Origin of the sequence: Teichococcus aerophilus (genome assembly GCF_014490485.1) — a bacterium.
Classification (GTDB): Bacteria; Pseudomonadota; Alphaproteobacteria; order Acetobacterales; family Acetobacteraceae; genus Pseudoroseomonas; species Pseudoroseomonas aerophila.
This window is the reverse complement of sequence record NZ_JACTVA010000030.1, coordinates 1-57671: the sequence shown is the minus strand read 5'-3', so window position 1 is coordinate 57671 and position 57671 is coordinate 1. Positions and strand designations below refer to the sequence as shown.

At 70.2% G+C, this 57671-nt stretch carries 40 protein-coding genes (1 of these 40 running past the window's edge); 25 read left to right on the top strand and 15 right to left on the bottom strand.

What is annotated here, in order from left to right:
• From IBL26_RS15960 to IBL26_RS15940, 5 genes are all read right to left on the bottom strand, one after another.
• Positions 1-781, bottom strand: partial view of a carboxyl transferase domain-containing protein gene (locus tag IBL26_RS15960; RefSeq protein WP_187785498.1) — the start only. 842 nt of this gene lie to the left of the window's left edge; only the first 781 of its 1623 coding nucleotides appear in the window; the start codon lies at positions 779-781; its stop codon lies off the left edge, out of view.
• Positions 781-2094, bottom strand: a complete 1314-nt coding sequence (locus IBL26_RS15955; protein ID WP_187785497.1) for a CaiB/BaiF CoA transferase family protein — start codon at positions 2092-2094, stop codon at positions 781-783. The genes IBL26_RS15960 and IBL26_RS15955 overlap by 1 nt, the downstream gene beginning before the upstream one ends.
• Positions 2095-2116: 22 nt before the next feature.
• Positions 2117-3097, bottom strand: a complete 981-nt coding sequence (locus IBL26_RS15950; protein ID WP_187785496.1) for a Bug family tripartite tricarboxylate transporter substrate binding protein — start codon at positions 3095-3097, stop codon at positions 2117-2119.
• 85 nt (positions 3098-3182) lie between these two features.
• The gene (locus IBL26_RS15945) at positions 3183-4337 is read right to left on the bottom strand and encodes an FAS1-like dehydratase domain-containing protein (protein WP_187785495.1); all 1155 of its coding nucleotides are present in this window, start codon (positions 4335-4337) and stop codon (positions 3183-3185) included.
• Positions 4338-4372: 35 nt separating this feature from the next.
• Positions 4373-5932, bottom strand: a complete 1560-nt coding sequence (locus IBL26_RS15940; RefSeq protein WP_187785494.1) for an acyl-CoA synthetase — start codon at positions 5930-5932, stop codon at positions 4373-4375.
• A gap of 94 nt (positions 5933-6026) precedes the next feature.
• On the opposite strand from IBL26_RS15940, the gene IBL26_RS15935 reads away from it, so the two are divergent.
• The gene (locus tag IBL26_RS15935; RefSeq protein ID WP_187785493.1) at positions 6027-6818 is read left to right on the top strand and encodes an IclR family transcriptional regulator; all 792 of its coding nucleotides are present in this window, start codon (positions 6027-6029) and stop codon (positions 6816-6818) included.
• 131 nt (positions 6819-6949) lie between these two features.
• Here IBL26_RS15935 and IBL26_RS15930 read toward each other — a convergent pair whose 3' ends face one another.
• Entirely contained in the window at positions 6950-7699 is a 750-nt protein-coding gene (locus IBL26_RS15930) for an SDR family oxidoreductase (RefSeq protein WP_187785492.1), read from the bottom strand.
• A gap of 226 nt (positions 7700-7925) precedes the next feature.
• Here IBL26_RS15930 and IBL26_RS15925 point away from each other — a divergent pair, with 226 nt between their 5' ends.
• The 5 genes from IBL26_RS15925 to IBL26_RS15905 all read left to right on the top strand — a co-directional run bounded on the left by IBL26_RS15925 (position 7926) and on the right by IBL26_RS15905 (position 13689).
• Positions 7926-8903: a branched-chain amino acid ABC transporter permease gene (locus IBL26_RS15925; protein ID WP_367615445.1), complete on the top strand. Its 978-nt coding sequence runs from the start codon at positions 7926-7928 to the stop codon at positions 8901-8903.
• The gene (locus IBL26_RS15920) at positions 8900-9841 is read left to right on the top strand and encodes a branched-chain amino acid ABC transporter permease (protein ID WP_187785491.1); all 942 of its coding nucleotides are present in this window, start codon (positions 8900-8902) and stop codon (positions 9839-9841) included. The genes IBL26_RS15925 and IBL26_RS15920 overlap by 4 nt, the downstream gene beginning before the upstream one ends.
• Positions 9838-10608, top strand: a complete 771-nt coding sequence (locus tag IBL26_RS15915; RefSeq protein WP_187785490.1) for an ABC transporter ATP-binding protein — start codon at positions 9838-9840, stop codon at positions 10606-10608. Before IBL26_RS15920 ends, IBL26_RS15915 begins: the two co-directional genes overlap by 4 nt.
• Complete coding sequence (locus IBL26_RS15910) at positions 10595-11254, top strand: ABC transporter ATP-binding protein (RefSeq protein WP_187785489.1); 660 nt, start codon at positions 10595-10597, stop codon at positions 11252-11254. The genes IBL26_RS15915 and IBL26_RS15910 overlap by 14 nt, the downstream gene beginning before the upstream one ends.
• 221 nt (positions 11255-11475) lie before the next feature.
• Positions 11476-13689 (top strand): TonB-dependent siderophore receptor, encoded by a 2214-nt coding sequence (locus IBL26_RS15905; protein ID WP_187785488.1) that lies wholly within the window; start codon positions 11476-11478, stop codon positions 13687-13689.
• A 346-nt stretch (positions 13690-14035) separates the two neighbouring features.
• Here IBL26_RS15905 and IBL26_RS15900 read toward each other — a convergent pair whose 3' ends face one another.
• On the bottom strand, positions 14036-15190 hold the full coding sequence (locus IBL26_RS15900; protein WP_187785487.1) for a YncE family protein: 1155 nt from the start codon (positions 15188-15190) through the stop codon (positions 14036-14038).
• A 214-nt stretch (positions 15191-15404) separates the two neighbouring features.
• On the opposite strand from IBL26_RS15900, the gene IBL26_RS15895 reads away from it, so the two are divergent.
• Positions 15405-16061 carry a GntR family transcriptional regulator gene (locus IBL26_RS15895; protein ID WP_187785486.1) on the top strand — a complete coding sequence of 219 codons (657 nt, stop codon included), beginning with the start codon at positions 15405-15407 and terminating at the stop codon, positions 16059-16061.
• A gap of 414 nt (positions 16062-16475) precedes the next feature.
• Here IBL26_RS15895 and nikE read toward each other — a convergent pair whose 3' ends face one another.
• From nikE to IBL26_RS15860, 7 genes are all read right to left on the bottom strand, one after another.
• Entirely contained in the window at positions 16476-18125 is a 1650-nt protein-coding gene (gene nikE / locus IBL26_RS25945) for a nickel ABC transporter ATP-binding protein NikE (RefSeq protein ID WP_187785485.1), read from the bottom strand.
• The gene (locus tag IBL26_RS15885) at positions 18122-18985 is read right to left on the bottom strand and encodes an ABC transporter permease (RefSeq protein ID WP_187785484.1); all 864 of its coding nucleotides are present in this window, start codon (positions 18983-18985) and stop codon (positions 18122-18124) included. The genes nikE and IBL26_RS15885 overlap by 4 nt, the downstream gene beginning before the upstream one ends.
• Positions 18982-20007: an ABC transporter permease gene (locus IBL26_RS15880; RefSeq protein WP_187785483.1), complete on the bottom strand. Its 1026-nt coding sequence runs from the start codon at positions 20005-20007 to the stop codon at positions 18982-18984. Before IBL26_RS15880 ends, IBL26_RS15885 begins: the two co-directional genes overlap by 4 nt.
• A gap of 10 nt (positions 20008-20017) precedes the next feature.
• Complete coding sequence (locus IBL26_RS15875) at positions 20018-21622, bottom strand: ABC transporter substrate-binding protein (RefSeq protein ID WP_187785482.1); 1605 nt, start codon at positions 21620-21622, stop codon at positions 20018-20020.
• 79 nt (positions 21623-21701) lie between these two features.
• Positions 21702-23123, bottom strand: a complete 1422-nt coding sequence (locus IBL26_RS15870; protein ID WP_187785481.1) for a flavin-containing monooxygenase — start codon at positions 23121-23123, stop codon at positions 21702-21704.
• Positions 23124-23136: 13 nt separating this feature from the next.
• Positions 23137-23898, bottom strand: coding sequence for an SDR family oxidoreductase (locus tag IBL26_RS15865; protein WP_187785480.1), 762 nt, complete (start codon positions 23896-23898; stop codon positions 23137-23139).
• Complete coding sequence (locus IBL26_RS15860) at positions 23895-24899, bottom strand: NAD-dependent epimerase/dehydratase family protein (protein ID WP_206684241.1); 1005 nt, start codon at positions 24897-24899, stop codon at positions 23895-23897. The genes IBL26_RS15865 and IBL26_RS15860 overlap by 4 nt, the downstream gene beginning before the upstream one ends.
• A gap of 321 nt (positions 24900-25220) precedes the next feature.
• Here IBL26_RS15860 and IBL26_RS15855 point away from each other — a divergent pair, with 321 nt between their 5' ends.
• On the top strand, positions 25221-26810 hold the full coding sequence (locus tag IBL26_RS15855) for an ABC transporter substrate-binding protein (protein WP_187785479.1): 1590 nt from the start codon (positions 25221-25223) through the stop codon (positions 26808-26810).
• 82 nt (positions 26811-26892) lie between these two features.
• On the opposite strand, the gene IBL26_RS15850 is transcribed toward IBL26_RS15855, so the two are convergent.
• Positions 26893-30018 (bottom strand): hybrid sensor histidine kinase/response regulator, encoded by a 3126-nt coding sequence (locus IBL26_RS15850; protein ID WP_206684240.1) that lies wholly within the window; start codon positions 30016-30018, stop codon positions 26893-26895.
• A gap of 413 nt (positions 30019-30431) precedes the next feature.
• Between IBL26_RS15850 and IBL26_RS15845 the strand changes: the two genes are divergently transcribed.
• The 17 genes from IBL26_RS15845 to IBL26_RS15765 all read left to right on the top strand — a co-directional run bounded on the left by IBL26_RS15845 (position 30432) and on the right by IBL26_RS15765 (position 57111).
• A complete protein-coding gene (locus tag IBL26_RS15845; protein ID WP_187785478.1) occupies positions 30432-32021 on the top strand; it encodes an ABC transporter substrate-binding protein in 1590 nt (529 codons plus the stop codon).
• Between the two features lie 11 nt (positions 32022-32032).
• Positions 32033-32809 (top strand): enoyl-CoA hydratase/isomerase family protein, encoded by a 777-nt coding sequence (locus IBL26_RS15840; protein ID WP_187785477.1) that lies wholly within the window; start codon positions 32033-32035, stop codon positions 32807-32809.
• Position 32810: 1 nt separating this feature from the next.
• Positions 32811-34343: an AMP-binding protein gene (locus tag IBL26_RS15835; protein WP_241749445.1), complete on the top strand. Its 1533-nt coding sequence runs from the start codon at positions 32811-32813 to the stop codon at positions 34341-34343.
• Positions 34344-34394: 51 nt separating this feature from the next.
• A complete protein-coding gene (locus tag IBL26_RS15830; RefSeq protein WP_187785476.1) occupies positions 34395-35189 on the top strand; it encodes an IclR family transcriptional regulator in 795 nt (264 codons plus the stop codon).
• A 52-nt stretch (positions 35190-35241) separates the two neighbouring features.
• The gene (gene hglS / locus IBL26_RS15825; protein ID WP_187785475.1) at positions 35242-36615 is read left to right on the top strand and encodes a 2-oxoadipate dioxygenase/decarboxylase HglS; all 1374 of its coding nucleotides are present in this window, start codon (positions 35242-35244) and stop codon (positions 36613-36615) included.
• Between the two features lie 124 nt (positions 36616-36739).
• The gene (locus tag IBL26_RS15820) at positions 36740-37519 is read left to right on the top strand and encodes an enoyl-CoA hydratase/isomerase family protein (protein WP_187785474.1); all 780 of its coding nucleotides are present in this window, start codon (positions 36740-36742) and stop codon (positions 37517-37519) included.
• A gap of 14 nt (positions 37520-37533) precedes the next feature.
• On the top strand, positions 37534-39060 hold the full coding sequence (gene amaB / locus IBL26_RS15815) for an L-piperidine-6-carboxylate dehydrogenase (protein WP_187785473.1): 1527 nt from the start codon (positions 37534-37536) through the stop codon (positions 39058-39060).
• Positions 39050-40642 (top strand): AMP-binding protein, encoded by a 1593-nt coding sequence (locus IBL26_RS15810; RefSeq protein WP_187785472.1) that lies wholly within the window; start codon positions 39050-39052, stop codon positions 40640-40642. Before amaB ends, IBL26_RS15810 begins: the two co-directional genes overlap by 11 nt.
• A 123-nt stretch (positions 40643-40765) precedes the next feature.
• A complete protein-coding gene (locus tag IBL26_RS15805) occupies positions 40766-41758 on the top strand; it encodes a tripartite tricarboxylate transporter substrate binding protein (RefSeq protein WP_187785471.1) in 993 nt (330 codons plus the stop codon).
• A gap of 148 nt (positions 41759-41906) precedes the next feature.
• Positions 41907-43616: a malate dehydrogenase (quinone) gene (gene mqo, locus IBL26_RS15800; RefSeq protein ID WP_187785470.1), complete on the top strand. Its 1710-nt coding sequence runs from the start codon at positions 41907-41909 to the stop codon at positions 43614-43616.
• A gap of 382 nt (positions 43617-43998) precedes the next feature.
• Complete coding sequence (locus tag IBL26_RS15795) at positions 43999-46011, top strand: hypothetical protein (protein WP_187785469.1); 2013 nt, start codon at positions 43999-44001, stop codon at positions 46009-46011.
• A gap of 30 nt (positions 46012-46041) precedes the next feature.
• Positions 46042-46548, top strand: a complete 507-nt coding sequence (locus IBL26_RS15790) for a hypothetical protein (RefSeq protein WP_187785468.1) — start codon at positions 46042-46044, stop codon at positions 46546-46548.
• Between the two features lie 27 nt (positions 46549-46575).
• Positions 46576-47031, top strand: coding sequence for a hypothetical protein (locus IBL26_RS15785; RefSeq protein WP_187785467.1), 456 nt, complete (start codon positions 46576-46578; stop codon positions 47029-47031).
• A 52-nt stretch (positions 47032-47083) separates the two neighbouring features.
• On the top strand, positions 47084-49180 hold the full coding sequence (locus tag IBL26_RS15780; RefSeq protein ID WP_187785466.1) for a cysteine peptidase family C39 domain-containing protein: 2097 nt from the start codon (positions 47084-47086) through the stop codon (positions 49178-49180).
• The gene (locus IBL26_RS15775) at positions 49177-51738 is read left to right on the top strand and encodes an ATP-binding cassette domain-containing protein (protein WP_187785465.1); all 2562 of its coding nucleotides are present in this window, start codon (positions 49177-49179) and stop codon (positions 51736-51738) included. Before IBL26_RS15780 ends, IBL26_RS15775 begins: the two co-directional genes overlap by 4 nt.
• Positions 51735-53039: an NHLP bacteriocin system secretion protein gene (locus IBL26_RS15770; protein ID WP_187785464.1), complete on the top strand. Its 1305-nt coding sequence runs from the start codon at positions 51735-51737 to the stop codon at positions 53037-53039. Before IBL26_RS15775 ends, IBL26_RS15770 begins: the two co-directional genes overlap by 4 nt.
• Positions 53040-53124: 85 nt before the next feature.
• Positions 53125-57111 carry a Pls/PosA family non-ribosomal peptide synthetase gene (locus tag IBL26_RS15765; RefSeq protein ID WP_187785463.1) on the top strand — a complete coding sequence of 1329 codons (3987 nt, stop codon included), beginning with the start codon at positions 53125-53127 and terminating at the stop codon, positions 57109-57111.
• Positions 57112-57671: the final 560 nt, after the last annotated feature.

Here is a 57671-nt window from a genome sequence, read left to right as displayed (position 1 = left end):
GGCGGGCGATTCCCAGCGCATGCGCGTCGCTTTCCGCCAGATGGTCGGTGACGCCGGAGATGCGGGAATGCACCTCCGCGCCGCCCAGATCCTCGGCGCTGACCACCTCGCCCGTCGCCGCCTTCACCAGCGGCGGGCCGGCCAGGAAGATGGTGCCCTGGTTGCGCACGATAATGCTCTGGTCGGACATCGCCGGCACGTAGGCGCCGCCGGCGGTGCAACTTCCCATCACCACCGCGATCTGCGGAATGCCCTTGGCCGACATCTGCGCCTGGTTGAAGAAGATCCGGCCGAAATGGTCGCGGTCCGGAAACACCTCGTCCTGATTCGGCAGGTTGGCGCCGCCGGAATCCACCAGGTACAGGCAGGGCAGGCGGTTCTGCTCGGCGATTTCCTGTGCGCGGAGGTGCTTCTTCACCGTCAGCGGGAAGTAGGTGCCGCCCTTCACCGTGGCGTCGTTGGCCACGATCATGCACTCGCGCCCCGCCACCCGGCCGATGCCGGCGATCAGCCCGGCCGAGGGCACCTCGTCCTGGTACAGTCCCTGCGCGGCCAGTTGACCGATCTCCAGGAAGGGGGAGGCGGGGTCGATCAGGGCGCGCACCCGGTCACGCGGCAGCAGCTTGCCGCGGGCCAGATGCTTCTCCCGCGCCGCCGCGCCGCCACCTTCGCGCACCCGCTCCGCCCGCTGGCGCAGGTCATCGACTAGCGCGCGCATGCGGGCCGCGTTCTCGGCGTAGTCGGGCGCGCGGACGTCCACTGCGGTTTGCAGCACCGGCATCAGCTGTTTCCTGTCACGGACCCGGGTCCGTTCTCTGTCTGTGGAGCAGGGGCATGCGGCCGTGTGCCCCGGTCGATCACGCCGCGCTCGCGCAGGGCCTGGATCTGCGCGGCGGAATAGTTCAGCTCGCGCCGGAGGATTTCCTCGGTGTGCTGGCCCAGTACAGGCGGCGCCTCCAGCGGCGCCTGCGTCTCGCCGGGAAACTTCAAGGGCCGGCCCAGTACCGGCATGGTGCCGAGCGTCTGGTGCTGCACCTCCACTACCATCTCCCGCGCCCGGGCATGCGGGTGGGCCAGCGCTTCCTGCACGCCCAGCACGGGTGCATGCGGTACGTCGTGCGCTTCCAGGATGCCCTGCCATTCGGCGACGCTGCGGGTGCGGGTGATGGCGGCGATGCGCGGCTCGATCTCGCCCCTGCGTTCGCGCCGCTGCGCCATGGTGGCCAGGCCGGGGTCGCTGCCCAGCTCGGGGCAGCCCAGCGCCGTGCACAGGCGCGGCCAGAACTGGTCGGCCAGGCAGGCGATGACGATGGCGCCATCCATCGCCGGGAAGGCATCATACGGCACCACGCTGGGATGCGCCGAGCCCACCGGCTGCGGGTTCTGCCCGGTGATAAAGGCCAACTGCGACAGGTAGCCCAGCAGCGACATCGTGCCGTCATACAGGCTGGCATCGATCAGCCGCCCGCGCCCGGTGACGGAACGCTCATGCAGGGCGGAGAGGATGCCGATGGCGCCGAAGATGCCGCCGGACATGTCACCGATCGGCAGGCCCAGCTTCACCGGCGCACCGCCGGCGGCGCCATTGACGCTCATCACCCCCGTCATGGCCTGGGTGACGATGTCGAAGGACGGTGCGCCGGCCAATGGCCCGGTCAGGCCGAAGCCGCTGATGGCGCAGTAGATCAGCCGCGGGTTCGCCGCCATCAGCGCCGCGGCGCCGAGGCCGAGGCGGTCCATCACCCCTGGCCGGAAATTCTCGATCAGCACATCGGCTTTCGCCACCAGGCCGCGCAGGATCTCCGCCCCTTCCGGCTCGCGCAGATCCACCACCAGGCTGCGCTTGCCACGATTCAGCGCCAGGAAATAGTGGCTCTCGCCCTCGACGAAAGGCGCGAAGCCGCGCGTCTCGTCACCCCGCTCCGGCGCTTCCAGCTTCAGCACCTCGGCGCCCAAATCGGCCAGGAACTGGGCGGCGAGCGGGCCGGCCAGCACGCGGGTGAGGTCCAGCACCCGCAGTCCCGCCAGCGGGCCCTTCCAGGCGGCGGCGGGTGGGGCTGCGGGCGCCTGTTGCTGCGGCATCGGCTGGTCCATGGCTGTTCCTCCTTCGCCCCGCCTATTGCGCGGTCAGCCCCAGGCTGCGGACGATGGGTTCCCAGATCGCGCGGTCCCGGCGCATCAGCGCGGCGAGATCGGCCGGCGTGCCGCCCAGCGGGTCCGCGCCATCCTGCACCATGTTCGCCTTGATCGCCGGGTCGGCCAGGGCCTCGTTCACCACCCGGTTCATCAGCTGCACCACGGCCGGCGGGGTGCTACGCGGCGCATAGAGCGCGTTCCACGCCACCAGCGTGACATCGACGCCGGATTCCTTCAGCGTCGGCACCTCGGCCAGGGATTCCGTACGGCTGTCGGTGGAGATGGCGATGGGCGCCACCTGTCCCTGGCGGATCGGCCCCAGCGCGGCGGTGACGGTATCGATCGAGGCCTGCACGTCGTTCCGCAACAGCCCCGTCAGCGCCTGGCCACTGCCGTTATAGGGCACCGGCAGCAGGTCGGCGCCGGTCTTGTCCCGGATCATCTGCAGCACGACGCGCGCCGTGGTGCTGGGGCAGCCGACGGAAACCTGCCCCGGCTTCTCCTTCGCCGCCGCGATCAGCTCGGCCACGCTGTGGAAGCGGCTGTTCTTCGCGGTGGAGAGCACCATGCCGAAGCGCAGCACGCCGGCGATCGGGTCGAAATCCTTCACCGGGTCGAAGCCCAGTGACGCATACATGAACTCGTTGCCCGCATGGGTGCCGTTGGTGCCCCATAGCAACGTGTAGCCATCCGGCTCGGTCCGCGCGGCGGCGGCGGTGCCGATATTGCCGCCGGCACCGGCGCGGTTCTCCACCACGAAGACCTGGCCGAGCCGCTTGTGGAAGTATTCGGAGAAACGGCGTGCGAACAGGTCGGACCCCTGGCCGGCGGCATAGGGCACCATGATGCGGACGGGCCGGGTGGGATAGTTCGCAGCCTGAGCCTGGGCCCGCGCGCCCGGGAGCGCGGCGGTGCCCGCCAACAGTGCCAGCGGCCCTGCCAGCATGGTCCTCCTGTGCATGACGTGTCTTCCCTGTTTTGTTTTGTTGCTTGGACGTCCGTCTCGGCGGGGGCGGCGTGCCGCCCCCGCCGGTCATAGCATGAGGTCAGGCACGGCTGGGCAGGGCCACGGTCGCGGTGCCCAGCACCGACAGCTCGCCATCCTGGTTGACCGCCTGCTGCTCGATATCGACCAGGTTGCGGCCACCCTCGACGCGCTTGCCCGTCACCTTGCCGTCGATGAACAGCAGGTCGCCCTCGGGGTTGTGGCGGCGCAGCTTGCTGGTGGCACGGGTGAGGAAGCCAGCGTCGCCCATCCAGTTGGTGACGTGGTGGGTCAGCCAGGAACAGCGCTCCGGCCCGTAGTCATAGGCACCCGGCGCGCCGACCATCAGCGCCATCTCCGGCTCCCAGTGCACGCGCTCCGGGCAATCGGGGATGCCGAAGCGGTTCTTGATGCCGAGGCCGGGATGGTTGCGGATCTGCCGCCAGGCCAGCTTGTTGGCGCGGATATACAGGCCGCCCCAGCCCTGCGCGAAGGCGACGAAGCCCGTCACCGTCATCGGCCCCTTGGCCATGGTCGGCAGCGCGTCGCCGACCTGCACGTCCTCGTAGTAGCGCGGGGTGGCGCCGCGCACTTCCTCGGCCTCGTACAGCTTGTAGACGCGGTCCAGCTCCTCGTCGGTATAGACGCGGGGGGGCTTGGACTTCACGTCGGTATACTTGGTGCCCTGCTCGCGCGCCGCGTCGCGGTCGGTGCGGAAGCACCAGCTCTCGGCCTCGGCCACCTTGTCGCCGCCGTCGCCGTAGAAGTCGACGTGATAGACCTGGCGAATGGCGCGGCCGGCGAAGCCGGTATTGTGCTCGACGAGGTCGGACAGATGCGCCTCGGTGCGGATCACCTCATTGCGGCGGACCCAGCGGTGCCAGCGCCAATCGGCGCCGGACCACATGGCATGCACGCCCGGCAGGCCGCCGACATAGCCGGAGATGATGCGGCTGGTGGTGAACAGGAAGCTCGGCAGCGCCAGGATGCCGCCATGTGCGCTGCGCTCGGCATAGGCCGGGTCGCACCACAGCGGGTTGTCGTCACCGATGCCGTGGGCGTAGTGGCGGATGTTGTCGCGCGTCGCTTCGTAGTTCCAGGGCTCCGCGGTATTCTCGATCGGCTTGCCGATGCGCTGGCGCAGGTCGTCCAGCGCCGCCTCGGTGATCTTGGGGAAGAGCCGGGTGCCCGGCTGCTCCAGCGTGGTGGCTGACATGATGCTTCCTCTGTCCGTTCTGGCGTCTGGTTGGCTCAGGCGGTCACGCGGCGCGCGGCTTCGGCGTCGCGGATGGCCTTGCGATGGATCTTGCCCGCCGGCGTCTTCGGCAACTCGGCCACGAAGGCGATCTGGCGGGGGTATTCGTGCTGGCTCAGCCGCGCACGGGTGAAGTCCTGCAACTCACGCGTGAAGGCTTCGTCGCCCGTGCGGTGGCTGACGATGAAGGCCTTCACCACCTGGCCGCGCACCGGGTCCGGCACGCCGATCGCGGCGGCTTCGCGCACGTCGGCGTGCTGCATCAGCACGTCCTCGATCTCCACCGCGCTCATGGTCCAGCCGGCGGAGATGATGACGTCGTCGGCCCGGCCGGCGTGGTGGAAGTAACCATCCTCGTCGATGCGGCCGAGGTCCTTGGTCGGCACCCACTCGCCGCGGCGGTGCAGGCGGATCTCGCCGATCTCGCCGGGTGTGCAGGGCGTGCCGTCCGGCCGCTGCACCTGCACCTCCAACCCCGGCACGGCCTTGCCCAGGGAGCCGGGCTTGACGCGGAAATCGGTCGCGCCCGGGTAGTTCACCAGCGCCACGCCGACCTCGGTGGTGCCGTACATGCTGCAGGCGGGCACGCCGAAGGTCTCGTCGATGAAGCGCAGCGTCTCCACGTCGATCGGCTCGCCGGTATAGGAGAGCTTGCGGATGGCGAAGGTGAAGCCGCCGGCACCGCCATTGGTGCGCATCATCCGGTAGTGGGTGGAAGCGGCGGAGAGGTTGGTGATGCCGAAATCCTGCAGCGCCCGCATCAGCCGGGCGGCATCGAAGCGGCCGGCATAGGTGCCGGTGGTGACGCCCATCGCCAGCGGCGCCAGCGTGCCATGCGCCAGCCCATGCCCCCAGGCAGGGGAGGAGGGGCAGAAGAACTGGTCGCCCGGCCGGATGCCGGTGCCGTACAGCGCCGCCATCATCAGCACGACGACGGAGCGGTGCGTGTGCTTCACCGCCGCCGGCAGTTCCCGCGTGGTGCCCGAGGTATACTGGAACAGTGCCAGGTCGTCCGCCTTGGTATCCGGCACGTACTCCGTCGGCAGGGCGGCCAGCGCGGCCATGAAAGCGTCGTCGACGATGACGGTCTCGGTACCCGCGATGCCCTGGGCGGCCGGCGCCTTCTCGGCATTGGTCAGCAGCACGCGCGGCGCGCAGTCGGAGACACGCAGGCGGATGCCGTCCGGCCCGAACAGGGTGAACAGCGGCACCGCGATGGCGCCGCGCTTCATGGCGCCGAACATCGCCGCATAGAAGGGCAGGGACGGGTCCAGCATGACGGCGACCCGGTCGCCGGGCCCGACGCCGCGCGCGGCCAGCCAATGGGCGATGCGGGAGGATGCGTCCGCGATGGCGCGGAAGGTGATCAGTTCGTCCCGCCCATCGGCATGCGCCACCCGCACCGCCAGCCGCGCCGGGTCCGCCGCGTGGCGGTCGATGCATTCATGCGCGATGTTGAAATGCGACCTGTCGCCGTCGAAGAACTCCCACAGCCGGGCGGGCGTGAAGTGAGCCTGCGCAAAGGCGTAGTCACAGCTATCGGTGAGCTGTGTCATCGGACGTTGTCTCCCTCGGCTATGCGCCTTTCGGGCATTCAAGTCAGGGGCGGAGGATGTTGTCAATGAGAGTTATCTGTTGTACAGATACAACATGAAGCCAGACCCCGACGAAGCCGCCGGTAATTCCGGCGCCGTTGCCCGCGCCGTGCCCGCCGTCACCCGGGCGGTGGCCATCCTGCGGCTGCTGTCGCGCAGCGAGGCACCGCTCGGCGTGCATGCCATCGCGCGGCCGCTGGGCATGGTGCCCAGCACCTGCCTGCACATCCTGCGCGCCCTGGTGGCCGAGGAATTGTTGTCGGTGGACTCGGCCACCAAGCGCTATGCGCTGGCCAGCGGCGTCGTCGCGCTGGCGCGGGGCATGTTGCGCAACGACCCCTTCGCCAATTTGGCGCAACCGGTGCTGGACCGGCTGGCGGCCGAGTACGGCACCACCGCCATCGGCGTCGAGGCCACCGGGCTGGACCATATCGTGGCGCTGGCCATTGCCCGCCCGGGTCATGCGCTACGGCTGCAGGTGGATGTCGGCAGCCGCTACCCGGCGCTGATCAGCGCCACGGGCCGCTGCATCGCCGCCTTCGGCGACCATTCCTGGAAGGAGATGGAACGGCGCTTCCACACCTTGCGGTGGGAGAACCCGCCCAGCCTGCAGCAATGGCGGGACGACGTGCAGGCGACGCGGGAGAGCGGCTACGCCGTCGATGAAGGCCGCTATATCACCGGCGTCACCGTCATCGCGGCGCCGGTGATGCCGCGCGGCCGCGTCTCCCACGCCATCGTCGTCGTCGGCGTGGCCGAGCAACTGCGCAGGTTGGGGCTGGAAGATATCGGCACCGCGATGCGGGCGCAGGCCGCCGCGCTCTCCCTGAAGCTGGAAGGCGCGTAGGCCAGGTTCCTTCTCACGACAGTGGGTGACGCGGCCGCCCTGGCCTCATCGCGGAACCAGAGCCACGCCGACAATAACTCGGGCCTGGGGAATGCCCTCCCCAGCCTTCACCAAACCTGCCGGACCACCGGCTAGATCGTCCGGCCGCCATCCACTTCCAACACCACGCCAGTGATGAAATTGGCTTCGTCGGAGGCGAGGTACAGGCAGGCGCTGGCGATGTCCTCGGCCTTGGACAGACGGCCGAGCGGGATGGTGGCCAGGAACTTCGCGCGGTTCTCCGGCGTGTCCGGCATGCCCATGAAGGCCTCCAGCAGTGCCGTCGCGCCCATCACCGGCGCCACGCAATTGACGCGGATCTTGTCCGGCGCCAACTCCACCGCCATGGAGCGGGAGAGCAGATTCACCGCCCCCTTGGTGCCGTTGTACCAGGTCAGCCCCGGGCGCGGGCGGATGCCGGCGGTGGAGCCGATATTGATCATCACGCCGCCGCCCTGGGCCCGCAGCACCGGCACGGCGGCGTGCGTCATGTGGAACAGCGCCTTCACATTGATGGCGTAGACGCGGTCGAACTCCTCCTCCGTCACCTCCAGGATCGGCTTGTTGCGATGCGTCCAGCCGGCATTGTTGACGATGATGTCGAGCTTGCCGCCATGCGCGATGGCGCGCTGCACCGCCGCCTCCGTATCGCTGCGGGAGGTGACGTCGCCACGGATGGCGGCCACGGCGGGGCCGATCGTGCCTGCCACTTCCTCGGCGCCCGGGCCGTTCAGGTCCATGATGGTGACCTTCGCACCCTGCTCGGCGAACAGGCGGGCGATGCCGACCCCGAAGCCCGAGGCGCCGCCGGTGACGAGCGCGGATTTCCCTGCGAGACGCATGCTTTGTTTCCCCCGATGGTTTCTTCTTGGGCAGCCTGGACGCGGCCATGGCGTGGTCCGCGCCGGGTGATGCGGAGTGTTCTCCCGCCCAGACCGTCTGACAATATGCTAAATGATTGACCCGTCCTCCGGCTGCGTGAAAGACTGCCGGCAAATCTGATCATAGATGTCAGAGGGAGGGATCGATGCGGCCCCAATGGCGGCTTAACGCGCGCAGGCGGCGCCTGTGGGCAGAGACGGATACACGCTGGCACGCGGGGGCGGCGCCATGATGGCCTGGCTCTCCGATAACGGGCTGCTGCTGGGTCTGGCGGTGCTGGATGGCCTCGCCTCGGCGGCGTCCATCTTCATGGTGGCGGTCGGGCTGAACCTGGTGTTCGGCGTGCTGCGCATCCTGAACGTCGCCCATGGCAGCCTTTACGCCATCGGCGCCTACACCGCGGCGTCGATCACGCTGTTCCTGACATCGCATGGCCTGCCTGTATGGTTGTCCTTCCCGGCGCTGGTGGTGGCGGCGGCGCTGGTCGGCGTCATCCTCGGCCCGTTGATCGAGCGTGTGCTGCTGAAGCGGGTGGAGAAGCAGGAGCCGGTGTTGCAACTGCTGGTCACCTTCGCGCTGTTCATGATCCTGGAGGACGTGCAGAAGCTCATCTGGGGCGTGCAGCCGGTCTCCAACGACACGCCGATGCGCCTGCTCGGCACGATCGACGTGCCCTTCGGCGCGGATGTCATTCCCTTCACCGCCTACCAACTCTTCGTGCTGCCGGGCATTGCGCTGTTCACCCTCGTCGGCCTCGCCTGGTTCATGCGGCGGACGCTGACGGGGCGCGTCATCGTCGCGGTGACGACGGATCGGGAGGCCGCGACCTCCCAGGGCATCGATTCCGCGAAGATCACCATGCTGACCTTCACCTTCGGCGCCATGCTGGCCGCCCTCGGCGGCGCGCTGGCCTCGCCGATGAGCTCGATGGTCCCGGGCGTCGGCGCCTCCACCATCGTGCTCTCCTTCGCCGTGGTGGCGACGGCGGGGCTGGGGCAGGTGGAGGGCGCGGCCATCGCCGCGGTCATGATCGGCCTTGGCCGCTCCATCGCGGTGTATCTGGAGCCGGAGCTGGAAGTGGTGGTGCCGTACCTCATCATGGTGCTGGTGCTGCTGGTGCGTCCGCAGGGCCTGTTCGGCGTGACGGAGACGCGGCGCATATGAACGCGCGCCTGGAAATCCTCGCCGGAATCCTTGGCGCCGCCGTGCTGGTGCTGCTGGCCTATGCGGCGCCCTGGCTGCGCTTCGTGCTGACCATCGCGCTGGCGAAGGGCATCATGGTGCTGGGCATCCTGCTGCTGCTGCGGGCCGGGCAGGTCAGCTTCGGCCACGCCATGTATGTCGCCATCGCTGCCTACTCGGTCGCGTTCATCGCGCCACACATGCGGGAAGCCTTGCTGTTGTTGCCGCTGGCGGCGGTCATCTCGGCGGCGGCCGGGTTGCTGATCGGCCTGTTCGTCATGCGCTACCGCGAGATCTTCTTCGGCATGCTGAACCTGGCGCTCAGCATGGTGTTCTACTCGCTGCTGGAGAAGCTCTACACGGTCACGCACGGCACCGATGGCATCCGCCTGCCGGTGCCGACCTTCCTGGGGCGGGAGCTGGCCGGCGCCTCCTACGAATGGGCGGTGTTCGCCCTGGCGCTGGTGCTGGCGGCCTGCTTCGCGGTGGTGGTGCGCATCTATCTCGCCGCGCCGCTCGGGCAGGCGCTGGCGGGCATCAAGACGCGGGAAGCGCGGCTGGAATTCATGGGCGTGCCGGGCCGCTTCGTGCTGCTGGCCGCGTATGTGCTCTCGGCGCTGATGGCGGGCTGCGGCGGCACCATCATCGCCCTGACCAGCCGGCACGTCACGCCGGCACTGGCCTACTGGACCGCTTCGGGCGAGCTGGTGTTCATCGCCATCCTCGGCGGTGCCGGCAGCGTGCTCGGCGCCTTCCTCGGCGCCGTTGTGTATGAGCTGACGCGCGTCTACGCCGCCGCCAACTTGGCCGATGCGTGGCAGCTGATCCTCGGCTCGGTACTGCTGCTGGTCATCCTGTTCGCCCCCGGCGGATTGTTCGGCATCGCGCAGGGCCTGCTGCGCCGGAGGAAAGCCGCATGAGCGTGTTGCTGTCCGCGCAGGATCTGCGGCTGGCCTTCGGCGGCGTGAAGGCGGCCGACGGCATCAACCTCGATGTCATGGAGCGTGAGTTCCTCGCCATCATCGGCCCCAACGGCGCCGGCAAGACCACTTTCATCAACATGACCACCGGGCACCTGACGCCGCAGGGCGGTTCCATCCGCTATGAGGGCAAGGAACTGCTGGGGATGAAGCCGCGCGCCATCGTGCGCCTCGGCATCGCGCGTTCCTTCCAGCTGCCGCAATTGTTCACCGAGCATACGGTGCTGGAGAACGCGGCGATGGCCGTGGCGGCGCGGGAGGGTGCTTTCTCCCCCTTCCGCCCGCTGCTGCGCCCGGCCTTCCGGGAGGAGGCGGAGGACCTGCTGAACCGCTTCGGCCTGCTGCCGGCGGCGGACCGCCGCGCCGACGCGCTGAACGAAGGCACCCGCAAGCTGACTGACATCGCCATGGCGGTCGCGATGAAACCCAAGCTGCTGCTGATGGATGAGCCGACCAGCGGCGTCGCCGCCGCCGACAAGATGGCGGTGGTGGAAACCCTTGCGCGCGTGCTGCGCGATGCCGGCGTCACCGCGGTGTTCGTGGAGCACGACATGGACGTGGTGGGGCGGATCGCGGACCGGGTGGCCGTCTGGGGCCAGGGCAGGATCGCGGCGCTGGGCCCGCCCGGGCAGATTCTCAACGACCCTGTCGTGCAGCGCGAGGTCATCGGCATCCGGGCTGGCGAGGTGCCACATGCTGCGGCTTGAGAAGGTCTCGGTCGATATCGCCGGTGCGCCGGTGCTGCGCGGAGTGGATCTGGTGGTGCCGCCCGGTGCGCGCGTGGCGCTGATCGGCCGCAACGGCGCCGGCAAGACGACGACGCTGCGCACGCTGATGGGCCTGCTGCCCGCCCGCGGCGGCATCAGCATCGATGGCCAGCCCTGCACCGACGCCCCCGCGCATCGCCGCGCCGCCCTCGGCATCGGCTACGCGCCGGAGGAACGGCGGCTGTTCGGCAGCTTCACCGTGCTGGAGAATCTCCGCCTGCCGGCCGAGGTGCTGAAGCTACCCGAGGCCGAGCTGAAGCGGCGGCTTGAGATGGTGTTCGGCCTGCTGCCGGAGTTGCGGGAGTTCGGCCCGCGCAAGGCGGCCGGGCTCTCCGGCGGGCAGGGCAAGATGGTGGCGCTGGGCCGGGCGCTGATGGTCGGCACCCGGGCGGTGCTGCTGGATGAGCCGTTCCAGGGCCTCGCCCCCGCCCTGGCGCTGCGCTACGCCGAGGCGCTGGGGCGGCTGCGCGCCTTGCTGCCGGATGTCGCCCTGCTGATCACGGAAAGCAGCCCGGACCTGCTGCGCGGCCTGGTTGAGCAGACCTTCGTCATCGAGCGCGGCGAGATCCAGCCGGCGGCGGCCTGATCCCGCCCCGGGGGCCGCCGCGCCCCCGGGGGCGCCTTCGCATCTCCTCCCACAACTCGCGGAAGCCGGCCGGAAGCCTCCTGCAGGCCTCCGGCGCGGCATGTCGCCGTGGCGGCAGCGGCCGCCGGGCGGAAGGTCGCGCTCAAGCTGTATTGCGAATGAGAGCTATTATCATCTACACCGTCCGCAGGGTTTCAAGCCCAAGGATGGAGGACCAAGCGATGACCCCACAGGCCCCGGCGCGCCGCTACCCACGGCCGGCCGCAACCGGCCTGGCCAGTGCGATGATCCTGGCGCTCTCGCCAGCATCCATGGCCCAAACCGCGTCAACCCCGGCCGCACCAGCCCAGGCCGCACCGGTGCAGCCAGCCGAGCAGCCGGTGGTGCTGCCCACCGTCAACGTGGAATCGCAGGCGGAGCGGGCGAGGGGCCCCGTGCAGGGCTACGTCGCCACCCGCAGCGCCTCCGGCACCAAGACCGACACGCCGCTGGTGGAGACGCCGCAATCCGTCTCCGTCATCACCAGCGACCAGATCGAGGCGCTGAACGTCGGCTCGGTGGTCGAGGCGCTGCGCTACAGCCCCGGCGCCTTCACCCCGGGCACGGATTACCGGGGCGAGTATTTCACGGTGCGCGGCTTCGCCGCTGACATCTTCCTCGATGGCCTGCGTGTGCCGACGCCGGTGCCGGCGCAGTCCTTCCGCATTGAGCCCTGGGGGATGGAGCGGATGGAGCTGCTGCGCGGCACCAATTCCGCCCTCTACGGCCAGGCCAATCTGGGCGGGCTGGTCAACTCGGTCAGCAAGATGCCGCATGAGGACCAGCTCAACCAACTGGCGTTGCAGGCCGGCAGCTTCGACCGCATCCAGGGCATGTGGGACCTGGGCGGCCGCCTCAGCGAGGATGACAGCCTGCTATGGCGCTTCGTCGGCCTGGCGCGCGATGCCGACACGGAATTCGACGCGACGACGGATAACCGCATCTACCTCGCCCCCTCGCTCCGCTGGCGGCCGAATGCGGATACGACGCTGACCCTGCTGGGCAGCTACCTGCGGGACGATAACGGCATCACCGGCCAGTGGCTGCCGGTGCAGGGCACCGCGCTCTACAACCCCAACGGCACCGTGCCACGCGGCCGCATCACCGGCGAGCCGGGTTGGGACACCTACCGCAAGAGCCAGTACAGCCTGGGCTATCTGCTGGAGCATGAGGCCAGCACGGCGCTGACCCTGCGGCAGAACCTGCGCTACACCTACCAGCAGATCGACTATAACTCGATCTACGCCAGCGGGCTGGTGCCGGGCCAGTGGCGCAACGTCAACCGCGTCGCCTCCATCAACCGGCCCAGCGCCGCCTCCCTCGCGGTGGACAACCAGGCAGAGTTGCGGTTCGAGACGGGGCTGCTGCAGCACACCGCCCTGTTCGGCTTCGACTACCGCCTGCAGCGCGTCAGCGCCCGCGTCTGGAACGCGGCCACGACGGTGCTGGATGTCTACAGCCCCGCCTACGGCACCGTGCCACGCCTGCCCGCCGGCGCCAGCAGCGTCACCGCGACCGACCAGATGCAGCACCAGTACGGCGTCTACGCGCAGGACCAGATCAGGCTGGATAACTGGATCCTCACCCTCTCCGCCCGGCAGGACTGGGCGACGCTGGATACGCGCAACAACCTGACCGGCAACGGCACCGGGCAGCAGGACGACGCCTTCACCGGCCGTGTCGCCCTGCTCTACGCCTCCTCCATCGGCCTTTCCCCCTATGTCAGCTACGCCACATCCTTCCTGCCGCTGACAGGAACCGTGGCGCCCCAACGCGGCGGCGGCGCGTTCGAGCCCACCACCGGCCGGCAATACGAAGCCGGCGTGAAGTACCAGCCGCCCGGCAGCAATAGCCTGCTCTCCGCCGCGGTGTTCGAGCTGACGCAGGATAACGTGACGACAGCCGACCCGACCTTCCCCACCTACTCGGTACAGACCGGCCAGGCCCAGGTCCGCGGTATCGAGTTGGAAGGCCGCGTCAACCTGGCCGAAGGCCTGAACGTCATCGCCGCCTACACGGCGCAGGAGACGGAGGTGACGCGCAGCAATACCAACAATCTTGGCCGCCGCCTGGGCACGGTACCGAACCACATGGCCTCCGCCTGGGCGGACTTCAGCCACAAGGTGACGGAAGACCTGACGCTCGGGTTCGGTGGCGGCATCCGCTACTACGGCAACACGGTGGGCAACAACGCCCCGTCAGCCTCAGTGCCGATCTTCCACGCACCGTCCTATACTTTGTTCGACGCGATGATCCGCGCCGACTACCGGAATTGGCGCCTGACCGTGACCGGCACGAACCTGACGGACAAGGAGTACTTCGCCGCGTGCTACGCTTCCTCCTGCTCCTACGGCGTGGGCCGGGCGGTGTATGCGACGCTGGCCTATCGTTGGTGAGGGCGCGTTACCTCCGCTCGCGCGTGCGGGCGGGGGAAGAAGGCCGGAGAAAGAATTCTCCGGACCTCTTCTTTTCTTTTTTCGAGTTTTGCTGGTGTGGCTGTTGAGAGCGCGGTCTTGAGAGACTGCTGGATGCGCCGGAGGTCTATGACCTTCGGCGACTGAGGGTTCAGCCCACGTGGTCCATTTTTAAAATCATCAAAGAGCGTCCGCTCCCAGTCCTAAGGCGTGACGCCAAACTCGCAGAAAAAAGATGGGGTCCGGGGAATTCCTTCCCCGGCCTTCCCTACGCCACCAGCACGGAAACGAGGCCAGGGCAAACGCTCCGGCCTCGTCCGATAGCGCCTCAGAGGGCGATGCGCGCCACGGCTTCCGGGTCCAGCGCACCGGCCTTGGGTTCCGCCTTCACCGTGACGAACAGGGCGGAGCTGGCGGCGTCGATCGCCAGGCTGTTGGGGTGCGCGGGCAGCGACAATTCGCCGCGCTTCGCCAGGCTGTCCAGCGCCAGCACGGTCAGCGCCCCGCCGCCACGGCTGGCGACGTAGAGCTGGCCCTTGGCGGCGTCCGGCAACAGTGTCACCGGCCCGGCGGCCACGGGGGCTTCGGCCAGCAGGCGGCCCGTCTCCGGCTCCAGCGCCACGACGCGGTTGCCGGGGTTGCTGGAGGTGAAGCCGGGGATGTTCTTTTCTTGCAGGCGGCGGATGCCTTCCAGCCCCTGGTCGATCGCCAGCAGGCGGTTGCCGGCCGGGTCCCAGGCCAGCTTCAGCGGCTGCTCGGCGCCGCCGGCGGCGAACTGGCGGCTGACGGCCAACTGGTCCGCATCCACCGTCACCAGATGGCCGGCCAGGGTGGAGACGAAGATGCGCTGGCCGGAGGCGTCGAGCGCGATGCCGCTGGCACCGGGGCCGATGCCGGGCACCGTCTTCTCCAGCTTCATCGCCTTGGTGTCGACGGTGTAGAGCACGCCGTCCTTCAGGCTGAGCCCTGGCAAGTAGAGGCGGCCGCGGGCCGGGTCCACCGCCAGGCGGCGCAGGCCGTAGGGCGCTTCCTGCTTGCCATCCGGCTTCTGCACCATCTCCGCCAGCCGCAGCGTGGTGACGACGCGGTTGCTGGCGATGTCGATGGCGGTAACGGAGGCATCCAACGCGTGGCCGACATAGAGCCGCCCCGCCGCATCATCCAGCGCCAGGCCGAAGCCCTTCAGCGGCAGCCCGATCTCGGCCTGCACGGCGAGGGTGGCGGGGTCCAGGCGGAACACCTTGCTCTGCGGCGCTTCCGGCGTGAAGCCACCGGCGGAGACGACGAACACCGCCTTCTGCGCCGTGCTGTAGACGACCTCGTACAGATGCGGGGCGAGGTCCTGGCGGGCCTGGACGGCCAAACCCCGCGCTGATTGAGCACGGGCGGTGCGCGGCCCGTGCAGCGCCAGCAGCGCGGCGCTGGCCAGGGCCAGCGATTGCCGGCGGGTCAGGGGCAGGGCGGTGGGGCGGGGATGCGGCATGACGGGATTGCTCCTCTTGCTATCCGGATGGCCCCGTATGTAGTGAAATTGATAATTACTTGCAAATGCACGACGCCCGCTTGGCGAAACGTGCCTGCCGCCGCCGCCCGGCACTCTCCGGCGTGTCCACACCGCAGGGCGCGCCACTGGACGCCACGCCGCAGGCCGACAATCCTGCAAGCGCGCAGCCATCGCGCAGACAGCAAGGACGCCTATGGAGACCCAGCCCGCGCCACCTTCCCTGCAGGAGCAGGCCTATCGCGACATCCGCTCCCGCATCGTCAGCTGCCGCTTCCGCCCCGGCTCCAGGCTGAACGAGGCGGAGGTGGCCACCCTGCTGGGCCTCGGTCGCACGCCGGTACGCCAGGCGTTCGACCGCCTGCGGATGGAAGGGCTGGTCATCGTCCACCCCCGCCGCGGCGTGGAAGTGCGTGGCTTCGAAGCCGGTGAGTTGCTGGAAATCGTCGAGGCCCGTCTGGTCAACGAATGCCACGCCGCCGGCCTGGCCGCGCTGCGCGCCACGCCCCGCGATATCGCCGCGCTGGAAGACATCCTGCTCCGCAGCACCGCCGCCACTCCGGTGGAGGAAACCGAGACGCTGATGCGCCTGGAACGGGAGTTCCATGGCCTGCTGGCGCAGATCGCCGGCAACACCGTGCTGGCCGGCATTCTGCGTAACCTGCAGGACCGCGCCATCCGCTTCTGGTTCGTCGCCTCCGGCCAACAGCCGCAGCGGCAATCGGTTGTCGCCCAACATGCCGACATCCTCGGCGCCATCGCCGCTGGAGACCGAGCCGGGGCGGAAGCCGCGATGCGCCGTCACATCGAGGATTTCCGTGCCAGCGTGTTGCGGCAGCCGGGGCTGCGCTGAGCATTGTGGAAGGGAAGGCCGGGGGGAAAGCATTCCCCCGGACCCCATCCTTTCTCTGCGAGGTGGGCGTGGTGCTCGGGCTTAGAGCATGATGCGTTCACATCCGTTCAGACACCATGCTCTGGGCCTTTGTCAGGTCGTGTGATTCAGGTTTTGCACGATTCCGCCTCAAACCGTCACGCTCTAAGGGCATACGCTTCTGACGATTTAAGATGGACCCGCAGCCGCTGGAGCTCCTGGAGCGAATGCATCGACAGAGCCCGGTCCAGGCCCCTGCCGGGACTATGCGATTCACGCTTCCGGCTAACGCAAATTGCGGCCATCACATCTGGAGCTTTACGGCCCAGCAGCGCCGTATCCCAAACTCAAAAAAAAGAAAAGAAGGGGTCCGGGGAATTCCTTCCCCGGCCTTCTTCACGCCTCCACCACCTCCGGCCGAAAATGCGGAATGGCGGCGATCAACTGAGCCGTATACTCAGCGGCGGGGGAGCGGAACACGCGCGCGCTGTCGCCTTCCTCCACAATGCGGCCCTGGCGCAGCACGATCAGCCGGTCGCACAGCATGCGCACCACGTTCAGGTCGTGACTGACGAACAGGTAGGCCAGGCCTTTCTCCCGCCGCAGCTTCTCCAGCAACTGCAGCACCACGGCCTGGACGGAGACGTCCAGCGCCGCCGTCGGCTCGTCCAGCACCAGCAGGCGGGGCTGGACGGAAATGGCGCGGGCGATGCCGACGCGGGCGCGCTGCCCGCCGGAGAGCTGGTGCGGGTAGCGGTCCAGCAAGGCGCGGGGCAGGCCGACGCCATCGGCCGCGTCCTCGACGGCACGGCGCAGCGAGGCAGAGTCACGCAACCCCGCCAGGCGGCGCAGCGGGTCGGCAATGCTGTCGAAGGCGGAGAAGCGCGGGTTGAGGCTTTCCCCGGCATCCTGGAAGACGATCTGCACCTGACTGCGCTGCGGTGCGCGGTGGAAGTCCCGTGCCGGGATGGCGCCGATGGATTCGCCCTCAAAGATGATCTCGCCCTCGCTGGCATCGATCAGCCGGGTCACCATGCGAGAGATGGTGCTCTTGCCGGAGCCGCTTTCGCCCACCAGCCCCAGGCTCTCGCCCGGGCGCATGGTGAAGGAGACGTCGTCCACCGCCAGGGTGCCGTCCGGGAAGCGCTTCTTCAGCCCCTGCACCTCCAGCAGCAGCGGCGTACCGGGCGGCAGCGTGGCCGGCACGGGCGCGGCGGGCAGGGGCGGCGCATCCGGCGTCAGCCCGGCGATGGTCGAGCTCGGGGTAGGGCAGGCGGCGACGAGGCGGCGCGTATAGGCCTCGCGCGGTGCGCCGAACAACCGCCCGGGCGGCGCGGATTCCACCACGCGGCCCTGCTCCATCACCGTCACCTCGTCGCAATACTGCGCGGCGAGGCCGAGGTCGTGGGTGATCAGCACCATCGCCATGCCCCGCTCCCGCGTCAGCCCAGCGAGCAGATCCATCACCGCCTTCTGCGTCGTGACGTCGAGGCCGGTGGTGGGTTCGTCGGCGATGATCAGGCGGGGCTCGCACGCCATGGCCATGGCGATCATCACGCGCTGGCACATGCCGCCGGAGAGCTCGTGCGGGAAGGCATCGGCACGGCGCGCGGCATCGCGGATGCGCACGGCCTCCAGCAACGCCACGGCCTTGTCGCGCGCCTGGGCACGGGTCAGCGGCCGGTGCGCGCGCAGCACGTCGGCGATCTGCCGGCCGATGCCGCGGATCGGGTTCAACGCGGCGCGTGGGTTCTGGAAGATCATGGACAACGCGGCACCGCGCAGCCGCCGCAGCTCCGCCCCGCCGGCATGGGTGATGTCCTGCCCATCGAAGCGGATGCGGCCGCCAGTGACGCTGCCGGCCCGGTCCAGCAACCCCATCACCGCCAGCGAGGCAACCGACTTCCCCGAGCCGCTCTCACCCACGATGCCCAGCACGCCGCCCGCCGGCACGGCGAAGGAGATGCCGCGCAACGCCTCCACCGTGCCGCGGCGGGTGTCGAAGGCGACGCGGAGGTCCTCGACCTCCAGCAACTTCGCGGTCATGTGCGCATCCTCGGGTCCAGGATGTCGCGCAGCCCATCCCCCAGCAGGTTGAAGCAGAGCACCGCCAGCATCAGCGCCAGGCCGGGGAAGGCCACCAGCCACCAATGTCCGGCGGAGATGAAGCGGGCGCCCTCGGCCACCATGATGCCCCATTCAGGCGTGGGCGCGGTGACGCCGAGGCCGAGGAAGGACAGCCCCGCCGCGTTCAGGATGGCCCATCCGAGATTGAGCGAGATCTGCACGGCGACGTTGGGCAGGATGTTCGGCAGCAGGAAGCCCAGCACGATGCGCGCGCCGCCATTGCCGGAAGCGCGCGCGGCCTCCACCCACCCGGCCTGCCGCCGGACCGCGACCTCTGTACGGGCGAAGCGGATGTAGAAGGGCAGGTTGATCACCGCCGTGGCGTAGACGATGTTCTGCACCTGGTTGCCCAGTGCCGCCACCATGGCCATGGCCAGCACGAACAGCGGGAAGGCCATCAGCACGTCCACGAAGCGGCCCACCGCGCGGTCCAGCCGCCCGCCATGGTAGCCGCAGAAGGCGCCGATCATCGCGCCCAGCACGAAGGAGAGGCTGACGGCGGCGGCGGCGATGGCCAGGTCCAGCCGCGCGCCGTAGAGCAGGCGGGAGAGGATGTCCCGCCCCAGCTGGTCGGTTCCGAACCAATGTGCGGCGGAAGGCGGCCGCATGGCGTTGGCCACGTTGGTGGCGATGGGGTCGTAGGCCGCCAGCCACGGCGCCAGCAGCGCCACCAACACCAGCAACGCGGTACCGCCGAGGGCGAAGGCGGTGACGAGGTTGCCGCGCAGCACCCAGCCCGCATGCCGCAGCAAGGATGGGCGGCCCAGGGCGGCGCTCATTCCGCCACCGCGCGCGGATCGGCGAGGCCGTAGAGCAGGTCGATCACCAGGTTCACCACGACGAAGATGCTGGCCATCAGCAGCACGAAGCCCTGCACCGGCGCGTAGTCCGAGGCCTGCAGCGCATCCAGCGCGTAGGAGGCGACGCCGGGCCAGGAGAACACCTTCTCCACCAGCACATTGGCGCCGAGCATGGTGGAGAAGACGATGCCGGCGATGGTCAGCACCGGCAGCAAGGCATTGCGCAGCGCGTAGACCACGATGATGCGCCAGCCCGGCAGGCCCATGGCGCGGGCGGTACGGATGAAATCCCCGCCCAGCACCGCCAGCATGGAGGCGCGCGTCATCCGCGCCAGCGGCGCCAGCACGAACAGCGCCATGGTGGCGGCGGGCAGGATTAATTGCGTGAAGGCGGCGCGCCAGCCATCCCAGTCGCCGGTCAGGGCGAAATCCAGCAGCAGGAAGCCGGTGATCTCCGGCGGCGTGCTGGCGAAGATGTCGATGCGGCCTGTGGGATCAGGCGACCAGCCGAGCAGGTAGTAGAACACATAGATCAGCAGCAGGCCGGTGACGAAGGTTGGCATGCAGACGCCCATGGTGCACAGGAACCGCACCACATGGTCCACCGCCGAGCCCGGCCGCAGCGCGGCCAGGATGCCGAGCGGGATGGCGGCGACCAGCGCCAGCAGCAGCGCCGTGAAAGTCAGTTCCAGCGAAGCCGGCAGGCGCTGGCGGATATCGGTCATCACCGGCTGGCCGGTGGTCAGCGAACGGCCGAGATCCCCGGTGGCGACATCGCGCAGGTAGTACATCAGTTGCACCGGCACCGGCCGGTCCAGCCCCATCTCGGCGCGCAGGGCGTCGATCTCGGCCTGCCCGGCGCTGGGGCCGCCGGCGAAGTACACCGCCGGGTCCCCCGGCAGCACGCGCATCACCAGGAAGGTCAGCACCACCACGCCGAACACGGCGGGAATGGCGGCGAGCAACCGCCCGCCCACCCGCCGCCCGGCCGCCGCCAGCATCCGCACCGCCTCAGGCCCGCTTCAGGTCGCGGAAATCCACCTGCCGGTAGAACTGGTAGGTGAAGCCCTCGATGGCCTTGCCCATCACCGCGTCCATGTTCGGCTGCCACAGCATCAGCAGCGGCAGCTGGTCCGCCAGGATGGAGATCATCTCCTTGCACTGCGTCTCGTAGGCGGCGCCGTCGCGCTCGAACCGCGCGGCGTTGGAGAGCTCGACGATGCGCGGGTTCTCCCAGTTGGCGAAGTTCCAGCGCTGGTCACGCGTGAAGTACAGGTAGAAGAAGTAGTAGGTGGCGGGCAGCCAGGCCGTGCCGGAATCGGTGTAGAAGGCCAGCTTCTTTTCCGCCTGCATGGTGTTCAGCTGCGCGTCCGGCAGCTTCTGGATCTCGATCCTGATGCCCACCTTGCCCAGCGCCTCCTGCACCAGCGCCGCCAGTGGCTCGGAGGTGGAGGCGGTGCTGGTGCCGAAGGAGAAGCTGGTGCTGAATCCGTTGGCGAGGCCCGCCTCCGCCAGCAGCGCCCGCGCCTTCGCCAGGTCCTGCTTCAGCGGCAAGGGCTGCGGGAAGTCGGCATTTGGCGGCGTCGTCCAGTCGGCGCCGTAGAGGGTGCGGCCACGGCTGAACAGGGACGCCTTGAACATGTCCTCGTAAGGCAGCGCGGCGGCGATGGCCTGGCGCACCTTCACGTTGTCGAACGGCGCCATGCGGGTGTTGAAGGAGATATGCGTGAAGCCGTTGCTCTGCGGAATGGAGGCGACCTTCACCTGCCCGCGGCTCTGCAGCGTCGCGATGTCGCTGGCCTGCAGGTCGATCGAAAGATCGGCGTCGCCTTTCTCGATCAGGTTGGCGCGCGTCGCCGCCTCCGGCACCGTTTGGGAGATGACGCGCTTGAAGAAGGGCAGCGGGCCGTTCTTCCACTCCTCGTTGCGCGTCAGCACCACCTGCACACCGGGGCGGAAGCTCTCGACCTTGTAGGCGCCGCTGGCGGCGGTGTTGGCCTGCAGCCATTTCTGCGCCCAGGGGTCCTCGGCGGTGGCGTGCTGCTTCGCCAACTTGCTGTTGATCATGATGGCGTAGGGCACGGCGAGGTTGGAGAGCGCCAGCCGGTCCGGCTTCTCCAGCAGTACCTCGATCACACCAGCGCCGGCGATGCGGAACTGCTCCGTGCTGGTCAACGATCCGGTCTGAAACTGGGACACGGCGAGGGACTTGGCGCTGACCGCGCGGTCCAGCGACCACTTCACATCCTCCGCCGTCACCGGCGTACCGTCGTGCCACAGGGCGCCCGGGCGCAGATGCAGGGTGATCTTCAACCCATCCGGGCTGATCTCGTAGCGCTCGGCCAACTCGCCGCGGATCTGGGTGTGGTCGAACAGCCAGTTGCCATCGACCTGCTTGCGCCCGAAGGCCACCAGGCGGTCATAGACATTCATGCTGATGCCGAAGGCTTCGCGCGTCGAGCCCGGCATGGTGGGGTCGAGCGTGTTGACGGCGCCGCCGGTGACCTGCCGCATCGTTTCCGCCCGGCTTTGCGCCTGGGCTGGCGTGATGAAGCCGGCAGGGGCGGCGGCGATGGCGGCGAGGCCCATCAGGCCCTGGCGTCGGGTGACGTGCATGCTCACACTCCTTCCGGGATGGCGCCCGCCCGATGGCGGTGCGCGAAATCTGTCGCTGGCTACAGCAAGCTTCGTGCCATCACGCCGGTACGGGCCGGCGCAACATGGCCTGCGGCTGGTTCCAGGCCTGCAACGCCGCCCAGTGCTGCTCCACATCCTCGGTGAACAGCGCACGGGTGAGGCCGGAGACCAGCTTCGGCACCGCCGTGGTCATGGCGTTGATGGAAGAACCGGAGGCACCGAAGCTCATGGTCGAGGCAATCGAGAACAGATGCAGGCGGCCGATCCACGGCGTCTCGCCCGCCCGCTTCTCCTGCAAGGCATAGTCGGGGCCGAGATAGGGGAAGCGCCCCAGCCGGTCGTCCCGCTCCGCCTCCGGCGGCGCGTAGCGATCCGCCCAGCTGGCGATGTTGCCGGCGCATGCCGCCAGTTCCGGCCGCCCGGCGGGGTCGATGTCGATGCCGGTGCCGCAGATGGCGAAATCGGCCTGGAAGGGGCCCTGCGGCGTATCGATCTCCACGCCGCCGCCGGGCAGGGCGCGGGCATCCTGCCAGGGGGCGCCGGTATGCAGCACGAAGCCTTCGTGGCGGGCGCAGCGGTCCCAGGTCGGCTGCGGGAAGCCCTCGCGCAGGCCGAGGATGTAGCGCATCATCCGCCAGCGCCACGCATCGTCCAGGTCGGAGAGGTGGCGCAGGAAGCCGGCGAAGGTCAGCCACAGATAGGGCTGCACCAGTTGCGGCTCCGCCCGCCGGCAGAACAGGTGCACCTCCGCCGCGCCGGCCTCCAGCGCCATCGCGGCATTGTCCAGCGCCGAGGCACCGGCGCCCAGCACGGCCACGCACTTGCCGCGCAACGCGGCGAAGTCGATCGCATCGGCGGTATGGGCGCGCAGCGCGGCGGGCAGTGCCTCGATGAAGGGTGGCATCGCCCAGCGGCCCAGGCTGTCCTGCCCCGTCGCCAGCACGACGCGGCGGGCCAGGCGGGTGCTGCATGTGCCATCCGCCTGCTGCAGGCGGACGGCGAGGAAGGCACCCTCCGGCACGATGCCGGTGACGCGTGTGTCGTTCCGCACCGGCACCTGCACCGTATCGCGCAGCCACAGCAGGTAGGCAGCCCAGTCGGCGCGCGGAATCCGGTCCAACGCCTGCCAGTGCGCGGTGCCGTAACGGGCCTCGTGCCAGGATTGATAGGTCAGGCTGGGGATGTCGAGGTCCGGGCCGGTGTAGTCCTTGGGGCTGCGCAGCGTCGGCATGCGGGCATAGGTCAGCCAGGGGCCTTCCAGGCCGCGCTCCGCCTGGTCCACCAGCAGGATGTTGCGCACCTGCGCGCGCATCAGGCCGAAGCCGGTGGCCAGGCCGCACTGCCCGGCGCCGACCACCAGCACATCCAGCACCTTCTGGCCGTCCGGCCCCTGCCGCGGCGGCACCCAGGGGCGGGCCGGATGGGCGATGCGCGCCAGGTCGTCCCGCGCACGGGCAGTCAGGGTCGTCAGGCTGTCCATCGTTGCGTACCTGTCAGCCGGCGAGCCAGCCGCCATCGACAGGCAGCTCGATCCCGGTGGTGAAGCTGGCGGCGTCGCTGGCAAGGTAGAGGGCGGCCTGCGCCACTTCCTCCGCCCGGCCGAAGCGGCCCATCGGGTGCCGGGCGCGGGACGCCGCGCGCGGTGTCTCGGGGTCCGCGTGGCGGGCGAAGCTGCGCGCCAGCAGCGGCGTATCGATCGCGCCGGGCAGGATGGCGTTCACGCGGATACCGTCCGCGACGAAATCCAGTGCCATCGTCTTGGTCAGGCTGAGGATGGCGCCCTTGGCGGCGATATAGGCCGTGTTGCCGCGCCCGCCGGCCCGGGCGAGCTGCGAGGCCAGGGTGACGATGGCACCGCCCCCCTGCGCCTGCATCGCCGGGATCACCGCGCGCGCCCACAGCCAGGTGCCGCCCAGATTGGCGCGCAGCACCGCGTCCCACGCCTCCGGCGTCGTCGTCAGCACGGTGCCGCCGGAGGAGAAGCCGGCGGCGCAGACCAGGGCGTCGATCCGCCCCCAGGCCGCCAGCACTGCCGCCGCATCGGCCTCTGCCGTGCCGGGCTCGCCGACATCGGAAGCACGGGCCATCGCCGTGCCCCCGGCGGCGGCGATCTCCGCCACGATGGCGTCGGCGGCGGCGGCGTCGCGGTCCACCACGCAGACCCTGGCGCCCTCGGCGGCGAACAGGCGGGCGGTGGCGGCGCCGATGCCGGAGCCGCCGCCGGTGATGATGGCGATACGTCCGTCGAGCTTCATGCCGTCTCCATCAGGGCGGCGGCATGCGCCAGCCACCATTCTTCGTAATGCGCTGCCGATTCCGCCGCGCCGAAGCGCGCACGCCAGCCGAATTCGCTTTCCATCCGGCCGGGGTCCAGCGGCGCGCGGTCGGCGGCGCCGTGCAGGTCGATGCCGGGGTGCTCGCCCGCCGTGGCCAGCCGGCAGGCGAAGCCGTCCCGTGGCACCCGGGCCAGGGCGCCGCCCCAATCCAGCAGCGGCCAGCGGCCGGGATGGGTGATGTTGTACAGGGCGTGGCCGGGCCTGCGTGCCTGCAGCAGCAGCGCCACGGCCTCCGCCACATCCGGGGCGTAGACCCAGTCCCGCAGCCCGGGGCGGGCCAGCAGCGCGGGCGCACCCTGGGCGGCGGCCCGCATGACCTGGAAGGGCGGGCTCAGCGTGTCCCGCAACCCCGTGGCGTATTCCCACGGGCCGAACACGGCGCTGAGCCGCACGCTGAGGAATTCCATCCCCCACAGCGCCGCCAGCCGCGCGCCCACCTGCTCGCTGGCCAGCTTGGTGATGCCGTAGAGCTGCGCCGGGCGGGCCGGGTCCGTCTCGGCCAGCGGCGTCTCGCCCGGCCCGGCGCCGTAGGCGGAGGCGGAGCTGAGGTTCAACACCCGCTTCACCCCCGCCTGCCGCGCTGCCCGCAACAGCCCCGGCAGCGCGCCCAGGTTGACGGCGAGGATGCTCTCGGGGTCCGCCGCCTCCCGCGCCGTGCCGGCGGTGATGGCGGCGCCCAGCACCAGCGCATCCGTGCCGCTCTCCAGCTGGCCGGGTTGCGTCACGTCGAAGATCTCGGTGCGCAGCTGGCCCGGCAGCGTGGCGAAGGCGGTGCGCGCGGCGGCGGGGAAGGGGTTGCGGTCCAGGCACAACACATGGTGCCCCTGGCGCAGCAGCGCCTCGGCGATGTTCAGCCCGACAAAGCCACTGCCGCCGAGCAGCGCGACGCGCAGGGGCCGGACATCGTCACGTTCAGCCATCGGTGGAATTCCCTGCCTGCTGGTCCGTGCGGCGATGATGAGAGCATCTGGCCGCATGCGGCAACCAGGTAAAACCGCGGAAATGCACGCTGTGCAGGCAGTCCAGGGATATCACCACATTCGGCGAGGCAGGATGCCTGCCTTGGAGGCAGCAGGCGCAGGGAAAGGGCTGGTACCACGCAGTCTCGCCGACTGACGGCCCGTGCCCTGGTGGCGGCTCGCCGAGAGATTCCCGGCATGGATCGTGCATGGCCGTGCCACGATGGACGGCACGGGCAGCGCGCCCACGCCTGGCCCGGCCGAGACCGAGGAGTTTCCCGCATGGAACGACGCACGTTACTCAAGGGCGCAGGCGCGGCCTCCCTGGCCACGCTCGCCGCGCCCGCGAAGCTCAGGGCGCAGTCGATGACGACGCTGCGCTTCATCCCGCAGATCGATCTGGTCTATCTCGATCCGGTCTACACCACGCCCTATGTCAGCCGGAACCACGGCTACCTGGTGTTCGACACGCTGTACGGCATGGACAGCAACTTCAAGATGCAGCCGCAGATGCTGGAAGGCCACAGCATCGAGAATGACGGGAAGCTGTGGAACCTGACCCTGCGGCCCGGCCTGCTGTGGCATGATGGGGAGAAGGTGCTGGCGCGGGATTGCGTCGCCAGCATCCAGCGCTGGGCGAAGCGCGACCCCTTCGGCGCCACGCTGATGCAGGCGACGGACGAACTCTCCGCCGCCGATGACCGCACCATTCGCTTCCGGCTGAAATATCCCTTCCCGTTGCTGCCGGAAGCGCTGGGCAAGATCCCGTCCCCCATGTGCGCCATGATGCCGGAGCGGCTGGCGCAGACCGACCCGTTCCAGCAGGTGCGGGAGATCGTCGGCAGCGGCCCGTTCCGCTTCGTGCCGGATGAGCGCGTGCCAGGCGCCCGCAACGTCTATGAGAAATTCGCCGGCTATAAGCCGCGCGAGACCGGCCGGCCGGATTGGACGGCGGGCCCGAAGGTCGTGCACTACGACCGCGTCGTCTGGAACACCATGCCGGATATCGGCACCGCCACCTCCGCCCTGCAGGCCGGCGAGCAGGACTGGATGGAATACGCCTACCACGACATGCTGCCGCTGCTGCGCAAGGCACCGAATGTCGAGGTCAAGGTGCTGGACCCGACGGGCATGGTGACCATGCTGCGCGTCAACCACCTGCAACCGCCCTTCGACAATCCCGCCATCCGCCGCGCGCTGTTCGGCGCCATCGACCAGACCTCCTTCATGGAAGCGCTGGCCGGTTCCGACCCCTCGCTCTACCACGTGCCCCTTGGCTTCTTCGCGCCGGGGACGCCGATGGCGAGCGAGGAAGGGCTGGGCCCGCTGACCGGCCCGCGCGACTTCGCCAAGGTGCGCGCCGAGATCAAGGCCGCCGGCTACAAGGGGGAGAAGGTGGTGCTGATGGTGCCGGCCGACAGCCCCACGCTGAAATCGCAGGGCGACGTGGCGGCGGACATGTTCCAGCAGGCCGGCCTGAACGTCGACTACATGGCGCTGGACTGGGGCACCATGCTGACGCGGCGCAACCGCAAGGACAGCGCGGAGGCCGGCGGCTGGAACGCCTTCGTCACCAGCTGGGCCGGCATGGACTGGCTGAACCCGGCCGGGCACATCGCCCTGCGCGGCAATGGGGAGGCCGCCTATGCCGGCTGGTCCACCAGCCCCCGGCTGGAGGAGTTGCGCACCGCCTGGTTCCGCGCACCGGACGAAGCCGCGCAGAAGGCCATCTGCGTCGACATGCAGAAGCAGGCGATGATCGACGTGCCGTACTACCCGCTCGGCCAGTACGTGCAGCCGACGGCGTACCGCAAATCCATCACCGGCATCGGCGGCGGCATCCCGACCTTCTGGAACGTCCGCCCGGCCTGAACGCAAGAAGGGCCGGGGTGCTATCCCCGGCCCTTCGCTTCATCGTTGCGGGTGGCAGCGTCCTTGCCGAAGCCAGCGCCGGTCAGGCTTCCTCCGCCGTCTCCGCCGCCGGCGGCTGCAGGCAGGCCAGCACCGCCGCCACCAGGGACGCACCGTCATACGGCTTGGTCAGGGATACGCTGCCCGCCAGCTCGCCGCGCAGCAGCGGCGCGGCATCGCCGCTGGCGAAGACGATGCCGATATCGGAACGCGCGGCCCGCGCATGCGCGACAAGCTCCGCCCCCGAGGCGCCGGGCAGGTTGATGTCGGTGACGATGACGTCGATCGCCGCATCCTTCAGCGCCTTCGCGCCTTCTTCCGCGCTGCCGGCCTCGATGACGGTGAAGCCGGCATCGCGCAGCATCTCGGCCGAGTTGCCGCGGATCAGCGCATCGTCCTCCACCAACAGCACCATGGCGCGCGCGGCCGCCACCGGCTGCGGCGCCAGGGCAGGCATGGGGGCAGGGGGCGCGGCCGGGCGCGGCATGCCCGGCCTGGGCTGTGCCTGCCGGCGCTGCGCCTGGTTGGCCAGCACATGGCGCACCTTCCGCGCCAATGCCTCGCGCGGATAGGGCTTGGAGAGCAGCTCGACCCCCGCATCCAGCCGGCCGCCATGGACGATGGAATTCTCCGTGTAGCCGGAGGTGAACAGCACCGCGACGTTAGGCAGCCGCTCGCGCGCCTTGCGGGCCAGTTCCGGGCTCTTGAGCTTGCCGGGCATCACCACGTCGGTGAACAGCAGGTCGATCGGGATACCGCTCTCGATCACCACCAGCGCACTGCCGGCGTCCACCGCCTTCAGCACGCGATAGCCGAGGTCGGTGAGCATGGCGACCACCACCTCCCGCACCTCCGCATCGTCCTCCACCACCAGGATGGTCTCGGTGCCGCCGACGGTCGGGCCGGCATCCACCTGCACCACCACATCCTCCGCCTGCATCGCGCGGGGCAGGTACAGCTTGATGGTGGTGCCGTGGCCGACTTCCGAATAGATCTTGATGTGGCCACCGGATTGCTTGACGAAGCCATACACCATGGACAGGCCGAGGCCGGAGCCCTTGCCTTCCTCCTTGGTGGAGAAGAACGGCTCGAACACCCGTTCGATCACCTCCGGCGGCATGCCGCAGCCGGTGTCCGAGACGGCGAGCATCACGTACTGGCCGGGCGTCACCTCGTCATGCGTCAGCGCGTAGGCATCGTCCAGATGCGCGTTCGCCAGCTCCACCGTCAACTGCCCGGTGCCGCCCATGGCGTCCCGCGCATTGATGGCGAGGTTGAGCAGCGCGTTCTCGATCTGCGTCGGGTCGATGAAGGTGTTCCACAGCCCGCCGCCCAGCACCGTCTCCACCTCGATGGCCTCGCCCAGCGCCCGGCGCAGCATGTCGTCCATGCCCTGCACGAAGCGGGTGACGTTGACCACCTTGGGCTCCAGCGCCTGCCGCCGCCCGAAGGCCAGAAGCTGCGACGCCAGGCGGGAACCGCGGGAGACGCCGGCCATGGCATTCGCCGCGTGCCGCTCCGCGCGCGGATTGCCGGCGATGTCGCGGGAGAGGAGCTGCAGGCTGCCGGAGACCACTTGCAGCAGGTTGTTGAAGTCATGCGCCACGCCGCCGGTCAGCTTGCCGACGGTCTCCAGCTTCTGCGCCTGCGCCAGCTTGGCTTCCGCCTGCCGCCGCTCGCCGATCTCGGCGATGACGCGCGCCTCCAGCGTCTCGTTCAGGCTGCGCAGTTGCTCCTCCGCCTGCTCCCGGTGGCGGATCTGGGAGGCCAGGGCCTGGGAGTGCTGGCGCAGCGCTGCCTCGGCCGCGCGCTGCTCGGTGATGTCGGTATGGACGCCGACCCATTCACGGATCTCGCCGGCCTCGTCCAGCATCGGCAGGCCGCGGATGGCGAAGTGGCGCCAGGCGCCGCTGTGGTGCATCACCCGGTGCTCGAATACGAACATGCCACGGCTGGCGACGGCGGCGTTCCAGGCATCCAGCGTCGGCTGCATGTCGTCCGGGTGCACGGCGTTGGCCCAGCCGTAGTCCTGGTATTCCTCGAAGGCCTGGCCGGTCAGCGCGGCCCAGCCGGGCTGCTCGCCCACCATGCGGCCATCGGGGCTGTTGGTCCACAACACGCCATGGACCGCATCCACCGCCGTGCGGAAGCGCCGGTTGCTGAGGTCCAGCGCCGCCTGCCGGCGGGCGCGCTCGTCGATGTCGATGGCCAGGATCTGCACGCCATCCACCACGCCGTGGCCGTCGCGGCTGGGCAGGTAGCTCAGTTCGCAGCGCCGGCTGCCGCCGCCGATGGTGGGGATGTCCACCTCGCCGGTGATGCTCTCGCCGGCCAGGGCACGGTCCAGCAGCGGCTGGCGCTGGGCGAAGAAGGCCTCCCCCACCACGTCCCGCATGTGGCGGCCGATCACCGCCGCCGGCGCTTGGCCGAACCACGGCTCGTAGAAGCTGTTGGCGAAGCGGTAGACGTAGTCCCGGTCCAGCTTGCAGACCAGCATGGGCAGCGCATCGGCCAGGGAGCGCAATTCCTGCTCCCGCGCCGCCAGCCCGCGTTCCATGGCGATGCGCCCGGTCGTCTCCAGCACCGTGCACATCACGCCGCCCACCAGGCCGCCGACCTCGTAGACAGGGGTGTAGAACAGGTCGAGCGTCACGTCCTCCGGCACGCCGTGGCGCAGCAGGGTCATCGGCTGGTCGCGGTAGGAGCAGACCTCGCCGGCGAAGCCGCGTTGCAGGATGGCGCGGTTCCAGTCCCAGATCTCCGGCCATACCGCCGGCACGGTGCGGCCCAGCGCCGCCGGGTGGTAGCCGCCCGCGATCTCCCGATACGCATCGTTGTAGAGCATGACGTGGTTCTCGCCCCACATCAGCACCTTCGGCACCGGCGAGTTCACTACGTTGGAGACGGTCGCCAGCAGCGCCGGGGACCAGCCGGACATCGGGCCCAGGCAGGTGCCGCTCCAGTCCCGCTCACGGATCAAGGCGCCGCATTCGCCGCCGCCGGCCGGCCAGGGCAGGGGGGTTCCGCCGGCTGCCTGGGGCGCATGCTGCCGCAGCAGGCTCAGCGCCTCCCGCACCGCCGGCGCCTCCTGCCCCGACGACGCGGCGTGGGCCAGCATCTGCTGAAGCTCGGCGAGGAGGGAGCGGGCATCGGGCTGGCAAGGGGACATGGCAGCACATTCCTCACCCTTGGCCGGAAGTCAATGCGGAACACGGACCCGCGAGGCACCGGGCCGGTGGCTGCCCCAATTTCGGCGGTTCAGGCCCCGCAGCCAGCCCCGGTCGAGACGTGCCAAAGGCGCTCAGCAAGCGTTAGCCAAGGCCTGGGCTGGACGGCCACCACTGGCGGGTCCGCACCCGCGCGCATGCCGGCAACGATGCAGCCGGGCGCGGGCGGATATCCGCCATGTCGGGCGGCGGCGGATGCGGCCATACGGCCGGGCGGCGCGAACAACGCCATTGACGCGGCCGTGCAGCCATGCCCCAATATCAATATTGAATATCGAAGAACGATAAAAACGCCGACGGCACCAAACAAAAGCGGGCTTCCACCCACGGGGGGAAGCGCCGGAGGAGCAACACCATGATGATGCGATTGCTGCTGTCCTGCGCCATCGGCTGCGCCGCCCTGCTGGGCCCGGCCCGCACCCAGGCCCAAACGCCCCAGGTCCTCCGCATCGGCATGAGCAGCCCGGTCAGCACGCTGGACCCGCATTTCTATAGCACCTCGCCCAACAACACCGCCGCCTTCAGCATCTTCGACCGGCTGGTCCATCGCGGCGCCGATGGCCGGCTGCAGCCGGGCCTCGCCCTGTCCTGGGCCCCGGTGTCGGAGACGGAGTGGGAATTCCGCCTGCGCCCGGACGTGCGCTGGCATGATGGCCAGCCCTTCACCGCCGCCGATGTCGCCTTCAGCCTGCAGCGCGCCCGCAACGTGCCGAACAGCCTGGGTGGCTTCGAGAACCTGGTGCGGCCCATCCAGGACATGCAGGTGGTCTCGCCCACGGTGCTGCGCGTCACCACCGCCGGCGCGGTGCCAAGCCTGCCGAGCGACCTCTCCTTCATCGCCATCGTGTCCGAGCATGTGGGGAAGGGCGCCAGCACGGCGGACTACAATTCCGGCAAGGCGATGGTCGGCACCGGCCCCTTCCGCTTCACCAGCTACACCTCTGGCGACCGTCTCGTGCTCGCCCGCAACGAGGCCTGGGGGGGCGGCCGGCCGGAGTGGGAGCAGGTGACGCTGCGCATGGTCAGCAATATCGGCGCCCGCACCGCCTCCCTGCTCGCCGGCGACCTGGATATCATCGAGGCCCCGTCGGCGGCGGACCTGCCAAGGCTGCGGCAGGAAAGCCAGATCGGCATCTTTGCCGTGCCGGGCAGCCGGGTCGGCTACATCAACCCCATCTACGCCCCGGCGGCCGAGGCGCCGCGCATCACCGACAGCAGCGGCAAGCCGATCGAGCCGACGCCGCTGCGCCTGTTGAAGGTGCGGCAGGCGCTCTCCATGGCCATCAACCGTCCCGCCATCACGGAGCGGGTGATGATGGGCACTGGCAGCGCCACCGGCCAGTGGTTGCCGCCCGGCTCCTTCTCCGCCCTGCCGGAGCTCGGCCTGCCGGCCTACGACCCCGTCCGGGCCAAGGCGCTGCTGGCCGAGGCCGGCTTCCCGGACGGCTTCCGCATGACGCTGAGCACCGCCAACGACCGCACGCCCTATGCCGCCGAGATCACCCAGGCGGTGGCGCAGATGTGGACGCGCATCGGCGTGCAGACGGCGGTGGAGGCGGTGCCCTTCTCCGTCTACTCGGCCCGCGGCGCGCGGCAGCAGTTCAGCGCCTATTTCGGCAGCCTCAACAATCCGTCGATGGAAGCGGGCCTGTTGCTGCGGAACCTGTTGATGACGGTGGACGCCACCAAGGGCACCGGCACCTACAACTGGAGCCGCTACTCCAACCCGTCGCTGGACGCGCTCAGCGCCCGCGCCATTTCCACGCTGGATGACACGCGGCGGGAGCAACTGCTGCGCCAGGCGGCGCACCAGGCGCTGGACGATGTCGCCTTCATCCCGCTCTACCAGTTCCAGAACATCTGGGCCGCCCGCAAGGGCATTGGCTTCGAGGCACGGGCGGATGAGCTGACCCTCGCCACCGGCGCCCACGCCACGCCGCAGTGAAGACACCCGATATGCCCGACATCCATCTCCGCCACGCCGGCCCCCGGCTGGCCATTGTCACCATCGACCGCCCCGCGCGCCGCAATGCCTTGAACGGGCAGGCGTGGCGGGATCTCGGCCAGGCCTTCGTGGCGCTGCGCCAGGACCCGGCGCTGCGCGCCATCATCCTGACCGGCGCGGGCGGTGCCTTCTGCGCCGGGGACGATATCGGCGCCTTCGCCGCGGTGCGGGACGACCCGCCGGCGCGCCAGCATTACTGGGATGGCATCATGGCGTGCTACGCGGCGGTCTCGGCCTCGTCCGTGCCGGTCATCGCCGCCGTTAGCGGGCCTTGCGTCGGCGGCGGCTGCACGCTGGCGCTGCGGTGCGATTTCCGCATCGCCGATGCCACCGCGCGCTTCGGCGTGCCGCCGGCCAAGCTCGGCCTGGTCTACCCGGCGGAGAGCACGCAGCTGCTGGTGGCGACGGCCGGTGTCTCCATGGCGCGCCGCCTGCTCTATACCGGCGCGCTGATCGGGGCGGAGGAAGCGCGCCAATGCGGCCTCGTTACCGAGGTGGCCGGGGATGCGCTGGCCGCCGCCATCGAGTTCGCCGCGCCGATGCTGCAGGCCGCCCCGCTTTCCGTCGCCGCCGCCAAGCTGGCCTGCGATGCCGCCATGACCGGCCGGCTGGCCGAGGTGGCGCCACAGGTCGCCGCATTGTCCGACCGCGCCGATGCCAGCGAGGATTACCGGGAGGGCGCCCGCGCCTTCGCCGAGAAGCGTCCGCCCGTGTTCCAGGGCCGCTGAGATGGATGCGATGCGCGCCGCCGCCGACCGCAACGCCTATGCCGCCTTCGCCGCCGGCTTCCCGGCGCCGGACCGCCTGTTCATCGAGAACCATGACGGCCGCACCGTCACCTACGGCGAGGTGGAGAAGCAGACCGCCCGCATGGCCAACCTGCTCCGCCACCTCGGCATCGGGCCGGGGGACCGGGTGGCGGGGCTGCTGGACAAGTCGCCCGAAGGCATCCTGCTCTACCTCGCCTGCTGCCGCGCCGGGGCGGTGTACCTGCCCATCCATGTGGAGCTGACGGCGCCCGAGGTGGACTACGTGCTGCAGGATGCGGAACCCGCCCTGCTGGTCTGCCGGCCCGACCTCGCGCCGCGCCTGCAGGCCTGGGCCGATGCCGGGCGGCGCAAGCTGCTGACGCTGGATGCCAGCGGTGGCGGCAGCCTGCCGGCGGCGCTGGAAGGCATGGCCGAGGATGCACCGTGCCACCCGGGCAGCGGGCAGGATGCCAATGCCATCGTGTATACCTCCGGTACCACCGGGCGGCCCAAGGGCGCGGTGATGACCAACGGGCTGGTGGTCTGGAACGCCATGGCGCTGGCCGATTGCTGGGGCATCACGGCCGACGACGTGCTGCTGCACGCCAACCCGATGGCCTTCGGGCTGTTCGGCACCACCACGCCCATGCTGGCCGCCGGCGGCCAGCTGCGGCTGCTGCCGAAATTCCAGGTGCACCAGGTGGTGCGGGCGCTGCCCGGCTGCACCATGCTGGCGGGGGTGCCGACCTACTATGCCAGGCTGCTGGAGCATCCCGGCTTCACGCGGGAGCTCTGCGCCGGCATGCGGCTGTTCCTCACTGGCTCCGCCCCCATGCGTGCCGATGTGTTCGATGCCTTCGCCGCCCGCACCGGCCACCAGTTGCTGGACCGCTACGGCATGACGGAGGCGCTGATCATCGCCTCCATGAAGCTGGACGCACCGCGCCGGCCGGATGCCTCCGGCTACCCGCTGCCGGGCTCCGCCCTGCGGGTGGTGGATGCGGCGGGGCAGGCGGTGGCGCCGGGGGAGGTGGGGTCGATCGAGCTGCGGCAGCCCTTCCCCTTCGCCGGCTACTGGCGCGCGGCGGAGAAGACGCAGGGCGCCTTCCGCAACGGCTGGTTCATCACCGGCGATTTCGGCCGTCTGGCGCCGGATGGCGCGCTCTCCGTGCTCGGGCGCGGGACGGAGCTGATCATCACCGGCGGGCTGAACGTCTACCCGAAGGAAGTGGAGGCAGCGCTGAACGCCCTGCCCGGCGTGGTGGAAGCCGCCGTCATCGGCTTGCCCCACCCCGATTTCGGGGAGGCGGTGACGGCCGCCGTGCAACTCGCCCCCGGTGCGGGGTTCGACGAGGCGGCGGTGCGTGCCGCCCTGGCCACCGGCCTGGCGCGCTACAAGGTGCCGAAGCGGATCGTCCCGGTGGAGGAGATGCCGCGCAACACCCTGGGCAAGATCCGCAAGAACCTGCTGCAGCAGCGCCTGGCCGGGCTGTTCGCGCCCGGCGCGGTTTGAGGCGGGGCGGGATACGGCCTATGAGGCGGGCTCGTAGAGATAGGCAGCCAGATGACCGCAGAGCCCAGGCCGCCCCGGCAGGCCACGGCGGAGGACACCGATCCCCGCCTGTTCGTCAATGCCATCGAGAAGGGGATGATCGTCCTCGAGCTGTTCGAGACCTCGCGCCAGGAGCTCTCGCTGACCGACATCATGGCGCGCGCCGGCATCGGCCGCAGCGCCGCGCAGCGCTTCGTCTACACGCTGCACCGGCTGGGCTACCTCAGCCGCAACCCGGACAACAAGCGCTTCGCCCTGGGGCCGAAGGTGCTGGGGCTGTACCGCGGCTACCTCGGCAGCCGTTCCGTCCTGCAACGGGCCCAGCACGCGATGCTGGAGCTGAACCGCGCCACCGGCGAATGCGTCTCCTGGAGCGAGTTGCTGGAGGAGGAGATCGTCATCGTCGAGAACCTGCCCAGCCCGCACGTGACCGCCGTGGCCCTGGTGCCGGGCATGCGGTTCGAGGCGGTCTCGGCTTCCTCCGGCCAGGTGCTGCTCAGCCACTCGGCGCCGGAGGCGGTGCAGCGCGCCTTCTCCGGTGCCAGCCCGCTGGCGCGGGAACGCGCGGCGGCGCCCGACCTCGGCGCCTTCCAGGCGCTGTTGGTCCAGGTCCGGCAGCAGGGCTACGCGATGACCAGCAAGGCCTTCGACCAGGACAGCCTCTCCATCTCCGCCCCCGTGCTGGACGCCCAGGGGCGGCCGGTAGGCGCGGTGAACCTTTCCGCCCTCAGCAGCCGCTTCAGCCGGGCCGAGGCCCTGGCGAACCTGGTGCCGGCCGTGGTGGCCGCCGCCCGCGCCTGCCGCTGACGGGGGCGGCCGCGCCGGCCCTGGCCGGCCGCCACGAAGACAGGACCTCTCCATGACCGCTCCCCGCTTCGTCAGCGCCGATGCGCTGAGGACCATGTTCTCGCGCGCCATGTCCGACATGTACCGGGCGGAGGTGCCGCAATACGGCGCGCTGCTGGACCTCGTGGCCGAGACCAACGAGCAGGCCATGGCGCGAGACCCCGCCCTGGCCGACCGCCTGCGCAGGGAGGGGGAGCTGGAGCGGCTGGTGGTGGAGCGACACGGCGCCATTCGCCTCGGCACCGCCGCCGAGTTGCGCATCATGGGCCGCGTCTTCGCCGCGATGGGGATGGAAGCGGTGGGGTATTACGACCTCTCCGCCGCTGGGGTGCCGGTGCATTCCACCGCCTTCCGCCCGGTGGGCGAGGCGGCGCTGCGGCACAATCCGTTCCGCGTCTTCACCTCCCTGCTGCGGCTGGAACTGATCGAGGACGCGGCGCTGCGCCGGCAGGCCGAGGCGATCCTGGCCGCCCGGCGCATCTTCACCCCCGGCTTGCTGCGATGGCTGGAACGGCACGAGGCGCAGGGTGGCCTGGCCGAGGCCGATGCCGCCGCCTTCGTACGGGAAGCGCTGGAGACCTTCCGCTGGCACAGCACGGCCAGCGTGGATGCCGAGACCTACCACCGCATGCACGGCGCCCACCGGCTGCTGGCCGATATCGTCTGTTTCCACGGCCCGCACATCAACCACCTGACCCCGCGCACGCTGGATATCGATGCCGCCCAGCGGGCCATGCCGGCGCGCGGCATCGCCGCCAAGGCCACGATCGAGGGCCCGCCGCGCCGCGCCTGCCCCATCCTGCTGCGCCAGACCAGCTTCAAGGCGCTGGAGGAGCCGATCCTGTTTCCCATCCCGGGCGGCACGGCGATGCCCGGCACCCACACCGCCCGCTTCGGCGAGATCGAGCAACGCGGCGCCGCCCTGACGCCGAAGGGCCGCGCCCTGTACGACCGGTTGCTGGCCGAGGCGCGGGCCGCATCGGCCGGGCAGGGACCGGCCGCCCAGATGGCGGCGCTGGAGGCTGCCTTCGCATCCTTCCCGGACGACCTGGACACCATGCGCCAGCAGGGCCTGGCCTATTTCCGCTACAGCGCCACCCCCGGCATGCAGGCGGAAGGCGGGCAGGAGGCGCTGTTGCGGCAAGGCGCGTTGCGGGCCGACCCGGTCACCTACGAGGATTTCCTGCCGGTCAGTGCCGCCGGCATCTTCCAATCCAACCTGGGGGACACCGCCCGCGCCGCCTTCGCCCCGGGCGGCGACCGGCCAGGCTTCGAGGCCGCGCTGGGCGCCACGGTGCGGGACGAGATGGCGCTGTATGCGGAGATCGAGGCCGCATCCCTGCGGGCGGCGATGCTGGCCCTGAGCGGGCAACCCCAACCCGCCTGAATCAACCGGCCGGATTCGCGTTGACACGCGGCCGGGCGCCATCCAACATGATTTCGATATTCAATATCGTATAACGATAAGTCCGGGCCGCAGATGCGATCCGGCCCTCCACGGAAGAGCCCAGATGACCGCTCCGTTCATCCTTCGCGCCACCCAGGGCGCCGTCGCCGTGCTGACGCTGAACCGCCCCGAGGTGCTGAACGCCTGGCACGCCCCGATGCGGGCCGAGCTGGTGCAGGCGCTGGATGCCGTGGAGGCCGACCCGGACCTGCGCTCCATCGTGCTGACCGGCGCCGGGGACCGCGCCTTCGGCGCCGGCCAGGACCTGAACGAGACCAAGACCTTCGACCCCGACCGCGCCGAACTGTGGATCGGCGAGTGGGAGCGGCTCTATGACCGCATCCGCTCCCTCTCCAAGCCGCTGGTGGTGGCGCTGAACGGCACCGCCGCCGGCTCCGCCTTCCAGGTGGCGCTGCTGGGCGATATCCGCATCGGCCACCCCGGCGTCACCATGGGCCAGCCGGAGATCAATTCCGGCATCGCCAGCACCACCGGCCCGTGGATCATGCGGGAGATGATCGGCCTGGCCCGCACCATCGACCTGACGCTGACCGGCCGGATGATGGACGCGGCCGAGGCACAGGGCATGGGCCTGATCAACCGCGTGGTGGCGAAGGAGGAGGTGATGCCCGCCGCCCTGGCCCTGGCCGCCGAGCTGGCCGCCAAGCCGCCGGTGGCGATGCGGCTGAACAAGGCCCGCTTCCGCGAGGTGACGGAGGCTGGCTTCCGCGACTGCCTGGCCGCCGGCGTGCGCAACCAGCGCGAAGCCTACGGCACCGGCGAGCCCGCCCGCATGATGGAGCAGTTCCTGGCCGAGCGTGCCCGCCGCAAGGCGAATGCGTGAAGGGGGAGCGCGACATGACCATCCAGACCCTGCCCTCCGTCGCCGATGAAGCCGCCGCGCTGCTGGACCGCCTGGGCGTGCCCCGCGCGGCCTGGACCGGCGGCACCCTGCCGGCGCGCTCCCCGCTCTCCGGCGCCGAGATCGGCCGCCTGCCCGAGACCGGCGCGGCCGAGGCCGAGACGGCGATCGGCGCCGCCCACGCCGCCTTCCTGGCCTGGCGCGACGTGCCCGCACCCCGGCGCGGCGAACTGGTCCGCCTGCTGGGCGAGGAGCTGCGCGCCGCCAAGGAGGATCTCGGCCGGCTGGTGACGCTGGAGGCCGGCAAGATCCTCTCCGAAGGCCTCGGCGAGGTGCAGGAGATGATCGACATCTGCGACTTCGCCGTCGGCCTTTCCCGCCAGCTCTACGGCCTGACCATCGCCACCGAGCGGCCGAGCCACCGCATGATGGAAAGCTGGCATCCCTCCGGCGTCGTCGGCGTCGTCACCGCCTTCAACTTCCCTGTTGCCGTGTGGGCCTGGAACGCCGCGCTGGCGCTGGTCTGCGGCGATGCCGTGGTGTGGAAGCCGTCCGAGAAGACGCCGCTGACCGCGCTGGCGACCCACGCGCTGTTCAACCGCGCCGCCGCCCGCTTCGGCGGCGTGCCGGACGGGCTGTGCGCCTTGCTGGTCGGTGGCCGTGAGCTGGGCGAATTGCTGGTGGACAGCAAGCTGGTGCCGGTGCTCTCCGCCACCGGCTCCACCGCCATGGGCCGTGCCGTGGCGCCGCGCGTCGCCGCGCGCTTCGGCCGCGCCATCCTGGAACTCGGCGGCAACAACGCCGCCATCGTCACGCCGACAGCCGATCTCGACCTGGTGGTGCGCGCCGTCGCCTTCGCCGCCATGGGCACCGCCGGGCAGCGTTGCACGACGCTGCGCCGGCTGATCGTGCACGCCAGCCAGTATGATGCGCTGCTGCCGCGGCTGAAGCAGGCCTATGCCTCCGTCACGGTGGGGGACCCGCGCCGCCCGGGCACGCTAGTCGGCCCGCTGATCGATGCCGGCGCCGATGCCGGCATGACCGCCGCGCTGGAGGCCGCGCGCCAGGATGGCGGCACCATCTCCGGTGGCGAGGCGGTGGCGGTCTCCGGCGGCGGCCATTACCGCCGCCCGGCGCTGGCGGAGATGCCAGGGCAGAGCGAGATCGTCCGCCACGAGACCTTCGCGCCCATCCTGTACGTGCTGCGCTACGAGACGCTGGACGAGGCCATCGCCCTGCATAACGACGTGCCGCAGGGCCTCTCCTCCTCCATCTTCACCAACGACCTGCGGGAGGCGGAGCGCTTCCTCTCCGCCAGCGGGTCCGATTGCGGCATCGCCAACGTCAATATCGGCCCCTCGGGCGCCGAGATCGGCGGTGCCTTCGGCGGCGAGAAGGAAACCGGCGGCGGACGCGAAAGCGGCTCCGACGCCTGGAAGGCCTATATGCGCCGCGCCACCAACACCATCAATTACGGGCGCGAGCTGCCGCTGGCGCAGGGGGTCAGCTTCGATGTCGGCTGACCTGCTGGAAGCCGCCGCCGTCGCCATGCCCGGCGTGGCCGATACGACGCTGCGCCAAGTGATGGACGCGCAGGCCATCAGCGATCCAGACCGCATCTACTGCACCTTCGGCGACCAGGTGCTGCGCTTCGGCGCGCTGGACGCGGCGGTCAACCGCGTGGCCAACGCGCTGCTGGCGCGCGGGCTGCGGCCGGGGGACCGGGTGGCGCTGATGCTGCCCAGCCACCCGGACCACATCGTCTCCATCTTCGCACTGGCCAAGGTGGGATTGGTGCGCGTGCCGGTGAATACCAGCCTCGTCGGCCCCTCGCTGGATTATCCGTTCGAGGCCTTCGCGGTGGATGCACTGATCGCGGATGCGAGCTATGCCGAGGCGCTGGCGCCGGTCCTGGCGCAGCGCCCGCTGCGCGCGCTGATCTGGCGCGGCGGGGCGGAGGACGGCTTCGCGGCGCTGCTGGCGCATCCCGATGCCGCGCCGCCGGCGGTGCAGCCGGGGCCGGACGACATCATCGCCATCACGCCCAGTTCCGGCACCACCGGCGCGCCCAAGGGCGTGCTGAAATCCGACCGCACGCTGCGGGCCGGCCCCATGGCCATCCTGCGCCTGACCGAGGCGCAGCCCGGAGAGACGCTGCTGTTCTGGGAAGCCATGCACCATGGCGCCGGCGTCGCCGTGCTGATCGCCGCCGTGCTGGGGCGGCTGCAGCTGGGCATGGTGGAGCGCTTCAGCGCTTCCCGCTTCTGGCAGCAGGCGGCGCAGGTGGGTGCGGCGCGGGTGCATTATCTCGGCAGCGTGCTGCCCATGGTGCTGAAGCAGCCGGAAGGCCCGGCGGACCGCAGCCACGGCGTGCGCATCGCCTGGGGCGGCGGCTGCCCGCCGGAGTTGTGGCGCCCGGTGGAGGAGCGCTTCGGCGTCGAGATCCGCGAGGGATACGGCCTGTCCGAGCTGATCACCTTCTGCACCGTCAACATGACCGGCAAGACCGGCTCCATCGGCCGCCCGCTCTCCTGGTTCGAGGCGGCGGTGATGGATGCGGAGGGGCGCGCGCTGCCGCCGGGCGCGGTGGGCGAGCTGTGCTTCCGGGCGCTGGCGCCGGGCCTCGGTTTCCTCGGCTATTTCCGCAACGATGCCGCCACGGCGGACGCCATGCGCGACGGCTGGTTCCGCACCGGGGACCTGGCGCGGCAGGACGAGGATGGCGACCTGTTCTTCGCCGGCCGCGCCAAGGACTCCATCCGTCGCCGCGGCATCAACATCTCCGCCTGGGAGGTGGAGCGCGTGCTGCTGGACCACCCGGAGGTGGAGGAGGCCGCGCTGATCGGCGTGCCGAGCGCGCTGGGGGAGGAGGAGATCAAGATCTTCATCCGCCGCGCCCAGGGCAGCGACCTGCAGCCGGATGCCCTGTTGCGCTGGTGCGCCCCCCGCATGCCGCGCTTCCAGCTGCCGCGCTTCGTCGCCTTCGTGGATGAGTTCCCGCGCACGCCGACCCAGCGCATCCGCAAGCTGGAACTGCCGCGTGACATCCAGGACTGCTGGGACCTGGAGAGTTCGGGACTGAACCCCGCCCAGAAGGGCGGCTGACGACCCGGCGGGGGCATCCGTGCCCCCGCCGATGACGGCTTCGGCGCAAGCGGCAGAAAACAGGCCGCACGCCAGACGGGATGATTGCCACGCGTCACCGGCCTCTCAGGGAAGGCTTCGAGAATGCCCATGAATCTTCGCTCCCCATCGCGGCTCCGGCGCCGCTCCATCCTGGCGGCCGGGATCGGCCTCGCCATCGCGCGGCCCGCGCGGGCGCAGGGCTTCCCCAACCAGCCGGTGCGGCTGATCGTGCCTTTCTCGCCCGGCGGCGCGGTGGATTTCGTCGGGCGGCTGGTCGGGCAGGGCATGGGCCCGCATCTCGGCCAGTCGGTGGTGGTGGAGAACCGCACCGGCGCCGCCGGGGCCATCGGTGCGCAATTCGTGGCGCGCGCGCCGGCGGACGGGCACACGCTGATGATGGCGCCCATCACCAACTTCGCCATGCTGGCCGGCATGCCGGGCAATAATCTGGGCCTGGACCTGGGGCGGGACTTCGCGCCGGTCGGCACCATCGGCGCCGTGCCGATCGTCGTCGTGGCCGGGGCCGGGGTGCGGGCGTCCAGCCTGGCGGAGCTGATCGCGCTGCTGCGGAAGGCGGACCGCCCGCTCAGCTACGCATCCTCCGGCAATGGCTCGACCGAGCATCTGGCCGGCGAGTACTTCGCCACGCTGACCGGCACGCGGATGCTGCACGTGCCGTATCGCGGCGGCGCGCCGGCGCTGGCGGACGTGCTGGCCGGGCAGGTGGATCTGATGTTCGCCACCCTGCCCAACGTGATGCAGAACGGCAGCGGCCTGAAGGTACTGGCCATCGCCACCGGGACGCGCAGCAGCGTCATGCCGGATGTGCCGACCACGGCGGAGGCGGGCCTGCCCGGCTTCCAGGTCTCTTCCCTCTACGGCGTGCTGGCGCCCGCCGCCACGCCGGGCCCGGTGCTGGCGCGGCTGAACCGGGACCTGCGCGCGGCGCTGGCGCAGGACGACGTGCGCAACCGCCTGATCCAACAGGGCGTGCTGCCCGAGCCCACCACCCCCGAGGCGACGGCGGCGCAGTTGCGGGAGGAGCTGTCCCGCTGGGGCAAGGTCATCGTCGAGGCGAAGGTCACGCTCAACTGACGCCCCGGCGCCGGTGCCGCCCGCCCGGGTCCTGGCACCGGCGCCGCCGGCCTGCGGCGCTGCCATGAGGCGCGCGCAGGTTGATGGCGCGCCGGGTTCTGGCTAGAGGAGGCGGCATAGGGAGGTTTTTGAATGAGGACCTCTATCAATGCGCGAAGACGACAAGAACGGCCGCAATGCCGTTGAGAACCCCCGACATCTCACGCTGAACCGCAGGCAGCTGCTTGGCACCGCCGTCGCGGCCGGCGCCATCGCGGCGCTGCCGGTGCGCGCGGCCCCTGCCGTCCGGGCGGTGGACGTGCTTCTGGTGGGCGGCGGCATCATGAGCGCGACGCTCGGCGTGCTGCTGCACGAGTTGGAGCCGGGCTGGTCGATCGAGATGATCGAGCGGCTGGATGATGTCGCGCTCGAAAGCTCGAATGGCTGGAACAATGCCGGCACCGGCCACTCCGCCCTGGCCGAGCTGAACTACACGCCGGAGGACGCGGACGGGAAGATCCAGACCGCGAAGGCCGTCGAGATCAACGAGGCCTTCCAGGTGTCCCGCCAGTTCTGGGCGCATCAGGTGCAGGCCGGCGTGCTGAAGAACCCGCGTTCCTTTATCAACTCTACCCCGCATATGAGCTTCGTCTGGGGTGCCGAGAACATCGCCTATCTGCAGAAGCGCCACGAGGCGCTGCAATCCAGCCCGCTCTTCGCCGGCATGGAGTTCTCGCGCGACGCCGCGAAGATCGCCGAGTGGGTGCCGCTGATGATGGAAGGGCGGGACAAGGGGCAGGAGATCGCGGCCACGCGGGCGCCGCAGGGCACGGACGTGAATTTCGGCGAGATCACCCGCCAGTTCGTCTCCCACCTGAAGGCGCAGGCGGGGTTCAGCCTGCACACGTCCAGCGAGGTCAGTGCCATCGCCCGGAACACCGATGGCACCTGGCGCGTCACCTACAAGAACCGCAAGACCGGGGCCGATGAGCGGACGGTGGACGCGAAGTTCGTGTTCCTTGGCGCCGGCGGCGGCGCGCTGCACCTGCTGCAGATGTCCGGCGTGCCGGAAGGCGACAATTATGCCGGCTTCCCGGTCGGCGGCTCCTTCCTCGTCACCGAGGCACCGGGGGTGGTGGACCGGCACCTGGCCAAGGCCTATGGCAAGGCCTCTGTCGGCTCCCCGCCCATGTCCGTGCCGCACCTGGACACGCGGATGCTGGACGGCAAGCGCGTCATCCTGTTCGGCCCCTTCGCCACCTTCTCGACCAAGTTCCTGAAGGAGGGGTCGTATTTCGACCTGCCGGCCTCGGTGACGCTGGACAATATCCGGCCGATGCTGAGCGTGGGCTGGGATGAGTTCGACCTCGTCCGCTACCTGGGCGAGCAGCTGATGATGTCGGACGCCGACCGGCTGGCGGCGCTGCGGGAATACTACCCGCAGGCGCGGGGCGAGGATTGGCGGCTGTGGCAGGCTGGCCAGCGGGTGCAGATCATCAAGCGGGACGCGCAAAAGGGCGGCGTGCTGAAGCTGGGGACCGAAATCGTCCATTCCGGGGACCGGACGCTGGCCGCGCTGCTCGGTGCCTCGCCCGGGGCCTCGACCGCTGCGCCGATCATGCTGGACCTGCTGCAGCGCGTGTTCGCCGACCGGCTGGCGACGCCGGCCTGGCAGGAGAAGATCCGCCGCATCGTGCCGAGCTACGGCACGCTGCTGAACCAGCATCCCGATCGCGTGGCGGCGGAATGGGCCGCCACGGGCGAGCGGCTGGAGCTGGCCATCGCGCCGCCCGCGATCGACCCGGCCGCCTTCCCCAAGCCCAGCACCGCCGCCAACCCGGCGGGCGAGGTGCGGCGCGTGCCTGACATGGCGCTGTAGTCAAGTGCCGAAGGGCCGGCCGTGCGGTGGCATGGCCGGCCCTCATAGTGACCGGCACCGCCTTTGGCGCGGCCGGGCGCCCTTGAGGCGCCAGCCTGTGCGGGCGGGGTGACCGCCGGCTGTGACAGACCACAGGGGCCTTTGGCCACGGTGGCTGCCGGGTCTGGGCTCACTGCCGTCACGTCTCCGCCGCTTTCCCCCAGCCCAGTTCCTTCACCTCAGGCCTTCGTGACCGGGCAAGGTTGCCTGCCAGAGCACGGCATCAAGGGCTGGGCGGCACAAAGAGCCCCCGCCCCGAACAAATTTTCTGGAGCAGGTGAGAGTCCTCCTGTAGTGATTTTCGTAAAGCGAGAATTTCTTACGTCTATGCCGGAGGCAGCCCGTGACGGAACCCAACGAGCACTCACCCGCCGACCGGGTTCTGCCACTGCCGGAAGACGTGCTTCGCCGTATCATCGGCGGCGCCCGGGCCGATGAAGCCAAGCCCATGGACGGGGACCGCGCCGCCGCGCTGACCGCGGGGGCAGACCCGCACGCCGCCGAGCCCACCCCGGCCGCCAAGCCGGGCCCGGAGGCCGCCAGCGGGCCGGAACAGCCCCCTGCCAAGCCCGAGTCCAGCCTGCCCGCCAACTATTCCAAGGAGGTGGCGAACGACTTCAAGGCGGTCACGGGCATCAAGCTCAAGGGCGGCAGCGAGTTCCTGAAGAACGAGTGGAAGTACACAGTGGAGAACCCTGACTACCAGGGTACCGGGACGACCAAGGTCACCATCAAATCGACCGCCGCCGATGCCGAGAAGAAGGCGGCCGAGAAGCAGCAGGATAACGACCGCGCCGGCCCGAAGGCGCTGGACGCCGCCCCGCATGGCGGGGAGGGGCCGCGCTCCGTGGTGGATACGGCGAAGGAGCTGCACGGCATCAGCGCCGGCACCGTGAAGGCCTACGAGGACCGGCTGCAGAGCCTGCAGCAGCAGAACAAGCCGGCCAGTGAGATCAGCGCCGCCAAGTCCGCCTATGACCAGGCGGTGCAGCAGCACACCGAGCACACCAAGCTGCTGGAGACCGTGACGGCGCAGGCCAAGGCCGAGGCTTCCAAGCCCGCCCCTGCCGCGGCCGGCGCGCCCGCGCCCGGCGTGCCGAAGCCGGCGGCGCAGGATGCCGCCGGCCACGGCGACGCCGCCGACGGCCACAAGGTGGCGGCGCAGCTGGACAAGGCGCTGAGCGACGCGAAGGCGAAGGCCGATGCCGCCGCCAAGATCAAGCAGGACGACGCCAAGAAGGCCGAGCAGGCCCAGAAGAATGCGGAGATGGTCCGCACCAACCTGACCCATCTCGGCAACAAGCTGGTGAGCGAGGCGCTGACCGAGGCGGCGAAGAAAGATGCCGAGGCGCATGGCCACTACACCAACACCATCAAGCCCGTGGTCACCGCCGACAGCGGCACGGACGACATCGTCGTCTCCGACACCGGCGGGGTGCTCAAGACGCACAAGGGCATCGACGCGACCACGGTGACGGCGGGGACGGAGAGCTGGAGCTCCGATCTCGGTGTCGGCGCCAAGGTCGTCCATGGGTCCGTCACGCGCTATGGCGGCGAGGACGTGACGACGCTGAAGGACGAGCAGGGCAAGACGATCTTGGTCACCAAGGACCGCGTGCTCGGCACCGAATCCTATCAGGCCAAGGCGGGCTTCGCGTCGACCAATACGTCCTTCGACGCCGATGCGTCGGCGCAGTTCGCCCTCCATGGCGAGGTCAGCCACGCCGTCACCGACACCGTCCTGGGGTTCGAGCATACGGAGACGGTCTCCGCCGCCCTGCATGGCGAGATCGGCGCCAAGGCCGGCGCGCATCTGGGGTTCGATGGCGTCAACGCGCAGGTCAAGGCCTCCGCCGAGGTCACGGCCTCGGTGACGGTGACGCACGACATCAAGGTGGGGGAAGGCAAGGTCACTGTCGGCGCCGACGTCTTTGTCCAGGCGCGGGTGGAGGCCAAGGCCGAGGTGGACGTTAGCTTCGACCCCAAGACCGGCAAGGTGAAGGTGAAGGCAGGCGGCGGCTTCGAGGCCAATGCCGGCGTGGGCGCGGACGTCAATGTCGGCACCTTCACCAAGGACGGCAACGGCGCATCCGCCACCGGGCATTTCAAGGCGGGCGCCATCGGCGTCAAGTTCGAGCCGGACATCTCCATCGAGAACGGCAAGGTCGACGTCAAGCTGACCATCGGCGGCTATCTGGGCGTGGGCGGGACCTACGACATCAACATCAAGGGCGACTTCGACAAGGCCTGCAAGAATACCGACAAGGCGACGCAGGTCATCTCGGACACTCCGATCCTCGCGGTGGGTGCGGCCTACATCTATGGCTGGACCTTTGTCTCCGGCTTCTTCAGCTGACGCGCGCCGGCTTTTATCGGGAATCCTGACATGACGCAGACCACCGCCCCCGACCCATTCGCCCAGAAGCGTGCCCGGCTCGCCGAGAATCTGCGGGAGATCGATGCCGCCGCTCGCGCGCAGATCCTGCAACGCGCGCAGCTGGAGGGATGGTCGGAATCCCAGGCAGCCTGGCTGGATATCCTGGCGAAGGAGAAGCTGCTGCAGGACGTGGTCGATGGCGTGCCGGTCGAGCAGGCTTTGCCCGAGGCCTATGGCCAGGCGCGGCGCCAGCTGACCGTCGGCTATTTCCAGAACGCGCTGGAAAAGGGCCAGAGCCGCGTGGCCGCCTTCCTCACCGTCATCGACCTGGAGAAGCAGCTGGCCGGGCGCCGTGGCGCGCCCATCCCCGAATACGGGGACGACGTGCTGATGGCCGCCTGCGGCCGGGTGGAGCAGGCCGCCGCCACAGGCCAGACGCCGGAGCGGCAGGTCGCCGCCGGCTTCGCCGAGATCCAGCGCCTGCTGGCGGAGGAACGCGACGCCCCCCGGCACTGAGCCGGGAACGCCGCACGGGCCGATGAGATGCCGCAACCTCCGCAGATCGAGTGGATACAGATGACCCAGTCCCAGCAAGGCCTCGAGGCGCAGCTTGCCACCCGCGCGAAGGCGGGCGGCTGGTCGGACTCGCAGGCGCAGTGGATCGGCCGGCTGGGGGCGGAGGTGCTGCAAGGCCAGAACGCCGCGTCCCCCGCCGTCTTGGAAGCGGCGTACAAGGCGGCGGAGCGCCAGCTTTCCGTTGGCTACTTCAACAACGCGGTGGAGCAGGGCAAGAGCCGGCTGGTCGCTTTCCTGACCGTCATCGACTTGGAGAAGCAGGTGATCACCCGCGCCGGCGGCACCGCGCCCGCCTATGGCGACGATGCGTTGAAGACGGCCTATGCGGCGCTGGAAGGCGCCGCCGCCCGTGGCGCACTGGTGGAGGAGCAGATCGCCGTCGCCTTCACCGCCCTGCGGCGGGCTTCCGCCCCGGCGCCGTAACGGCGCATCGCGAGTCGCCGTCATGCTCTTCCGCCGGTCCCGAAGCCGCCGCGTGCCCACCATCCTGCAGATGGAGGCGGCGGAATGCGGCGCCGCGTGTCTCGCCATGGTGCTGGCTTCGTTCGGCCGGTGGGAATCGCTGGATGCGGTACGGGATAGCTGCGGCGTCTCGCGCGATGGCACCTCCGCCGCCGATATCCTCGCCGCCGCCCGGGCGCGGGGCCTGGAGGCCGAGGCTTTCAGCCGGGAGGTGGAGGCACTGCGCGGCCTGCCGCTGCCGCAGATCCTGTTCTGGAACTTCGACCATTTCGTGGTGCTGGAAGCCATCCAAGGCGATGCGTTCCAGATCAACGACCCCGCGCATGGCCGGCGCGTGCTGAACCGCGCGGAATTCGGCGCGCGCTTCACCGGCATCACCCTGACCTTCCGCGCCGGGCCAGCCTTCCGCCGCACCCCGCCGCCGCGCCCGGCGCTGTGGCGGCTGCTGGAACAGTTGCAGGGTTCCTGGGCCGCCTTCGCCGCCATCATCCTCATCAGCGGGCTGCTGGTGCTGGTCGGCGCGCTGGTGCCGGGGCTGACGCAGATCTTCGTCGATGACTACCTGGTGCAGGATCACGGTGACTGGCTGGCACCGCTGCTGGCCGCCATCGTCGCGCTGGGCGCGTTCAATGCGGGGCTCAGCTACCTCTACCTGCGTGGGCTGCGGCTGCTGCGCACCAAGGTGAACGCGGTCATCTCCGCCCGCTATGTGTGGCGGCTGTTCCACCTGCCCTACGAGTTCTTCGTCCGCCGCAGCGCGGTGGAGGTCTCCAGCCGCACGCAATTCGCCACGCAACTGGCCGGCACCGTCTCCGGCCCCGTGGTGCAACTGGTGGTCAATGGCCTGGCCATGCTGGGCTATGCCGGCATCATGCTGCTGTACGACACCGTGCTGACCGCCGTGGTGGTGGGCCTGGCGGCGGTGGAGCTGGTGGTGCTGCGCGTCGTCGCCGGCCGGGTGCGGGAGCAGGCGGTGCACCTGCAGATGGTGGCCGGCCAGGCGCATGCCGCGGCCGTGCAGGGCACCGCGTTGCTGGAGCAGGCCCGCGCCAGCGGCAGCGAGCCGGTGCTGTTCAACCGCATGGTGCAGGCGGAGGCCCGCCTGATCAATGCGGAGCAGCGCAGTGGTCGCACCACGCACCTGCTGGCAGCGCTGCCTTATGCCAGCAGCCGCTTCGCTACCCTGGCGGTGCTGGGCGTCGGCGCCTTGCAGGTGATCTATACCGAGATGACAGCGGGCACGCTGGTTGGCTTCCTGGCGCTCTCCGGCCTGTTCTTCGCGGCGCTGGGGGCCTTCACCGGCATCGGCACCGCCATCGGCCAGTCCGGCGCCGCGCTCGGCCGGCTGGGGGATGTGCTGGATGAACCGCGCGCCGTCACTACAGTGGCGGCCCCCGTACCTGTCACCGTGCCCGTCACGACCGGTGCAGTGCGGCTGCGGGATGTCGGCTTTGCCTACCCGAATGGCGCGCCGGTCTTCTCCGGCCTCGACCTCACGCTGGAGGTGGGCGAGAGCATCGGCATCATGGGCGGTGCCTCCGGCGGCAAGAGCACGCTGGCGCGGCTGCTGGTCGGCCTCGTCACGCCGGTGCGGGGCGAGATCCTGTTCGGCACGGCAGGCGCCGGCTGGGTGCGGGATTGCGAGGGCATCGGCTTCGTCGACCAGCAGCCCTTCTTCCCCAACGGTACCCTGCGCGCCGCCATCACCGTCTGGGGCAACGCCACCCCGGCCGCCGATATCGCCCGCGCCGTAGGGGATGCCGGGCTGGCGGAGGTGATCGATGCCCGCCCCGGCGGGCTGGATGGCCCGATCGGCGAGGGCGGCACCGGTCTCAGCGGTGGGGAGCGGCAGCGGCTGGGCATCGCCCGTGCCCTGGCCGGCAACCCGCGCCTGCTGGTGCTGGACGACGCCACCAGCCACCTGGATGAGGAGGCCGAGGCGCTGGTGCTGCAGAACCTGCGGCGGCGCGGCATCACCCTGATCCTGCTGACCAACCGCGCCAGCGCCATCCGCCACCTGGACCGTGCCTGCTTCCTGCAGAAGGACCGGCTGCTGCCGCTGGACGTGGAGGCGGCCTACCAGGCCGCGAGCCCGGACCCGCGCACTTGAACGAGATCTCCCCACCCGCACGGGGCCTGGCGCTGGCCGCGCAGGAAAGCGCGCTGCTCTCCGCCTGCGCCCCGGCGCTGCTGCGCGGCGGCCCGGTGGACCTGATGGCGCGGCTGCCGGATGGCGGCCTGCGCTTCATCGCGACGCTGGAAGCCGGGACGCTGCTGCTGCCCGGCCCGCCGGGGACGGAATGGCTGCTGCGGGCCCGCCGCCGCCTGCTGTTGCAGCCGGCGCGGGAGGAGGATGAGGCCGGGTTGCGCCCCTGGTTGCAGGCATTGCACCAAGCCGCCGCCACGCTCGGCACGGTGTTGGATGCGGCTTCGTTGCACCCGCAGGCGCAGGGCCGCAGCGACCAACTGCTCACCGCCATCGCCGCAGCCCTGGCCGCGCCCGCGCCGGAGGCGGAGAGGCGGGAGGATGCGGCGTATCAGGCCACGCTGGCCGGCTTCCCCCGCCTGTTGCAGCGCCGCTTCCGCCGCGCCCCGAAAAGCGCCGGCGGCCCGTTGGCCGAAGCCGCGGCGGAACTGGCACGGCAGATGGGCGCCCGGCCGGTGGCGGTGCCGGAAGACCCGGAGGAAGGCCGCGAGGACTTCCTGGAGCGCTTCGCCGCCGCGCATGGCCTGCGCCTGCGCGCCCTGCGTTTGGATAACGGCGCGCGGCCGGAAGGCGAGGGGCCGATGCTGGTATTCGCCGCCGGGGATACGCCGCTGTTGCTGCTGCCCCGCCGCTTCGGGGGCTACGACATGTTTTCCCTCGCCGCCGGCGGCGCGCGGCGGCGCCTGCGGCAGGCCGACTGGTCGGCACTGGCGGCGGAGGCCTACGGGTTCTGCCGCACCCTGCCGGCCGGCAAGCTGAGCTTCCGGTCGCTGCTGGGCTTCGGGCTCCAGGCGGCGACGGCCGATTTCGTGCTGCTGGGGGCGTGCGGCGTCGTCGGCGCGGGGTTGGCGCTGCTGCCGCCGCTGGCCTCGCAGCAGATCACCAACATCGCCGTGCATACCGCCGATACGCGCTTCCTGTTCCAGCTGCTGGCGGCCCTGTTGGCGGCGCTGCTGGTGGAGACGGCCTTCTTCGCCATCGGCCAGCTGGCGGAACTGCGCGCCCAGGGCCGCGCCGGCCTTGCCCTGCATGCCGCCATGGTGGACCGGCTGCTGCGGCTCTCCCCGAACGACCTGCGCGGCTCCACGACCCTGATCCTGGCGACCGAGATGGAGACGGTGGAGAAGTTCCGCCGCGCGTTGATCGGCTTCGGCAGCACAGGCCTGCTGGCGCTCATCCATGGCTTGGCGGCGGCGGCGCTGGTCGCCACCATCTCGCCCGCCGCCGGGCTGCTGGCCATCGGCGCCATCCTGCTGCGGCTCGGCCTCACCGCGCTCATCGGCTGGCTACAGTTCCGCGCGATCTATGAGGGCGAGCGGATGGATGTCATCGTCCTCGCCTTCGTCTACGACCTCGTCCGCATGGTGCCGGCGCTGCGCGGCAACCGGCTGGAGCGGCGGGCCTTCACCCAATGGGGCGATAACTTCCTGGCCTTCCAGGCGCGGCTGATGCGCTCCGCCAGCATCGGCGACCGGCTGCCCGTGCTGGAACATCTGTGGGACGCGCTGGTGCTGGCCGCCTGCTTCGCCGCCCTGGCCTTCGCCAACGCGCAGGCGGAGGTGAATGCCGGGCAGGCGGTGGCCTTCGTGCTGGTGCTGGGCCGGCTGACGCGGGCGGGCAAGGGCCTCTCCCACGCGCTGATGGGGGCGATGAAGCTGCTGCCGATGGCGAAGCTGGCGCGCCCGCTGTTGGATTTCTCGGTGGAGCCGCTCGTCTCCGGCCCGCCGGTGCCCGTGCTCTCCGGCCGCATCGACGTGGTGGATGTCAGCTTCTTCTTCGGCGCGCGGCGCGCGCTGGACCGTATCAGCTTCTCCATCGCGGATGGCGAGTTCGTCGCCATTACCGGTGCTTCGGGCAGCGGCAAGTCCACGCTGCTCAGCCTGCTGGCCGGGTTGCAGCCGCCGCAGGCGGGCAGGCTGCTGCTGGATGGGCATGACCTCTCCGGCATCAACCGCCGGCAGCTGACCCGCAAGCTGGGGCTAGTGATGCAGAACAGCCGGCTGTTCCCCGGCTCGGTCTACGACAATATCCGCGGCACCACCGCCATCGACATGGACGCCGCCTGGGGCTTCGCCGCGCAGGCCGGCGTGGCGGAGGAACTGCGCGCCATGCCGATGGGCCTGCACACGCTGGTCGGCGAGACGGGGATGGGCTTCTCGCTCAGTCAGGTGCAGCGCATCCTCATCGCCCGCGCGCTGGCCCAGTCCCCCAGCGTGCTCATCCTGGATGAGGCGATGAGCGCGCTGGATGGCGCGGCGCAGCGCCAGGTGATGCGCACGCTGCGCGGCCTGCCCGTCACGCGCATCATCGTCGCGCACCGGCCGGCGCTGTGGCGGGAGACGGACCGCATCATCATGCTGCGCGATGGCGCGCTGGCCGCTGCCGGCCCGCCCGCCGCGATGCTGGCCACGCCCTCCACCTTCCAGCCCCCCACTCTCCAGTCACCGGCGGCCCACCCATGAGCATCCCCAGCCTGTTTCGCGCGGAAGCCGAGGCGCAGCTGCGCCGGCCGGAGGACCTGGCCGGCGGGTTGCGCCTGGTGGGCGCCGGGCACCTGGCGGCGCTGGTGGCGCTCTGCCTGGCCGTGGCGGCGATGATCGCCGGCGCCGTGGTGGTGCATGTGCCGATCAACGTGGCCGGCACCGGCGTCGTCCTCAGCTCCAAGGGCGTGCTGGAATTCACCGTGACGGCGGACCATGAGGGCCGCATCGTGGAAATGCTGGTGGATTCCGGCCAGCGCGTGGCGCCTGGCCAGCCGGTGGCGCGCATCGTGCAGCCGGCGCTGGATTCCGAGCTGCGGCTGGCGGAGAGCGAGCTGGATCTGATCCGCCGGGAGGAACAGCGCGTCCGCACCCTGCAGGCCGAGACGATCGAGATGTTCGGCGGCGTGCGGCGGCAGCAGGAGGCGACAAGCCAGGAGACCATCCGCCTGTTGCAGGAGCGCCGCGCGCTGCTGGCGCAACTCGCCGATGGCATGGAGGCGCTGCGCCGCAGCGGCCACACTACCTTCGAGCGCTACCTGCAGGTGCGGCAGGAACTGGCCCAGGTGCTGGAACGCATTTCCACCGAGCAGGGCCGGTTGCTCGGCTTCTCGCTGGAGACGCATGAGAAGCAGGCGCAGAACGAGCGCGAGCTGCAGGCGCTGGAGACGCGCCGTGCGCAGGCGGAACGGCAGATCGGCCGCCTGCGCAGCCGCATCGCCAATGAAAGTTGGGTGCGGGCGACGGAGCACGGCATCGTCTCCGAACTCAAGGTGTTTCCCGGGGACCTGATCCGCTTCGACACGCCGCTGGTCTCGCTGCTGCCGGTGGATGAGAGTTTTTCCGACTTCCGGCCCGGTGGCACGCGCCTGGTCTCCGCCGTGCTGATCCCGGCGCGGGATGGCAAGAAGGTGCAGCCCGGCATGCCGGTGCTGGTGGACCCGACCTCCGTGCGGCGGGACGTGTTCGGCTCCATCCGCGGCGTGGTGACCAGCGTCTCCGACGTGGCGGCGAGCCCGGAGCAGATGCGCCACATGCTGCGGAACGACGACCTGATCCGCAAGCTGACGGCGGAGGGGCCGCTGTTCCTGATGACGGTGGAGATGACGCGCGACCCGCAGACCCGCTCCGGCTTCCGCTGGACCACCTCGGGCGGGCCGGACGCGCAGATCACTGCGGGCACGCTGCTGGAAGCCAAGGTGCAGACGGAGCGTGTCTCCGTCCTCGGCCTCATCATCCCGGCGTTGCGGGAGATGCTGCGCGGGCCGGGGCCGCACCGCTGATGCCGTTTCCTTCATCTCTTCCCGGCTATCGTCGCCATGCCATGGTGGCTTGCCGGTCGTCCTTCAGAAGCTTGGGTCCAGACGCATGAACGTGACCGCCATCCTGCCCCGCAAGGCGGCACTCCTGGGCCCGCGCGACCCGTCCCTGCTGCGGGACGAACTGTTGCCGGAGATCTTCACCGCCTCCGCCCGCCGGGTGCCGGATGCGGCAGCCGTGGTCTGCGGTGCCGGGCGGCTGAGCTATGCCGAGCTGGATGCGCGGTCCGACCGCGTGGCGCGGGCGCTGCTGGCGCGCGGCGCCGGGCCGGGGCGCTTCGTCGGGCTGTGGATGTCCCGCTCGCTGGACCTGCACGTGGCGCTGCTGGGCATCCTGAAGAGCGGCGCCGCCTATATCCCGTTCGATGCGGATGCGCCGCCGGAGCGCATCGGCGAGTGCCTGGAAGACTGCGAGGCGGCGCTGCTCGTCACCGACGCGGTGACGGGCGCGAAGCTGGAGCGGCCGCTGCCCGCCGCCGCCATCGCCTGCGCGGCGCTGCTGGAGGAAGGCGCGGAGGGCCCGGCGCCGGACGCGCGTGAGGGTGGCCTGACGCCGTCGCACCCGGCCTACGCGATCTACACCTCGGGCTCCACCGGCAAGCCGAAGGGCATTGTCATCGAGCATCGGAACATCTGCCATTACCTGCGTTCGGCCAATGCCATCTATGGCATGGCGCAGGAGGACGTGGTGTTCCAGGGCGCCTCCATCGCCTTCGACCTCTCGCTGGAGGAGATCTTCGTCCCCTACCTGGTCGGCGCCACGCTGTGGGTCGCGTCATCCCGCCTGCTGGGGGAGGTGGAGCAACTGCCGGCGCGGATGCGCGAGGCCGGCATCACGGTGCTGGACACCGTGCCGACGCTGCTGGCGCTGATGCCGGAGGACGTACCCTGCCTCCGCATCATCATCCTGGGTGGCGAGGCCTGCCCGCCCTCGGTGCGGGAACGCTGGTGCCAGCCCGGCCGCCACGTCTTCAACTCCTACGGCCCCACCGAGGCGACGGTGGTGGCGACGGTGGACGAGGTGACGCGGGACGGCGTCGTCACCATCGGCCGGCCCATTCCGAACTACAGCTGCTACGTCGTCGATGCCGGCATGGAGCTGGTGGGCGCGGGGGTGGAGGGGGAGCTGCTGATCGGTGGCCCCGGCATCGCCCGCGGCTACCTGCGGCGGCCGGAGCTGACGGCGGAGAAGTTCATCGCCAACCCGTTCGGCGGCACGGACGACCCGGTGCTGTACCGTTCCGGCGACGCGGTCAGCATGAGCGAGGATGGCAGGCTGCTGTTCCACGGCCGCATCGACGACCAGGTGAAGCTGCGCGGCTTCCGGGTGGAGCTGGGCGAGATCGAATCCCGCCTCTCGCTCTCCCCCGGCATCGCCCAGGCGGCCGTGGTGGTGCGCCAGGATGACGGGATCGACCGTCTGGTGGCCTATGTGGTGCCGGCGGCCGGCGCCAGCTTCGACGCCGCCGCCACCCGCGCGGCGCTGCGGGAGACACTGCCACCCTACATGGTGCCGGCGCATTTCGAGGTATTGGCCACCCTGCCGCGGCTGACCTCCGGCAAGGCGGACCGCAAGGCGCTGAAGGCGCTGACGCTCAGCCTGCCGGCGGCGACCGAGGCGCAGGAGGAACCGCAGACGCCGACCGAGGCGGCGCTGCTGGCCGCCGCCAGGCCGCTCTTCCCCGGCCAGCCGATTCCGTTCGAGGCGGATTTCTTCACCGACCTCGGTGGCCACTCGCTGCTGGCGGCCACCTTCCTGGCGACGTTGCGGGAACAGCCGGCGCTGCGCGGCGCCTCGCTGGAGGATCTGTACGGGCTGCGGACGCTCCGTGCGATTGCCGCCCGCATCGATGAGCGGGAAAAGGCGGAGGGGCCGCGCCGCAGCCTCGACCTCTCCTTCACCCCGCCGCCGCTGCTGCGGCGGGTGCTGTGCGGCATGGCGCAGGCGGCCTGCATGCCGGTGCTGCTGCTGGCACTGACCGGGCCGTGGCTGACCATCTTCGTGATGTACCAGCTGATCACCAGCGACGACGTCATCCATTACTACGAGGTGCTGGCGCTGATGGGCATCTACATGCTCGTCACCATGGGCGTCGCGCTGGCCGGTATCCTGGGCAAGCGGCTGGTGCTGTGGCGCGCCACGCCGGGGCGCTACCCGCTGTGGGGGGTCTATTTCTTCCGCTGGTGGCTGGCGCGGCAATTGGTGGAATTCGTGCCGCTGCGGCTGATGCAGGGCACGCCGCTGGCCGCCGCCGCCATGCGGCTGCTGGGCGCCAAGGTGGGCAAGGGCGTCTGCATCAGCGGCCTGCATGCCGGGGCGATCGACCTGCTGGAGATCGGCGACGACGTCACCATCGGGGCCAAGGCCTCCTTCGGCAATGCGGAGGTGGTAGGCAACGAGCTGATCATCGGCCGCGTGGTGCTGGAGAAGGATGCCTATATCGGCACCGGCTGTGCCCTGGGGCACGACACCGTGGTGCGCGCGGGCGCGGAGCTGGCGGACCTGACCGCGCTGCCCCCCAACACCATTGTCCCGGCGCTGGAGCGCTGGGATGGCTCGCCCGCCCGCAAGGTGGGGCATGTGGACCCCACCAGCTGGCCGCGGCACGCCCCGCGGCCAGGCCGCGCGATGCAGGGGCTGCAGGCGCTGTATTACGGCTTCCTGGTGTTCCTGATGCCCGCGCTGGGCCTGCTGCCCATCTTCCCCGCCTTCTATGTGTTCGACCATTACGACGAGGTGCTGCAGCAGCTCCTCGGCGTGCAGTGGTACCTGCCGATCCTCACCTGGCCGACGGCAATGATCCTGATGGCCGGCACCGTGCTGCTGGTGACGGCCATCCGCTGGGTCGTGCTGCCGCGCGCGCCGGCGGGCACCTGCTCGCTCCATTCCGGCTTCTACATGCGGAAATGGACTGTCGCCCTGGCGGCGGAGGTGATGCTGGACAGCCTGAGCTCGCTCTACTCCACCGTGTATATGCGCGGCTGGTACCGGCTGATGGGCGCCAAGGTCGGCAAGGGGACCGAGATCGCCACCAACTTCGCCGGCCGCTACGACACGATCGAGGTCGGCGAGGGCTGCTTCCTGGCCGACGAGGTGACGCTGGGGGACGAGGACGTGCGGCGCGGCTGGATGACGTCGCTGCCCGTGCGGATCGGCGACCGTGCCTTCATCGGCAATGATTCCGTGCTACCGCCGGGGGCCGAGATCCCGCCCGGCGCGCTGATCGGCATCAAGTCCAAGCCGCCTGAGGAGCCGATGGAGCCGGGCGAGACCCGCTTCGGCAGCCCGCCGATCCGCCTGCCATCGCGCCAGCGCTTCGACGCGGCGGACGTGACCCACACCTTCCGCCCGCCGCTGTGGCGGCGCGCGGTGCGCGCGGTGTTCGAGCTGTTCAGCGCCTCCATGCCCACCATGATGTTCATCACCCTCGGCACCATCGCCGCCGATTACGTGCTGTTCCCGGCGCTGGAGGCCTCGGAGACCTGGGTGGCATTCCTGCCGGTGTTCGTCGCCACCTGCGTCGCCTGCTCCTTCATCCTCGCAGGGGTGGTGCTGGCGGTGAAGTGGCTGGTGATGGGCACCTACCGCCCCGGCAACCGGGGCCTGTGGTCCTGGTGGGCGCTGCGGACGGAAGCGGTGACGACGCTGTACTGGGGCACCGCCGGCAAGCTGCTGCTGGATGCGTTCCGCGGCACGCCCTTCCTGCCCTGGGCGCTGCGGCTGTTCGGCGCCCGCATCGGCCGCGGCGTGTTCCTGGACACGACGGACATGACGGAGTTCGACTGCGTCTCCATTGGCGACTACGCCACCATCAACGCCACCTCGAACCTGCAGACCCATCTGTTCGAGGACCGGGTGATGAAGGTGGGGCGGATCGACGTGGCGAAGGGCGTCTCGATCGGCGCCTTCTCCACCGTGCTCTACGACACCAAAATCGGCGAGTATGCCGAGCTTGGCCTGCTGACCATCGTCATGAAGGGCGAGGCGATTCCCGCGCATACGCAGTGGGCGGGTGCGCCGGCACGGCCGGTGTAGGGGCCGCAGGCTGGGGACAGGAAGGCCGGGGAAGGAATTCCCCGGACCCCTTCTTTTATTTCTTCGAGTCTTGCGGGCTTGGCTGTTGGGGAGTCTCGGGTGTTTGGGACATGGCTGGGTGGGCGTAGAGCATGATGCGCTCACGGTCGTTCATGACCGTGCTCTCCGCCTTTGTTTGAGCGCGGGCCATGCGGGATGTTCGGGTGTTCCACCACGAGCCATTCCGCTCCAAGAGCTCCGGGCCTGCCAATTCGACCCGCGTGGCCCAATGCCAAAATCATCCCCAGCGCCAACCTGGACCCCCGGGCGCATCGCCAAACTGACAGAAAAAAGATGGGGTTTCAGGGGCATTCCTTCCCCTGACCTTTCCCCCGCCCATCAGCAGCAGGCGTACATCAAAGCCCGGCGCCCCCCCAAAGCCAACGGGGCGGCGCCGGGACTTACTCAGGCGGCGGTGCGGCGGGTGATGGCGTCGGCCCGGGCCAGCAGCGCCTCGGCCCGGCGGACGATGGGGATGTCGATCATCTTGCCATCCAGGGCGAAGGAACCGCGCCCTTCCG

What these genes read in the sequence shown, in the direction of transcription:
- IBL26_RS15955 (WP_187785497.1), bottom strand. Translation starts at nt 2,094, where the DNA reads ATGGACCAGCCGATGCCGCAGCAACAGGCGCCCGCAGCCCCACCCGCC.
- IBL26_RS15950 (WP_187785496.1), bottom strand. Translation starts at nt 3,097, where the DNA reads ATGCACAGGAGGACCATGCTGGCAGGGCCGCTGGCACTGTTGGCGGGC.
- IBL26_RS15945 (WP_187785495.1), bottom strand. Translation starts at nt 4,337, where the DNA reads ATGTCAGCCACCACGCTGGAGCAGCCGGGCACCCGGCTCTTCCCCAAG.
- IBL26_RS15940 (WP_187785494.1), bottom strand. Translation starts at nt 5,932, where the DNA reads ATGACACAGCTCACCGATAGCTGTGACTACGCCTTTGCGCAGGCTCAC.
- IBL26_RS15935 (WP_187785493.1), top strand. Translation starts at nt 6,027, where the DNA reads ATGAAGCCAGACCCCGACGAAGCCGCCGGTAATTCCGGCGCCGTTGCC.
- IBL26_RS15930 (WP_187785492.1), bottom strand. Translation starts at nt 7,699, where the DNA reads ATGCGTCTCGCAGGGAAATCCGCGCTCGTCACCGGCGGCGCCTCGGGC.
- IBL26_RS15920 (WP_187785491.1), top strand. Translation starts at nt 8,900, where the DNA reads ATGAACGCGCGCCTGGAAATCCTCGCCGGAATCCTTGGCGCCGCCGTG.
- IBL26_RS15915 (WP_187785490.1), top strand. Translation starts at nt 9,838, where the DNA reads ATGAGCGTGTTGCTGTCCGCGCAGGATCTGCGGCTGGCCTTCGGCGGC.
- IBL26_RS15910 (WP_187785489.1), top strand. Translation starts at nt 10,595, where the DNA reads ATGCTGCGGCTTGAGAAGGTCTCGGTCGATATCGCCGGTGCGCCGGTG.
- IBL26_RS15905 (WP_187785488.1), top strand. Translation starts at nt 11,476, where the DNA reads ATGACCCCACAGGCCCCGGCGCGCCGCTACCCACGGCCGGCCGCAACC.
- IBL26_RS15900 (WP_187785487.1), bottom strand. Translation starts at nt 15,190, where the DNA reads ATGCCGCATCCCCGCCCCACCGCCCTGCCCCTGACCCGCCGGCAATCG.
- IBL26_RS15895 (WP_187785486.1), top strand. Translation starts at nt 15,405, where the DNA reads ATGGAGACCCAGCCCGCGCCACCTTCCCTGCAGGAGCAGGCCTATCGC.
- nikE (WP_187785485.1), bottom strand. Translation starts at nt 18,125, where the DNA reads ATGACCGCGAAGTTGCTGGAGGTCGAGGACCTCCGCGTCGCCTTCGAC.
- IBL26_RS15885 (WP_187785484.1), bottom strand. Translation starts at nt 18,985, where the DNA reads ATGAGCGCCGCCCTGGGCCGCCCATCCTTGCTGCGGCATGCGGGCTGG.
- IBL26_RS15880 (WP_187785483.1), bottom strand. Translation starts at nt 20,007, where the DNA reads ATGCTGGCGGCGGCCGGGCGGCGGGTGGGCGGGCGGTTGCTCGCCGCC.
- IBL26_RS15875 (WP_187785482.1), bottom strand. Translation starts at nt 21,622, where the DNA reads ATGCACGTCACCCGACGCCAGGGCCTGATGGGCCTCGCCGCCATCGCC.
- IBL26_RS15870 (WP_187785481.1), bottom strand. Translation starts at nt 23,123, where the DNA reads ATGGACAGCCTGACGACCCTGACTGCCCGTGCGCGGGACGACCTGGCG.
- IBL26_RS15865 (WP_187785480.1), bottom strand. Translation starts at nt 23,898, where the DNA reads ATGAAGCTCGACGGACGTATCGCCATCATCACCGGCGGCGGCTCCGGC.
- IBL26_RS15860 (WP_206684241.1), bottom strand. Translation starts at nt 24,899, where the DNA reads ATGGCTGAACGTGACGATGTCCGGCCCCTGCGCGTCGCGCTGCTCGGC.
- IBL26_RS15855 (WP_187785479.1), top strand. Translation starts at nt 25,221, where the DNA reads ATGGAACGACGCACGTTACTCAAGGGCGCAGGCGCGGCCTCCCTGGCC.
- IBL26_RS15850 (WP_206684240.1), bottom strand. Translation starts at nt 30,018, where the DNA reads ATGTCCCCTTGCCAGCCCGATGCCCGCTCCCTCCTCGCCGAGCTTCAG.
- IBL26_RS15845 (WP_187785478.1), top strand. Translation starts at nt 30,432, where the DNA reads ATGATGATGCGATTGCTGCTGTCCTGCGCCATCGGCTGCGCCGCCCTG.
- IBL26_RS15840 (WP_187785477.1), top strand. Translation starts at nt 32,033, where the DNA reads ATGCCCGACATCCATCTCCGCCACGCCGGCCCCCGGCTGGCCATTGTC.
- IBL26_RS15835 (WP_241749445.1), top strand. Translation starts at nt 32,811, where the DNA reads ATGGATGCGATGCGCGCCGCCGCCGACCGCAACGCCTATGCCGCCTTC.
- IBL26_RS15830 (WP_187785476.1), top strand. Translation starts at nt 34,395, where the DNA reads ATGACCGCAGAGCCCAGGCCGCCCCGGCAGGCCACGGCGGAGGACACC.
- hglS (WP_187785475.1), top strand. Translation starts at nt 35,242, where the DNA reads ATGACCGCTCCCCGCTTCGTCAGCGCCGATGCGCTGAGGACCATGTTC.
- IBL26_RS15820 (WP_187785474.1), top strand. Translation starts at nt 36,740, where the DNA reads ATGACCGCTCCGTTCATCCTTCGCGCCACCCAGGGCGCCGTCGCCGTG.
- amaB (WP_187785473.1), top strand. Translation starts at nt 37,534, where the DNA reads ATGACCATCCAGACCCTGCCCTCCGTCGCCGATGAAGCCGCCGCGCTG.
- IBL26_RS15810 (WP_187785472.1), top strand. Translation starts at nt 39,050, where the DNA reads ATGTCGGCTGACCTGCTGGAAGCCGCCGCCGTCGCCATGCCCGGCGTG.
- IBL26_RS15805 (WP_187785471.1), top strand. Translation starts at nt 40,766, where the DNA reads ATGCCCATGAATCTTCGCTCCCCATCGCGGCTCCGGCGCCGCTCCATC.
- mqo (WP_187785470.1), top strand. Translation starts at nt 41,907, where the DNA reads ATGCGCGAAGACGACAAGAACGGCCGCAATGCCGTTGAGAACCCCCGA.
- IBL26_RS15790 (WP_187785468.1), top strand. Translation starts at nt 46,042, where the DNA reads ATGACGCAGACCACCGCCCCCGACCCATTCGCCCAGAAGCGTGCCCGG.
- IBL26_RS15785 (WP_187785467.1), top strand. Translation starts at nt 46,576, where the DNA reads ATGCCGCAACCTCCGCAGATCGAGTGGATACAGATGACCCAGTCCCAG.
- IBL26_RS15770 (WP_187785464.1), top strand. Translation starts at nt 51,735, where the DNA reads ATGAGCATCCCCAGCCTGTTTCGCGCGGAAGCCGAGGCGCAGCTGCGC.
- IBL26_RS15765 (WP_187785463.1), top strand. Translation starts at nt 53,125, where the DNA reads ATGAACGTGACCGCCATCCTGCCCCGCAAGGCGGCACTCCTGGGCCCG.